The sequence below is a fragment of the Pseudomonas sp. lyk4-R2A-8 genome (genome assembly GCF_030209095.1).
GTDB lineage: Bacteria > Pseudomonadota > Gammaproteobacteria > Pseudomonadales > Pseudomonadaceae > Aquipseudomonas > Aquipseudomonas quebecensis.
The window spans coordinates 1-57,671 of sequence record NZ_JARVSS010000001.1 but is presented as its reverse complement, the minus strand read 5'-3'; the positions used below and the strand labels follow the sequence as shown (position 1 = coordinate 57,671).

General features: G+C 61.4%; 46 protein-coding genes, 2 tRNA genes and 1 pseudogene (1 of these 49 running past the window's edge). 38 read left to right on the top strand and 11 right to left on the bottom strand.

Annotated elements, in window-relative coordinates:
• A protein-coding gene (gene motA / locus QRN10_RS00240; RefSeq protein ID WP_181080476.1) for a flagellar motor stator protein MotA crosses the window boundary here: on the top strand, window positions 1–57 show its 3' end. It extends 795 nt beyond the left edge of the window; only the last 57 of its 852 coding nucleotides appear in the window; its start codon lies off the left edge, out of view; the stop codon is at window positions 55–57.
• Window positions 58–60: 3 nt separating this feature from the next.
• Window positions 61–1,077: a flagellar motor protein MotB gene (gene motB / locus QRN10_RS00235; RefSeq protein ID WP_253510160.1), complete on the top strand. Its 1,017-nt coding sequence runs from the start codon at window positions 61–63 to the stop codon at window positions 1,075–1,077.
• A 66-nt stretch (window positions 1,078–1,143) separates the two neighbouring features.
• On the opposite strand, the gene rsgA is transcribed toward motB, so the two are convergent.
• Window positions 1,144–2,175: a small ribosomal subunit biogenesis GTPase RsgA gene (gene rsgA / locus QRN10_RS00230; protein WP_034111514.1), complete on the bottom strand. Its 1,032-nt coding sequence runs from the start codon at window positions 2,173–2,175 to the stop codon at window positions 1,144–1,146.
• Window positions 2,176–2,283: 108 nt separating this feature from the next.
• On the opposite strand from rsgA, the gene orn reads away from it, so the two are divergent.
• Window positions 2,284–2,826, top strand: coding sequence for an oligoribonuclease (orn, locus tag QRN10_RS00225; RefSeq protein ID WP_034095596.1), 543 nt, complete (start codon window positions 2,284–2,286; stop codon window positions 2,824–2,826).
• 180 nt (window positions 2,827–3,006) lie between these two features.
• Window positions 3,007–3,624, top strand: a complete 618-nt coding sequence (locus QRN10_RS00220; protein WP_181080494.1) for a trimeric intracellular cation channel family protein — start codon at window positions 3,007–3,009, stop codon at window positions 3,622–3,624.
• Here the strand turns inward: QRN10_RS00220 and queG are convergent.
• On the bottom strand, window positions 3,621–4,685 hold the full coding sequence (gene queG / locus QRN10_RS00215) for a tRNA epoxyqueuosine(34) reductase QueG (protein ID WP_181080474.1): 1,065 nt from the start codon (window positions 4,683–4,685) through the stop codon (window positions 3,621–3,623). The two genes, QRN10_RS00220 and queG, sit on opposite strands and share 4 nt — an antisense overlap.
• 63 nt (window positions 4,686–4,748) lie before the next feature.
• Between queG and QRN10_RS00210 the strand changes: the two genes are divergently transcribed.
• The 13 genes and pseudogenes from QRN10_RS00210 to QRN10_RS25205 all read left to right on the top strand — a co-directional run bounded on the left by QRN10_RS00210 (window position 4,749) and on the right by QRN10_RS25205 (window position 19,091).
• On the top strand, window positions 4,749–5,609 hold the full coding sequence (locus QRN10_RS00210) for an NAD(P)H-hydrate dehydratase (protein ID WP_253510162.1): 861 nt from the start codon (window positions 4,749–4,751) through the stop codon (window positions 5,607–5,609).
• Window positions 5,597–6,067, top strand: a complete 471-nt coding sequence (tsaE, locus tag QRN10_RS00205; protein ID WP_181080472.1) for a tRNA (adenosine(37)-N6)-threonylcarbamoyltransferase complex ATPase subunit type 1 TsaE — start codon at window positions 5,597–5,599, stop codon at window positions 6,065–6,067. Before QRN10_RS00210 ends, tsaE begins: the two co-directional genes overlap by 13 nt.
• 15 nt (window positions 6,068–6,082) lie before the next feature.
• Window positions 6,083–7,504 carry an N-acetylmuramoyl-L-alanine amidase gene (locus tag QRN10_RS00200; RefSeq protein WP_285427667.1) on the top strand — a complete coding sequence of 474 codons (1,422 nt, stop codon included), beginning with the start codon at window positions 6,083–6,085 and terminating at the stop codon, window positions 7,502–7,504.
• The gene (gene mutL, locus QRN10_RS00195; protein WP_285427666.1) at window positions 7,504–9,417 is read left to right on the top strand and encodes a DNA mismatch repair endonuclease MutL; all 1,914 of its coding nucleotides are present in this window, start codon (window positions 7,504–7,506) and stop codon (window positions 9,415–9,417) included. The genes QRN10_RS00200 and mutL overlap by 1 nt, the downstream gene beginning before the upstream one ends.
• Window positions 9,417–10,388, top strand: a complete 972-nt coding sequence (miaA, locus tag QRN10_RS00190) for a tRNA (adenosine(37)-N6)-dimethylallyltransferase MiaA (RefSeq protein WP_181080493.1) — start codon at window positions 9,417–9,419, stop codon at window positions 10,386–10,388. The genes mutL and miaA overlap by 1 nt, the downstream gene beginning before the upstream one ends.
• Before the next feature lie 91 nt (window positions 10,389–10,479).
• The gene (gene hfq / locus QRN10_RS00185) at window positions 10,480–10,740 is read left to right on the top strand and encodes an RNA chaperone Hfq (protein WP_003188059.1); all 261 of its coding nucleotides are present in this window, start codon (window positions 10,480–10,482) and stop codon (window positions 10,738–10,740) included.
• A gap of 12 nt (window positions 10,741–10,752) precedes the next feature.
• Window positions 10,753–12,054, top strand: coding sequence for a ribosome rescue GTPase HflX (gene hflX, locus QRN10_RS00180; protein ID WP_181080469.1), 1,302 nt, complete (start codon window positions 10,753–10,755; stop codon window positions 12,052–12,054).
• A 96-nt stretch (window positions 12,055–12,150) separates the two neighbouring features.
• Window positions 12,151–13,326 carry an FtsH protease activity modulator HflK gene (gene hflK / locus QRN10_RS00175; protein WP_181080468.1) on the top strand — a complete coding sequence of 392 codons (1,176 nt, stop codon included), beginning with the start codon at window positions 12,151–12,153 and terminating at the stop codon, window positions 13,324–13,326.
• Window positions 13,326–14,192 (top strand): protease modulator HflC, encoded by an 867-nt coding sequence (hflC, locus tag QRN10_RS00170; RefSeq protein ID WP_034095607.1) that lies wholly within the window; start codon window positions 13,326–13,328, stop codon window positions 14,190–14,192. The genes hflK and hflC overlap by 1 nt, the downstream gene beginning before the upstream one ends.
• 292 nt (window positions 14,193–14,484) lie before the next feature.
• Window positions 14,485–15,672, top strand: a complete 1,188-nt coding sequence (locus QRN10_RS00165; protein ID WP_181080467.1) for an ATP phosphoribosyltransferase regulatory subunit — start codon at window positions 14,485–14,487, stop codon at window positions 15,670–15,672.
• Between the two features lie 54 nt (window positions 15,673–15,726).
• On the top strand, window positions 15,727–17,016 hold the full coding sequence (locus QRN10_RS00160) for an adenylosuccinate synthase (RefSeq protein ID WP_181080466.1): 1,290 nt from the start codon (window positions 15,727–15,729) through the stop codon (window positions 17,014–17,016).
• Window positions 17,017–17,156: 140 nt separating this feature from the next.
• Window positions 17,157–18,185 (top strand): annotated as a pseudogene (locus QRN10_RS25210) (methyl-accepting chemotaxis protein); the annotation flags it as partial.
• A gap of 21 nt (window positions 18,186–18,206) precedes the next feature.
• On the top strand, window positions 18,207–19,091 hold the full coding sequence (locus tag QRN10_RS25205) for a methyl-accepting chemotaxis protein (protein ID WP_375139340.1): 885 nt from the start codon (window positions 18,207–18,209) through the stop codon (window positions 19,089–19,091).
• A 52-nt stretch (window positions 19,092–19,143) separates the two neighbouring features.
• Here QRN10_RS25205 and QRN10_RS00150 read toward each other — a convergent pair whose 3' ends face one another.
• The 4 genes from QRN10_RS00150 to QRN10_RS00135 form a co-directional block, all read right to left on the bottom strand.
• Window positions 19,144–20,703 (bottom strand): ABC transporter permease, encoded by a 1,560-nt coding sequence (locus tag QRN10_RS00150; protein WP_266245639.1) that lies wholly within the window; start codon window positions 20,701–20,703, stop codon window positions 19,144–19,146.
• Entirely contained in the window at window positions 20,703–21,728 is a 1,026-nt protein-coding gene (locus QRN10_RS00145) for an extracellular solute-binding protein (protein ID WP_181080463.1), read from the bottom strand. The genes QRN10_RS00150 and QRN10_RS00145 overlap by 1 nt, the downstream gene beginning before the upstream one ends.
• A gap of 144 nt (window positions 21,729–21,872) precedes the next feature.
• Window positions 21,873–21,959: transfer RNA gene (locus QRN10_RS00140), tRNA-Leu, on the bottom strand.
• A gap of 178 nt (window positions 21,960–22,137) precedes the next feature.
• Window positions 22,138–22,224, bottom strand: a tRNA-Leu gene (locus QRN10_RS00135).
• A gap of 224 nt (window positions 22,225–22,448) precedes the next feature.
• Here QRN10_RS00135 and rnr point away from each other — a divergent pair.
• The 7 genes from rnr (at window position 22,449) to dnaB (ending at window position 29,628) form a co-directional block, all read left to right on the top strand.
• Window positions 22,449–25,082: a ribonuclease R gene (gene rnr, locus QRN10_RS00130; RefSeq protein WP_181080462.1), complete on the top strand. Its 2,634-nt coding sequence runs from the start codon at window positions 22,449–22,451 to the stop codon at window positions 25,080–25,082.
• A complete protein-coding gene (gene rlmB / locus QRN10_RS00125; RefSeq protein WP_181080461.1) occupies window positions 25,079–25,843 on the top strand; it encodes a 23S rRNA (guanosine(2251)-2'-O)-methyltransferase RlmB in 765 nt (254 codons plus the stop codon). The genes rnr and rlmB overlap by 4 nt, the downstream gene beginning before the upstream one ends.
• Window positions 25,844–26,043: 200 nt before the next feature.
• A complete protein-coding gene (gene rpsF / locus QRN10_RS00120) occupies window positions 26,044–26,466 on the top strand; it encodes a 30S ribosomal protein S6 (protein WP_003236224.1) in 423 nt (140 codons plus the stop codon).
• 28 nt (window positions 26,467–26,494) lie between these two features.
• Window positions 26,495–26,725, top strand: a complete 231-nt coding sequence (rpsR, locus tag QRN10_RS00115) for a 30S ribosomal protein S18 (protein WP_002551829.1) — start codon at window positions 26,495–26,497, stop codon at window positions 26,723–26,725.
• 36 nt (window positions 26,726–26,761) lie between these two features.
• Window positions 26,762–27,655, top strand: a complete 894-nt coding sequence (locus tag QRN10_RS00110; protein WP_181080460.1) for a YybS family protein — start codon at window positions 26,762–26,764, stop codon at window positions 27,653–27,655.
• An 18-nt stretch (window positions 27,656–27,673) separates the two neighbouring features.
• Window positions 27,674–28,120, top strand: a complete 447-nt coding sequence (gene rplI / locus QRN10_RS00105) for a 50S ribosomal protein L9 (protein ID WP_003171376.1) — start codon at window positions 27,674–27,676, stop codon at window positions 28,118–28,120.
• Window positions 28,121–28,230: 110 nt separating this feature from the next.
• A complete protein-coding gene (gene dnaB, locus QRN10_RS00100; protein WP_034095616.1) occupies window positions 28,231–29,628 on the top strand; it encodes a replicative DNA helicase in 1,398 nt (465 codons plus the stop codon).
• Window positions 29,629–29,630: 2 nt separating this feature from the next.
• On the opposite strand, the gene QRN10_RS00095 is transcribed toward dnaB, so the two are convergent.
• On the bottom strand, window positions 29,631–33,563 hold the full coding sequence (locus tag QRN10_RS00095) for a dermonecrotic toxin domain-containing protein (RefSeq protein WP_285427665.1): 3,933 nt from the start codon (window positions 33,561–33,563) through the stop codon (window positions 29,631–29,633).
• Window positions 33,564–33,769: 206 nt separating this feature from the next.
• Here QRN10_RS00095 and QRN10_RS00090 point away from each other — a divergent pair, with 206 nt between their 5' ends.
• The 6 genes from QRN10_RS00090 to QRN10_RS00065 all read left to right on the top strand — a co-directional run bounded on the left by QRN10_RS00090 (window position 33,770) and on the right by QRN10_RS00065 (window position 44,609).
• Entirely contained in the window at window positions 33,770–36,073 is a 2,304-nt protein-coding gene (locus tag QRN10_RS00090) for a YgiQ family radical SAM protein (protein WP_181080458.1), read from the top strand.
• 207 nt (window positions 36,074–36,280) lie between these two features.
• Window positions 36,281–37,213, top strand: a complete 933-nt coding sequence (ssp4, locus tag QRN10_RS00085) for an Ssp4 family T6SS effector (protein WP_181080457.1) — start codon at window positions 36,281–36,283, stop codon at window positions 37,211–37,213.
• On the top strand, window positions 37,210–37,659 hold the full coding sequence (locus QRN10_RS00080; protein ID WP_253510176.1) for a hypothetical protein: 450 nt from the start codon (window positions 37,210–37,212) through the stop codon (window positions 37,657–37,659). The genes ssp4 and QRN10_RS00080 overlap by 4 nt, the downstream gene beginning before the upstream one ends.
• A gap of 188 nt (window positions 37,660–37,847) precedes the next feature.
• Entirely contained in the window at window positions 37,848–41,138 is a 3,291-nt protein-coding gene (locus QRN10_RS00075) for a transglutaminase family protein (RefSeq protein ID WP_285427664.1), read from the top strand.
• A 94-nt stretch (window positions 41,139–41,232) separates the two neighbouring features.
• On the top strand, window positions 41,233–43,719 hold the full coding sequence (locus QRN10_RS00070) for a circularly permuted type 2 ATP-grasp protein (protein WP_253510180.1): 2,487 nt from the start codon (window positions 41,233–41,235) through the stop codon (window positions 43,717–43,719).
• The gene (locus tag QRN10_RS00065) at window positions 43,719–44,609 is read left to right on the top strand and encodes a transglutaminase family protein (RefSeq protein ID WP_285427663.1); all 891 of its coding nucleotides are present in this window, start codon (window positions 43,719–43,721) and stop codon (window positions 44,607–44,609) included. The genes QRN10_RS00070 and QRN10_RS00065 overlap by 1 nt, the downstream gene beginning before the upstream one ends.
• Before the next feature lie 45 nt (window positions 44,610–44,654).
• On the opposite strand, the gene QRN10_RS00060 is transcribed toward QRN10_RS00065, so the two are convergent.
• Window positions 44,655–44,837 carry a hypothetical protein gene (locus tag QRN10_RS00060; protein WP_181080452.1) on the bottom strand — a complete coding sequence of 61 codons (183 nt, stop codon included), beginning with the start codon at window positions 44,835–44,837 and terminating at the stop codon, window positions 44,655–44,657.
• Window positions 44,838–45,170: 333 nt separating this feature from the next.
• Between QRN10_RS00060 and azu the strand changes: the two genes are divergently transcribed.
• Window positions 45,171–45,617 carry an azurin gene (gene azu / locus QRN10_RS00055; RefSeq protein WP_181080451.1) on the top strand — a complete coding sequence of 149 codons (447 nt, stop codon included), beginning with the start codon at window positions 45,171–45,173 and terminating at the stop codon, window positions 45,615–45,617.
• Window positions 45,618–45,722: 105 nt separating this feature from the next.
• On the opposite strand, the gene nadE is transcribed toward azu, so the two are convergent.
• The 3 genes from nadE to QRN10_RS00040 form a co-directional block, all read right to left on the bottom strand.
• The gene (gene nadE, locus QRN10_RS00050) at window positions 45,723–46,550 is read right to left on the bottom strand and encodes an NAD(+) synthase (RefSeq protein WP_181080450.1); all 828 of its coding nucleotides are present in this window, start codon (window positions 46,548–46,550) and stop codon (window positions 45,723–45,725) included.
• A 3-nt stretch (window positions 46,551–46,553) separates the two neighbouring features.
• Window positions 46,554–47,768 carry a nicotinate phosphoribosyltransferase gene (gene pncB / locus QRN10_RS00045; protein ID WP_181080449.1) on the bottom strand — a complete coding sequence of 405 codons (1,215 nt, stop codon included), beginning with the start codon at window positions 47,766–47,768 and terminating at the stop codon, window positions 46,554–46,556.
• Between the two features lie 172 nt (window positions 47,769–47,940).
• Entirely contained in the window at window positions 47,941–48,831 is an 891-nt protein-coding gene (locus QRN10_RS00040) for a LysR family transcriptional regulator (RefSeq protein ID WP_181080448.1), read from the bottom strand.
• A 153-nt stretch (window positions 48,832–48,984) separates the two neighbouring features.
• Between QRN10_RS00040 and amaB the strand changes: the two genes are divergently transcribed.
• The 7 genes from amaB (at window position 48,985) to QRN10_RS00005 (ending at window position 57,314) form a co-directional block, all read left to right on the top strand.
• On the top strand, window positions 48,985–50,475 hold the full coding sequence (amaB, locus tag QRN10_RS00035) for an L-piperidine-6-carboxylate dehydrogenase (RefSeq protein ID WP_253510184.1): 1,491 nt from the start codon (window positions 48,985–48,987) through the stop codon (window positions 50,473–50,475).
• Between the two features lie 141 nt (window positions 50,476–50,616).
• Window positions 50,617–51,900, top strand: a complete 1,284-nt coding sequence (gene amaA, locus QRN10_RS00030) for an L-pipecolate oxidase (RefSeq protein ID WP_285427662.1) — start codon at window positions 50,617–50,619, stop codon at window positions 51,898–51,900.
• A 374-nt stretch (window positions 51,901–52,274) separates the two neighbouring features.
• Window positions 52,275–53,411, top strand: a complete 1,137-nt coding sequence (locus QRN10_RS00025) for a branched-chain amino acid ABC transporter substrate-binding protein (protein WP_181080445.1) — start codon at window positions 52,275–52,277, stop codon at window positions 53,409–53,411.
• A gap of 122 nt (window positions 53,412–53,533) precedes the next feature.
• The gene (locus tag QRN10_RS00020) at window positions 53,534–54,448 is read left to right on the top strand and encodes an ABC transporter permease subunit (RefSeq protein WP_003236186.1); all 915 of its coding nucleotides are present in this window, start codon (window positions 53,534–53,536) and stop codon (window positions 54,446–54,448) included.
• A gap of 3 nt (window positions 54,449–54,451) precedes the next feature.
• Window positions 54,452–55,729, top strand: coding sequence for a high-affinity branched-chain amino acid ABC transporter permease LivM (gene livM, locus QRN10_RS00015; RefSeq protein WP_253510187.1), 1,278 nt, complete (start codon window positions 54,452–54,454; stop codon window positions 55,727–55,729).
• Complete coding sequence (locus QRN10_RS00010) at window positions 55,726–56,601, top strand: ABC transporter ATP-binding protein (RefSeq protein WP_253510189.1); 876 nt, start codon at window positions 55,726–55,728, stop codon at window positions 56,599–56,601. The genes livM and QRN10_RS00010 overlap by 4 nt, the downstream gene beginning before the upstream one ends.
• Window positions 56,598–57,314, top strand: a complete 717-nt coding sequence (locus tag QRN10_RS00005) for an ABC transporter ATP-binding protein (RefSeq protein ID WP_266245664.1) — start codon at window positions 56,598–56,600, stop codon at window positions 57,312–57,314. Before QRN10_RS00010 ends, QRN10_RS00005 begins: the two co-directional genes overlap by 4 nt.
• Window positions 57,315–57,671 lie beyond the last annotated feature (357 nt).

Here is a 57,671-nt window from a genome sequence, read left to right as displayed (position 1 = left end):
TACCCCAAGCATCGCCCAAGCTTCGCCGAGCTGGAACAAGCGGTTCGCGGTCGCTAAGCCATGGAAAACAACCAGCCGATAATCATCAAGCGCGTCAAGCGCTTCGCTGCGGGGCACCATGGTGGCGCCTGGAAAATCGCCTTCGCCGACTTTGCGACGGCGATGATGGCGTTCTTTCTGGTGCTGTGGCTGATGTCTACCGCCACGCCGGAGCAGAAGATCGCCATCGCCGGCTACTTCAAAGACCCTATCGGTTTCTCGGAAAGCGGCACGCCCTTCGTGATCGACCTGGGCGGTTCGCCGCAGCTGGCGCCTGAGCGCACGATCAACCCGGAAGTGAAGACCGAGGCACCCCAGGAGAAAATCCCGGTGGAGCGCGACACGGTCGAGGCCATGGCCGAGCAGGTCGAGCAGGAGCGTCTTGAGCTGTTGCTGCAGGAACTGCAAAACAAGGTTGAGGAAAACCCGCAGTTGCTGAAGTTCAAGGATCAGATTTCCTTCGAGATCACGCCGGACGGTCTGCGCATCCAGATCACCGACGCCGCCAACCGGCCGATGTTCGATTCCGGCAGTGCGCGGTTGAAGCCGTACTTCGAAGACATCCTGCTGGCCATGGCCGACACCATCAAAGCGGTGCCGAACAAAATCAGCATCAGTGGCCATACGGACGCCAAGCCCTATGCGGGCCAAGGCGACTTCGGCAACTGGGAGCTTTCGGCCAACCGCGCCAACGCGGCCCGTCGTGCCCTGGTGGCCGGCAGCTACCCGGATTCGCAAGTGGCGCGGGTGGTGGGTTTTGCCTCCTCGCAGCTGTTTGATGGGAAGGACCCGTTCAACCCGATCAATCGGCGCATCGACATCGTCGTGCTGACTAAAAAGGCCCAGCGCGCGATCGAGGGCGATCAACCCCCTCCGGCACCCACGCCGGGCGCCGGGGCGCCAGGGGAAGTGCCGACCGACCCGAACGCGATCCCGCCAGGAAAGGAGCCATTGCCGGCCCATGAACTGCGGCAGAGGTTGAATCTGTTTGACGATGGCGGTGTGAAAGACCCGACGGTGCCCAGAACGGGCTCTTAACCTGCATATGAAAAGGCCGCGATCATCGCGGCCTTTTCACATCTGCCTCGGCGGGCAGGGCGTCGGTCAGTAACTGCTTTCAGGCAAGCTTGCAATGATCGACCGATAGCTATTCATCCGCTGCTGTTGCACACGGCCATCTTCCAGGGCCTTGAGCAAGGCGCAGCCCGGTTCGCGGTCGTGCTTGCAGTCGCGGAAGCGGCAGGTGCCGATCAGGTCGTTGAATTCGATGAAGCCGGCTTCCACATCGCTGCGGCTGACGTGGCCGAGGCCGAATTCGCGGATACCCGGAGAGTCGATCAGCTCGCCACCGCCGGGGAAGTGGAACAGTCGCGCGGTGGTGGTGGTGTGGGTGCCCTGGCCGGACAGCTCCGACAGTGGCCCCACGCGGGTGTCCACTTCCGGCAGCAGGCTGTTGACCAGCGACGACTTGCCGACGCCGGACTGGCCTACGAACACGCTGATGCGCCCGTCCAACTGTTGTTGCAGTTGTTCCATGCCATTGCCGTGATGGGCCGAGACTTCCAGCACCGGGTAGCCCAGGGTGCGGTAGACCGCCAGCAACGCATTGAGCGCCGGGGCGTTCTGCTCGTCGATCAAATCGAATTTGTTCAACAGCAGCAGTGGGCGAATGCCGGCGTGCTCGGCCGCCACCAGGTAGCGGTCGATCAGGTTGGCATGGGGCTCGGGCAACGGAGCGAAGACAATCACGATCATGTCGACGTTGGCCGCCACCGGCTTGAGCTGGCCGCGACTGTCGGGGCGGCGCAATTCGGTGCTGCGTGGCAACTGGGCGACGATCACGCCGATCCCCTGGTTGCCGGCCCGCCATACCACACGGTCGCCGGTCACCAGCGCCGGCAGGTTGGCGCGCAAGTGACAACGGAACACCTGGCCGGCGAGTTCGCCTTCCAGCGCCTCGACTTCGACCTGCACGCCAAAGTGCGCGATCACCAGGCCCGTTTGTTCGGGGCCCAGGTCGCCGCCCTCGAGCGCTTCCACGGCGGAGGATTCACGTTTGGCGGCGCGGGCGGCGCGTTCACCTTGAATCTTTTCGATGCGCCAGTTCTGGCGACGGTTGAGCTGGCGTTTGGCCATTGGTGTTCCGTGTCGATAATGCAAAGGTTGGGTAAAACGGTCGCGAGTCTAGCACGGCCCCGCCTGCTAAACTGCGCAGCTACGCCAAGGTGCCAAGAGAAACGAGCCATGCAAAACCCACAGAACCTGATTTGGATCGATCTGGAAATGACCGGTCTGAACCCTGACACCGACGTCATCATCGAGATGGCGACGATTGTCACCGACAGCAACCTCAACACCTTGGCCGAAGGTCCGGTGATCGCCATCCATCACAGCGACGCGGTGCTCGCCACTATGGATGAGTGGAATACCCGCACCCACGGCAACTCCGGCCTGACCCAGCGTGTGCGCGACAGCCGTATCAGCATGGCCGAGGCCGAGGCCCAGACCATCGCCTTCCTGGAACAGTGGGTGCCCAAAGGCAAATCGCCGATCTGTGGCAACAGCATCTGCCAGGATCGTCGCTTCCTTTATACCCACATGAAGGCCCTGGAAAGCTATTTCCATTACCGCAACCTGGACGTGTCCACGCTCAAGGAACTGGCCGCGCGCTGGGCGCCGGAAGTCAAAGACAGTTTCCACAAAGGCAGCACTCACCTGGCGCTGGATGACATTCGCGAGTCGATTGCCGAGCTGCAGCATTACCGCAAGCATTTCATCAAGGCTTGAAGCTAGGGCGGCCGAACAGCGCCCTTGCAGGCAAGCCAGCTCCCACACTTGAATGTATTCCCAAGTCCAAGTGTGGGAGGGGGCTTGCCCCCGATGCAGGCCACTCGTTTTATCGCCCAGCGCCCCCTTTTGGTGCCATCAGCAAATGATTAGACTGCCGGCCTCTTTGCAAGGATCGCCATCATGCTGCTGATGCTTTACCTCATCGCCATCACCGCCGAAGCCATGACCGGCGCCCTGTCCGCCGGTCGGCGCGGCATGGACTGGTTCGGCGTGGTGCTGATCGCCTGCGTGACGGCGCTGGGGGGCGGTTCGGTGCGTGATGTATTGCTGGGGCATTACCCGCTGACGTGGGTCAAGCACCCGGAGTACCTGGTGCTGACCTCCGTGGCTGCGCTGGTGACGATCTTTATCGCGCCGCTGATGCGACGTCTGCGCTCGGTCTTCCTGGCGTTGGACGCAGTGGGCCTGGTGGCATTCACTTTGATCGGCTGCATGACTGCCCTGGAAATGGGCCACGGCATGCTGGTGGCGTCGGTCAGTGGTGTGATCACCGGGGTGTTCGGCGGCATTCTGCGGGATATCTTCTGCAACGATATCCCGCTGATCTTCCGCCGCGAGTTGTATGCCAGCGTGTCGTTCCTCGCCGCCTGGTTCTACCTGCTGTGTCTGCACCTGGAACTGCCCGGCGAGCAAGCCATCCTGCTGACGCTGTTCAGTGGCTTTCTATTGCGCCTGCTGGCGATCCGCTTTCACTGGGAAATGCCCAAGTTCGTCTACAACGACGATGTGCACTAGCGTTGCGCGTGCTGCTTGAGTGCCCATTCCACATGCTCACGCACCAGCGCCGAGGGGTGCTCACGGCGCGCCTTCAAGGCTTCCAGCACCGGAATGCTTGATGGCGCATTGCCCAAGCCTACTGCCAGGTTACGCAACCAGCGCTCATAGCCGGCGCGGCGCAGGGGCGAGCCTTCGGTGCTGCTGAGGAATTTATCCTCGTCCCACATAAACAGTTCGGCCAGTTCTGCGTTATCCAGGTTATGCCGTGGCTGGAAATCGCCTTCGCCAGTGGCACGAGCGAAACGATTCCACGGACAAACGATCTGACAGTCATCGCAGCCGAATACGCGATTGCCGATCAGTGGGCGCAGGTCCTCCGGAATCGCGCTTTTGAGCTCAATGGTCAGGTACGAGATACAGCGCCGGGCGTCCAGCACATAGGGGCCGACGAAGGCGTTGGTGGGGCAGATATCCAGGCAAGCGGTGCAGCGTCCGCAGTGCTCGGTGCTATGGGGCGGGTCGACCGGTAAGGGCAGGTCGACGAACAGCTCACTGAGGAAAAAATAACTGCCGGCCTTGCGATTGAGTACCAGGGTGTTCTTGCCGATCCAGCCCAGGCCGGCTTGCTCGGCGATGGCCTTTTCGAGCACTGGCGCGCTGTCGACAAAGGCCCGAAAGCCAAAAGGGCCGATCTGGGCCTGGATACGGTCGGCCAGTTGCTGCACGCGTTTGCGGATCAGCTTGTGGTAGTCGCGGCCGAGGGCGTAGCGGGAGATGTAGGCTTTTTCCGGCTGGGCCAGCATGTGCGCCATATGGGTGTCGCCGGGCAGGTAATCCATGCGCAGCGACACCACGCGCAGGGTGCCGGGTACCAGTTCTTCGGGGTGGGAGCGTTTGCTGCCGTGGGCGCCCATGTAATCCATCTCGCCGTGGTAGCCGGCGTCGAGCCAGCGTTGCAGGTGCTGCTCATGCTCGGCCAGGTCCAGGCCACTGATGCCGACTTGCTGAAAGCCCAGCTCGCGGCCCCAGTCTTTGATCGATTGGGCGAGGGCGGGCAGATCGGAGGTAATAGCGGGCATGAGACACGGGAAACCACAGGTTAGATGCGTATAATTCTGCCAGACATCGGAGCTTGAAGACGCATGCCTCAGACAAAACACGAAATAACCGACGTTCAGCCACTATTACCCGGCCAATTGCCGCACCTGGCTGCGCGCTCTGCGGATGCCCATAAAGGCCAGTTCGGCCACCTGCTGGTCATCGGCGGTGACCTGGGCTTCGGCGGCGCTGCGCTGTTGAGTGCCGAAAGTGCCTTGCGCAGTGGTGCGGGCATGGTGTCCCTGGCGACGCGCCTTGAGCATGTGCCGGCTGCATTGGCCCGTCTGCCGGAAGTCATGAGCGTGGGCGTGAGTTCTGCCAACCAGTTGATGGGCTTGCTGGAAAAAATCTCGGTGATCGTTATCGGCCCCGGCCTGGGCGCTGCCGCCTGGGGCAAAAGCTTGTTATCGGTCGCGGCCAATGCCCGTCAGCCGCAAGTGTGGGACGCCGACGCGTTGAACCAACTGGCTGCTGGCGGTGTGAGCCTGCCAGCCAACTGCGTGATCACCCCGCACCCGGGCGAAGCGGCGCGTCTGTTGGGCTTGTCGACAGCCGAGGTTCAGGCGGACCGTCTTAAGGTGGCGCGCGCGTTGAGCCGGACATTCAACGCCGTCGCCATTCTCAAAGGCGCGGGTAGTTTGATTGCCAGCCCGGATGGACGGGTTTCCCGCTGCGATCAAGGCCATCCGGCGATGGCTACCGCAGGGCTGGGCGATGTATTGGCCGGTCTGGTCGGCGCGTTGCTGGCCCAGGGAATGCCTGCGTACGAGGCCAGTTGCCTGGCCGTTTGGCTGCACGCCACGGCTGGGGATCGACAGGGCACCTTGGGGCGCGGGCTTGCCGCCAGTGACCTGATCCCCGCCATTCGTCAATTGCTGGAGGAGCAGTCGCCATGCCTGAAGTAATTCTCTTCCTGGCCGATGAAGACGCCATGGTTGCGTTGGGCCATCGCCTGGCGCAACTGACGGCCGGTAACGGTCTGATTTTCCTGGAAGGCGACCTGGGAGCAGGTAAGACCACGCTGTCCCGTGGGATTATTCGCGGGCTCGGTCATGAGGGCGCGGTAAAAAGCCCGACGTTCACGTTGGTCGAGCCTTACGAGATCGGCACGATGCGCGCCTTTCACTTCGATCTCTACCGCCTGGTGGACCCCGAGGAATTGGAGTTTATGGGCATCCGTGATTACTTCGATGCAGAGGCGCTGTGCCTGATCGAATGGCCAGATAAAGGTACAGGCTTTTTGCCAAAGCCTGACCTGACCATTACCATTACGCCGCATGAGCATGGACGTCAGCTGAAGTTGTTGCCCCAGAGCACGCGCGCCGAGTCGTGGTGTGCCGCTCTGGCTTTGGAATTCAAATAATTGGTGGGGTTAGGTATGCGCTTTCGCGCGTTGGTTGCTGTCGTAGGGGTGTTGCTTGCGGCAATGACTGTCAATGCTCTGGCTGCTTCACAGGTAAAGAGTGTGCGCCTGTGGCGAGCGCCGGATAACACGCGACTGGTGTTCGACCTGTCCGGGCCGGTCCAGCACAGTGTCTTTACCCTGGCGGCGCCCGATCGCCTGGTGATCGATATCAACGGCGCGACCCTGGCCGCGCCACTTAAAGTTTCTACCGCCAACACGCCGATCACCGCCATGCGCTCGGCGCAGCGTACGCCGACCGACCTGCGCGTGGTCATTGACCTGAAAAAAGCCGTGACGCCCAAGAGCTTCTCGCTGGCGCCGAATGCCCAGTACGGTAACCGCCTGGTGGTCGACCTGTTCGACAACGCCGCGGATGCCGCTCCGCCGCCCGCGCCGACGCCGAGCGTGGCGACCGTACCGGCGGTGCCGGTAACCCCGTCGCAGCCTCAGGTCAAGCTGCCACCGCCGCCGCCGGCACCGGCCGGCAAGCGTGACATTATCGTGGTCATTGATGCCGGTCACGGCGGTGAAGACCCGGGCGCCTCCGGTTCACGCGGCCAGCATGAAAAAGACGTGGTGCTGGCCATCGCTCGCGAGCTGCAGCGCCAGGTCAATGGCATGAAAGGCTACCGTGCCGAGCTGACCCGCACCGGCGACTATTTCATTCCGTTGCGCGGCCGTACCGAAATCGCGCGTAAGAAGGGGGCCGACCTGTTTGTGTCGATCCACGCCGACGCCGCGCCGTCGTCTGCGGCCTTCGGAGCATCGGTATTTGCCCTCTCGGATCGAGGCGCCACGTCCGAAACCGCGCGCTGGCTGGCCGACAGCGAAAACCGCTCCGATCTGATCGGCGGGGCCGGCAACGTTTCCCTGGATGACAAGGACAAGATGCTCGCCGGCGTACTGCTGGACCTGTCGATGACCGCCTCGCTGACTTCCAGCCTGAACGTCGGTCAGAAAGTGTTGAGCAATATCGGCCGCGTCACGTCGTTGCACAAACAGCGCGTTGAGCAGGCCGGGTTCATGGTGTTGAAGTCGCCGGATATCCCATCGATCCTGGTGGAAACCGGCTTTATCTCCAACGCCAACGAGGCGTCCAAATTGGCCAGCGCCAGCCACCAACAGGCATTGGCGCGGTCCATCAGTGCCGGCGTGCGTCAGTTCTTCCAGCAGAATCCGCCTCCCGGCACGTACATCGCCTGGTTGCGCGACTCCGGGAAAATCGCCCAAGGCACGCGTGACCATCGCGTACAACCCGGTGACACCCTGGCCATGCTGGCGGTGCGCTTCCAGGTATCGCCCGCGACCTTGCGCACTGCGAACAACCTGAAAACCGATGAATTGAAGGTCGGCCAGGTATTGACCATCCCCGGCACAGAATTGGCGGCACAGTAATGAGCGAAACAGTTCTCGGCAGCGGCTCGCGCATTGAATTGCTCAGCCCGCGCCTGGCCAACCAGATCGCTGCGGGCGAGGTGGTGGAGCGGCCTGCGTCGGTGATCAAGGAATTGCTGGAAAACAGCATCGACTCCGGCGCCAAACGTATTGATGTCGACGTGGAGCAGGGGGGGGTGAAGCTCTTGCGGGTGCGCGACGACGGCAGCGGCATCTCCTCCGACGACCTGCCGTTGGCGCTGGCCCGTCACGCCACCAGTAAGATTCGCGACCTGGAAGACCTTGAGCGCGTGATGAGCCTGGGTTTTCGCGGCGAGGCCCTGGCCTCCATCAGTTCCGTGGCCCGCCTGACCCTGACCTCGCGCACCCGCGGCGCCGACCAGGCCTGGCAAGTGGAAACCGAGGGGCGCGACATGGCGCCTCGGGTCCAGCCGGCCGCGCATCCGGTGGGCACCTCGGTTGAGGTGCGCGACCTGTTCTTCAATACGCCGGCGCGGCGTAAGTTCCTCAAAGCCGAGAAAACCGAGTTCGACCACCTGCAGGAAGTCATCAAACGCCTCGCCCTGGCGCGTTTCGACGTGGCGTTTCACTTGCGCCACAACGGCAAGACCATCCTCAGCCTGCACGAAGCCAATGACGACGCCGCGCGCGCCCGTCGGGTGGCGGCGGTGTGCGGTGCGGGGTTCCTGGAGCAGGCACTGCCGATTGAAATCGAGCGCAACGGCCTGCGCCTGTGGGGCTGGGTAGGTTTGCCGACCTTCTCTCGCAGCCAGGCGGACTTGCAGTACTTCTTTGTGAATGGCCGCGCAGTGCGCGACAAACTCGTTGCCCACGCGGTGCGCCAGGCCTATCGCGATGTGCTGTTCAATGGACGGCATCCGACCTTTGTGCTGTTTTTCGAGGTCGACCCGGCGGTGGTGGACGTTAACGTCCACCCGACCAAGCACGAGGTGCGCTTCCGTGATGGGCGTATGGTGCACGACTTCCTTTATGGCACCCTGCACCGCGCGCTGGGCGACGTGCGCCCGGACGACCAACTGGCGGCGCCGATCGTGACGGCAGTGGTGCGCTCAAGCGGCCCCGAGGCCGGTGAGTTCGGTCCCCAGGGTGAGATGAGCCTGGCGGGCAACCTGCTGCAATCGCCACAGCCGCAGCCAGCCTACACGGCACCGGGCGGCGGCGCGGGGGCGGGTTATCAGTACCAGTACACGCCACGTCCACAATCGACGGTGCCGGTGGCCGAGGCTCAGGCAGCCTATCGCGAATTCTACGCGCCGCTGCCGGGTGCTGAGCCGAGCGCAGTGGCTCTGCCCGAAGGTGGCGGTGATATCCCGCCTTTGGGTTATGCGTTGGCTCAGCTCAAGGGCATTTACATCCTGGCGGAAAACGCCCATGGCCTCGTGCTGGTCGACATGCATGCCGCCCACGAGCGAATCATGTACGAGCGGTTGAAGATCGCCATGGCCAGCGAAGGTCTCAGCGGCCAGCCGTTGCTCGTGCCGGAATCGCTGGCGGTCAGCCAGCGCGAGGCCGATTGCGCCGAAGAACACCACGGGGTTTTTCAAAAACTGGGCTTTGAGCTGCAGCGCCTGGGGCCGGAAACCCTGGCGATCCGTCAGATCCCGGCGCTGCTTAAGCAGGCGGAAGCCAATCGACTCGTAGCCGATGTGCTGGCGGACCTGATGGAATACGGCACCAGCGACCGCATCCAGGCGCATATCAACGAACTGCTCGGCACCATGGCCTGCCACGGCGCCATCCGCGCCAACCGTCGGCTGGCGTTGCCGGAAATGAACGGGCTGCTGCGCGACATGGAAAACACCGAGCGCAGCGGGCAGTGCAACCACGGCCGACCGACCTGGACCCAGATGGGCCTGGACGATCTGGACAAACTGTTCCTGCGCGGTCGTTGATGAGTGCCTTGCCCCCCGCAATCTTCCTGATGGGCCCCACGGCCGCCGGCAAGACCGACCTGGCCATTGAGCTGAGCAAAGTGCTGCCATGCGAGCTGATCAGTGTCGACTCTGCCCTGGTTTACCGGGACATGGATATCGGCACGGCCAAGCCATCCAAGGCGTTACTCGCGGACTATCCGCATCGGCTGATCGACATCATTGACCCCGCGCAAAGCTACTCGGCGGCGGATTTCCGTACCGACGCCCTGGCCGCCATGGCCGAGATCACCGCACGGGGCAATATTCCCCTGCTCGTGGGCGGCACGATGCTCTACTACAAGGCTTTACAGGAAGGTCTGGCGGATATGCCGCCGGCCGACGCCCAGGTGCGCGCCGAGCTTGAAGACGAGGCTGCGCGCCTTGGCTGGCAAGCCCTGCATGATCAATTGGCGACGATAGATCCGGTGTCTGCGGCGCGTATTCATCCCAACGACCCTCAGCGCCTCACGCGGGCCCTGGAAGTCTGGCGCGTCAGCGGGTCGACCATGACCGAGCACCGGCAGCGTCAATCTGCGCAAAGTGCTGATGCAGGCGCTTCTGGACAGTCACAATTGCCCTATACTGTGGCCAATCTGGCCATCGCTCCTGCAAATCGCCAGGTGCTGCATGAACGAATTGCACAAAGATTCACAATTATGTTGGAACAGGGGTTTGTAGAGGAGGTCGTAGCACTGCGTTCCAGAGGTGACCTGCATCCAGGGTTGCCTTCGATACGTGCTGTAGGCTATCGCCAAGTCTGGGATCATCTGGATGGCAAGCTGACGTCAGCCGAAATGCAGGAGCGCGGCATCATCGCCACGCGCCAATTGGCAAAGCGCCAGTTCACCTGGTTGCGCAGTTGGAGCGATTTGCACTGGCTGGACAGCCTGGACAGCGACAATCTGTCACGCGCCTTGAAATACTTGGGAACGGTCTCCATATTGAGCTGAGTCCTTGCAATTGCCGTCTATCCTTGGGGGTGTGACGGTCTTAAGCTATTTTTTCCGATTTTTATTATTGATCCTTAAAGGAGTGCGGCACATGTCAAAAGGGCATTCGCTACAAGACCCTTACTTGAATACCTTACGTAAAGAGAAAGTGGGGGTTTCCATTTATCTGGTCAACGGTATCAAGTTGCAAGGTACGATCGAGTCGTTCGACCAGTTCGTGATCCTGCTGAAAAACACCGTCAGCCAGATGGTTTACAAACACGCTATCTCGACAGTCGTTCCCGTTCGCCCGATCCGCCTGCCTAGCGCAGCCGGCGACGAACAAGGCGACGCTGAGCCAGGTAACGCCTGATAGGAGTCTCCTTTGTTCTTTGAGCGCCACGGTGGTGGTGAGCGAGTGATCCTCGTTCACTTGGATGGACAGGACCCTGAGGCGCGCGAAGATCCGCAGGAGTTTCAGGAGTTGGCAAATTCGGCCGGCGCCGAGACCGTTGCGTTTTTTAACGTGCCGCGTCATCGGCCAACCGCCAAATACCTGATCGGCAGCGGCAAGGTCGAGGAACTACGCGACCTGGTCCACGCCGAAGAAGCCGATCTGGTGATCTTCAATCACACCCTCACGCCCAGTCAGGAACGTAACCTCGAACGTGTTTTCGAGTGTCGCGTGATCGACCGCACCGGCCTGATTCTCGATATCTTCGCCCAACGCGCCCGTACCCATGAAGGCAAGCTCCAGGTCGAACTGGCCCAGCTTGATCACATGAGCACGCGCCTGGTGCGTGGCTGGACTCACCTTGAGCGCCAGGGTGGTGGTATCGGCATGCGCGGCCCGGGTGAAACCCAACTGGAAACCGACCGCCGTCTGCTGCGGGTTCGCCTGCGTCAGATCAAGGGCCGGCTCGAGAAAGTCCGCAGCCAGCGCGAGCAGTCGCGCCGTGGCCGTTCACGCGCGGACATTCCTACGGTGTCCCTGGTGGGCTATACCAACGCCGGCAAGTCCACGCTGTTCAACAACGTGACGAAGTCCGATGTGTATGCGGCCGACCAATTGTTTGCGACGCTCGATCCCACTTTGCGTCGGTTGGATCTGGCCGACCTGGGGCCGATCGTGCTGGCCGATACCGTGGGTTTCATTCGTCACTTGCCGCACAAGCTGGTCGAAGCATTTCGGTCTACGCTCGAAGAGTCGAGCAATTCCGACTTGCTGTTGCATGTGATCGATGCAGCCGAACCGGATCGCATGCTGCAGATCGAGCAGGTGATGCTGGTGCTGGGCGAGATTGGTGCCCAGGACTTGCCGATCCTCGAGGTCTATAACAAACTCGATTTGCTTGAAGGTGTAGAGCCGCAGATTCAGCGCGATGAGAACGGCAGGCCCCAGCGGGTCTGGCTGTCGGCGCGCGATGGCAGTGGCCTGGAGCTGCTTGAACAGGCGATTGCCGAGTTGCTCGGCAGTGATTTGTTTGTCGGCACCTTGCGCTTGCCCCAGCGTTTTGCTCGATTGCGTGCACAGTTTTTCGAGCTGGGCGCGGTACAGAAAGAAGAACACGACGAAGAAGGTGTCAGCTTGCTGGCCGTTCGATTGCCGCGCTCGGAGCTGAATCGGCTGGTCAGCCGTGAAGGTGTCGTACCGACAGAGTTCATCGAACAACACACTTTGCAATAAAAGCCTCCGAAAGCGGTTGTGCCGCAGTAGCAGGCATTCTGTAGCATTGGTCGGCGCGCCGTGGGTGCGTCTTTGCTTTATCAGATGGAGAGCGCTATGGCTTGGAATGAGCCGGGTGGCAACTCGAATAATCAGGATCCTTGGGGTGGTAAGCGCCGCAATAATGGCGACCGCAAGGGGCCACCGGATCTCGACGAGGCCTTCCGAAAGCTGCAGGAAAGCCTGAATGGGTTGTTCGGTGGTGGAAAAAAACGTGGTGGTGACGACGGCGGTCGCACGAGCAAGGGCGGTGGCTATGGCCTGCTGGGCCTGGGCCTTGTGGTGCTGGCGGCTGTCTGGCTGTACAGCGCGGTCTATGTCGTGGACGAGCAGGAGCAGGCCGTGGTGCTGCGCTTCGGCAAGTACTACGAGACCGTCGGCCCGGGCCTGAATATCTATTTCCCGCCTATCGACAAGAAGTACATGGAAAACGTCACGCGTGAGCGTGCCTATACCAAGCAGGGGCAGATGCTGACCGAAGACGAGAATATCGTCGAAGTGCCGCTGACCGTGCAGTACAAGATCAGCAACCTTCAGGACTTCGTGCTGAACGTTGATCAGCCGGAAATCAGTCTGCAGCACGCGACCGAAAGCGCCCTGCGCCATGTGGTGGGTTCCACCGCGATGGACCAGGTGTTGACCGAAGGCCGTGAATTGATGGCCAGCGAAATCAAGGAGCGCCTGCAGCGGTTCCTCGATACCTATCGCACCGGTATCACCGTCACCCAGGTGAACGTACAGAGCGCGGCGGCACCGCGTGAAGTGCAGGAAGCCTTCGACGACGTGATCCGTGCCCGTGAAGACGAGCAGCGTTCGCGCAACCAGGCTGAAACCTACGCCAACGGTGTCGTGCCGGAAGCCCGTGGTCAGGCCCAGCGCATCATCGAAGACGCCAACGGGTATCGCGACGAAGTGGTGTCCCGCGCCAAGGGTGAGGCTGACCGCTTCACCAAGCTGGTGGCCGAGTATCGCAAGGCGCCTGAAGTGACCCGCGAGCGTCTGTACCTGGACACCATGCAGGAAGTCTTCAGCAACACCAGCAAGGTTCTCGTGACCGGCAGCAAGGGTGGGCAGAACAACCTGCTGTACCTGCCGCTGGACAAGATGATCGAGGGTGGTCGTAGCAACACCAGCGCGCCGTCCACCGGCTCCACTGCCGCTGCCAACGAAGCGAGCGCCCGTGCGGCCGCTGACTTGCTGCAACAGCAAACACGTACCAGGGAGAGTCGTTGATGAGCAATAAATCGCTGACCGCCCTGATTGTGGGCGTCGTCGTGGTCATCGCTGCCTGGAACTGCTTCTACATCGTGGCTCAGACCGAGCGTGCGGTGCTGCTGCAATTCGGTCGCGTGGTCCAGGCGGATGTCCAGCCGGGCCTGCATGTGAAAGTCCCCTACGTCAATCAGGTGCGCAAGTTCGACGCACGCCTCATGACCCTGGATGCACCGACGCAGCGCTTCCTGACCCTGGAAAAGAAAGCCGTGATGGTTGACGCCTACGCCAAGTGGCGCGTCAAGGATGCCGAGCGCTTCTACACCGCAACCTCCGGCCTCAAGCAGATTGCCGACGAACGTTTGTCGCGTCGTCTGGAATCGGGCCTGCGTGACCAGTTTGGTAAGCGCACCCTGCACGAGGTGGTGTCCGGTGAGCGTGATGCCTTGATGGCGGATATCACGGCCTCGCTGAACAAGATGGCGGAAAAGGAGCTGGGTATCGAGGTGATCGATGTTCGGGTCAAGGCCATCGACCTGCCCAAGGAAGTGAACCGCAGCGTGTTCGAACGTATGAGCACCGAGCGTGAGCGTGAAGCCCGTGAGCATCGCGCCAAGGGTAACGAGTTGGCTGAGGGTATCCGTGCGGATGCCGATCGTCAGCGTCGTGTACTGCTGGCCGAAGCCTATCGCGAGTCTGAAGAGGCCCGTGGTGATGGCGACGCTCAAGCCGCGGCGATCTACGCCAAGGCCTACGGACAGGACCAGGAGTTCTACGCGTTCTACCGTAGCCTGCGCGCCTACCGTGAAAGCTTCGCCAATAAAACCGATGTCATGGTGCTGGACCCAAGCAGCGATTTCTTTCGCTACCTGGAAAAAGCCAAGTAAGCGCCTGTGACTAAGTAGGACGCACTCCGTCGGGCGGGTAAAACGCCTGGCGGGGTGATCCTTTCAGAAAACGGGTGTATGATGCGGCAGCCGGGAAATTCCCGGCTTTTTTGCGTCTGCATGTTTGATTCGGCAGGCGTGACAGGTTTTTCGAGGAAAGTGCCCGACGAGGCCGCTGGCAGGCCGTTCGTCACGTCGCTCTTGCGCGTGGTTTATGCAGGCGGCGGGCACTTTCTGCTTCACTCAAGGCTCGGCCGAGGGCTGGCCGCCCGGATCAAAGGGGAATGGCGTAATGGCAACGGTAGACCGCTGGCTGCTGCCAGATGGCATCGAAGAAGTACTGCCACCAGAAGCTGCGCGCATTGAAGTAGCGCGTCGCCAGGTGTTGGATCTGTTCCAGAGCTGGGGTTATGACTTTGTCGTGACCCCTCATATCGAGTACCTCGAATCCCTGCTGACCGGCGCGGGCCAGGACCTGGATCTGCGCACCTTCAAGGTTATCGATCCGCAGTCCGGCCGGCAGATGGGTTTTCGAGCCGACATCACGCCACAAGTGGCGCGTATCGATGCGCACACCCTGCGTCGCGAAGGTCCGAACCGTCTGTGCTACGCCGGCAGCGTGCTGCATGCGCAGCCACGTGCGTTGTCTTCCTCTCGCAGCCCGATCCAGCTTGGCGCTGAGCTGTACGGCGACGCCAGCCCGAGCAGCGATGTGGAAGTCATCAGCTTGATGCTGGCCATGCTGCAACTGGCCGACGTGCCGGATGTACACATGGACCTGGGCCACGTCGGTATCTACCGCGGTCTGGCCCGTGCGGCCGGTTTGTCCGGTGAAGTGGAGCAACAATTGTTCGATGCGTTGCAGCGCAAGGCCATCGATGAAGTGATCGCACTGACCGAAGGTGTGCCGGCCGACCTGGCCCGCATGCTGCGTGCGCTGGTGAACTTGTGCGGCGGCCGCGAAGTGCTCGCCGCCGCCCGTGAGCAACTGGCGAGCGCGCCGGCGGCGGTCCTGGCGGCATTGGATGACGTGCTGGCGATTGCCGAGCAGTTGTCGGCACGTTTCCCGCAGTTGCCGCTGTACTTCGATTTGGGCGAGCTGCGCGGTTATCACTACCATACTGGCGTAGTGTTCGCGGTGTTTGTTCCGGGTGTTGGCCAGGCCATCGCCCAAGGCGGTCGTTACGACGATATCGGCGCCGACTTCGGTCGTGCGCGTCCGGCCACTGGTTTTTCCACCGATTTGAAAACCCTGGTGACCCTGGGGCGTGCTGAGGTCGAGCTGCCGTCTGGTGGCATCTGGATGCCCGACAGTACGGACGCGGCACTCTGGCAGCAGGTCTGCCAGTTGCGCAGTGAGGGTCAGCGTGTCGTCCAGGCGTTGCCTGGGCAGCCATTGGCCGCCGCCCGTGAAGCGGACTGCGACCGGCAATTGATTCTGCAGAACGGGCTTTGGCAAGTATCGCCACTGGCTTCTTGAGTTTTCCTGCCGGCCATCGCCGGCACCAAGTTTGCGCGAATGAGGACAAGTGTTATGGGTAAGAATGTCGTAGTCCTGGGCACCCAATGGGGTGATGAGGGCAAAGGCAAGATCGTTGATCTGCTGACCGAACATGCTGCCGCCGTAGTGCGCTACCAAGGGGGTCACAACGCTGGCCACACCCTGGTCATCGATGGCGAAAAAACCGTTTTGCACCTGATCCCGTCGGGCGTACTGCGCGAAGGCGTGCAGTGTCTGATCGGTAACGGCGTGGTGGTTGCACCGGACGCCCTGCTGCGGGAAATCACCAAGCTGGAAGAGAAAGGCGTACCGGTGCGCGAGCGCCTGCGTATCAGCCCGTCCTGCCCGCTGATCCTGTCCTTCCACGTCGCGCTGGACCAGGCCCGTGAAAAGGCCCGTGGCGAGCTGAAGATCGGCACCACCGGTCGCGGCATCGGCCCGGCCTACGAAGACAAGGTTGCACGTCGTGGCCTGCGTGTGGGCGACCTGCTCAACATGCCGCGCTTCGAAGACAAGCTGCGTGAACTGGTGGATTACCACAACTTCATGTTGGTCGGTTACTACAAAGAGCCGGCCATCGAATTCGACAAGACCCTGGCCGAGTGCAAGGAATACGCTGAGCTGCTCAAGCCGCTGATGCTGGATGTGACCGCTGAGCTGCACGACCTGCGTCGCGCCGGCAAGGACATCATGTTCGAAGGCGCCCAGGGTTCGCTGCTGGACATCGACCACGGCACCTACCCGTACGTGACCAGCTCCAACACCACCGCAGGTGGCGTCGCTACCGGTTCGGGCGTTGGCCCGATGTTCCTGGACTACATCCTGGGCATCACCAAGGCCTACACCACGCGCGTCGGTTCGGGGCCATTCCCGACTGAGCTGTTCGACGCAGTGGGCGCCCACCTGGCCAAGCAAGGTCACGAATTCGGCGCCACCACCGGCCGTGCGCGCCGTTGCGGCTGGTTCGATGCCGTTATCCTGCGCCGCGCTATCGATGTGAACAGCATCTCGGGCATATGCCTGACCAAGCTGGACGTACTCGACGGTCTGGAAACCATCAACATTTGCACCGGCTATAAAGATGCAAACGGTAACGATGTTGCACCGACCGACGCTGACAGCTACGTAGGCCTGCAGCCGGTGTACGAAGAAGTGCCAGGTTGGACCGAGTCGACCGTGGGCGCCAAGTCCCTGGAAGAATTGCCGGCCAACGCCCGGGCCTACATCAAACGCGTCGAAGAGCTGATCGGCGCACCGATTGACATTATTTCGACGGGCCCCGACCGCAACGAAACCATCGTCCTGCGTCATCCGTTCGCTTGATAAGCTGTTGATCTGAAAAACAAAGGGCTTCTTCGGGAGCCCTTTGTCGTTTCTATCGGCCAAACGGCATGACCCTTGCTGTATTTCCTTCTTTCGCGGTGCTATCAATTTAATGGCACCCGTGGTGGAGGGATTTTCCGATGTCTGCCGTTCTTTCATTGTTACAAAGCCGTTTGTTGCGGCCGGTGTTCGTTACCCTAGGTATCGCTCTTTTGGTGCAAGTGTTGGTGGCCGTCGCGCTGACGCGGAGCACCGTCACAGCGTTGGAGGCCGATCTAGGCAGTCGCCTGGGGATCGACAGTCAAAAATTGTCGAACGAGCTGGCGCAGGCCGGCAAGGAAGTCACCTCCAGTCTCGACAGTCTGTCGTCCAGTACGCGCCAGCGCCTTACCAGCGGTTTGTCTTCGCGCTTGCAGGCAGAACAGAAGCAACTGCGTGCGACCCTGGAAAAAGACCTGCAGGATTCCGCCAATGATATGGCGCAGTTGCTGGCATCGGTCGCCCCACGCGCCATGTGGGACAGCGATGTGCCTACGCTGTCCGAGTTTGCCCGTCGGGCCCAGCGCAATCCCAATGTACTGTTCGTGGTCTATGACGACGCGGCCGGCGAGCATTTGACGCGGTACCTGAATCGCGAAAATCCGATCAACAAGGCGTTGCTGGAAAAAGGCCAGGGCGATCGCGCCTTGGACAAGGTCCTCAACGCCGCCAGGAATGATCCGTCGGTGTACTACGTCGAGGCGTCCATCAGCCCTAATGGTGTAGAAATCGGCAAGGTGCTCATGGGGGTGTCCACCGCTTCGGTGGAAGCCGACCTGCAGGCGCTGGATAAGCGTTTTGCCGCCCTGATCGCCAGCGGTGACCAGTTGGTGGGTGACAGTCTCAAGGGCGCCGCGGCTGACAGTGCGGCCGCGATGGGCGCCAGGCTGCAATCGGCGCAGGCTACCGCCACCCAGATGACGGCCAATACCTCCAGTGTCGTGCAGGAAGCGGCCGGGACGTTGCGTTGGCGCATCGGTATGGGCCTGGCGCTGGTAGGGCTTGCGGTTCTGTTGCTGATTGCCGTGGTGCTCGGGCGACGCGTGGTCAATCGCCTCAAGCTGTTGATCGCCGCCATGGACGATCTGGCCGCAGGCGAGGGTGATCTGACCAAGCGAGTGCAGATCAACAGCAAGGACGAAATCGGCGCCATGGCTTCGGCGGTCAATCGCTTTGTGGATAAGTTACAGCCGATCGTGCGCGAGGCGGGTGATGTGGCTCAACGTACCGGCGTGGAAATCGGCGCCATGAGCTTGCGCAATGCCGGTGCCGATGCGGCGGCGGGCTTGCAGCGTGACGAAGTGGCCGAGAGTCTGCGCGCACTGTCGCAGATGGCTGACGAAGCCCAGGCGGAAAGCCACGCGATGCAGGCTGCGCTGCAACAGGTGGTGGACATTCGCCAGGCCACCGAGCAGAACTCGCGCACCTCTGCCGAGGTCGGCGGTTTGATTGAGGCGTTGGCAGGTCAGGTCGAGGCCGGTTCGCACGTGATCGAGCGCCTGGCGCAGCAGAGCGAGCAGATCGAGGTGGTGTTGACGGTGATTCATGGCATTGCCGAGCAGACCAACCTGCTGGCGCTTAATGCGGCCATCGAGGCGGCGCGTGCCGGCGAGACCGGGCGCGGGTTTGCGGTAGTGGCGGACGAGGTGCGTGCCCTGGCCAGCAAAACCCAAAGCTCGACCGGTGATATTCAGGCCCATATCGTGGCGCTGCAGCAGGGTGCCCGCGAGGCGGTGGAAACGATCGGCAAGGCCGGCCGTCAAGCCAACGAAGGCTTGCTGGTGCTGCGCGACAGCATGCGTCTGCAGCAAACGGTGCAGGCTTCGGTGGAACAGGTGCACGCGGCAATCGGGCTGGCCACCCGGGCCGCCGAGCATCAGGCCCAGGGCGCCCATGCGGTCCGCGGGCGGGTCGAGGTGATTCATGCCCAGGCCGAGCGTGCCGCCCAGGCGGTGGTGGAAACCACTGCCAGCGGCAAGGTGCTGGATGGGTTGGCGGCGCAGTTGAAGGCGAGTCTGGGGCAGTTTCGGGCTTAGCGTTGCCTGCAATACAACCTGTGGGAGGGGGGCTTGCCCCCCGATAACGCTTTCAGCGACTCAAATACATCCGCGTCGTGAGCAAATAGACCGGCAGTCCCGACACCACGATCAATAGCGCTGCATAAGGCGCCGCCGCCGCGAATTCCACATTCGAGGTATGCGCCCATACGGCTGTCGCCAATGTGTTCAACCCGGTTGGGCTGAGCAGCAGCGTCGCGGTCAGTTCTTTCATGGCGTCGAGAAATACCAGTGCGAACGCTGCGCCCAATGCCGGGAAGATGATCGGCAGGGTCACCCGGCAAAATGCGCCGAATGATGATGCCCCCAGCGTGCGAGCGGCCTCTTCCAGTTGCGGTGCCGCCTTGTTCAGCGCGGTGCGGATCGGCGCCTGGGCCAGCGGCAGGAACAGCAGCGCATACGCGATCAGCAACAACGCCGAGGTCTGGTACAGCACTGGTACATAGTGCAGAGCGAAGTACACCAGCGTCAGCGCAATCACCAGCCCAGGTAGGGCGTGCAGAAGGTAGGGCAAGCGTTCCGCCCAGATCGCCAGTTGGCCTTTATAGCGCACCACCAGCAGTCCGACCGGCACCGCGAGCACCAGGCACAGCGCCGCACCGCCCAGCGACAGCGCCAGGGAGGACAGCAGCGCTTCGCTGATTTCGGCCACCGGAAATGCCGCCGACGAGCCCACGGCCAGCCAATAGCCGAGCATCCCCAACGGAATGCCGCTGCCAATGATCGCCAGCGCCAGGCAATACACCTGGCCCAGCGGCGCCCACTTGCCCAGTTTGACCGGTTCGGCGTGGCGCGCCGCGCCTTGACCGATGCGCACATGTCGGCCTTTGCCGCGCACGCGCAGCTCCAGCCACAGCAGGGTCAGGCACATCACCAGCAGCACCGCCGAGAGCATCGCGGCGTTGGCATTGCTGAATTCCAGTTCGAATTGCTGATAGATCGCGGTGGTAAATGTCTGCAGGCCGATGATCGACAAGGCACCGAACTCTACCAGCATATGCAGTGCGATCAGCAGCGCCCCGGCCAGCAGCGAAGGCCATAACAACGGCAGTGTGACGCGCACGAACACGCCCCAGCGATTCATTCCCAGGGTGCGCGCCGATTCTTCCAGCGACGGGTCAAGGTTGCGCAGGGTCGCCGCCACCGGCAGGAACACCAGCGGATATTTGGACAGGCTCATCACCAGGATCGCCCCGCCCAGGCCTTCGAAGTCGGCGCTCAACGACACCCACGTGAAGCTGCTGACGAACGCCGGGACAGCAAACGGCAGGCACAGGATCACGCCCCAGAGGCGTCGTCCGGGCAGGTTGCTGCGCTCCAGCAGCCAGGCCAGCGACAGGCCGATCAGGCCGCAGGCGACGGTCACCCCGACCATCAGTGCCAGGGTATTGCGCAGCAGCCCGAACACGTAGGGCCGCCACAGCAGATGCACCGCTTGCGCCCAGCCTGCTTGCCAGGCCTTCAGTCCGACATACGCCAGTGGCAGCAGGCTCAGGCCGACCAGTAGCAGCACGGGCAGCAGCAACCAGATCGAAGGGCGCTTGCGCCGAGGGCGCAAAAACCCGCGCGCGGCGGGGAGCGAAGGGTTCATCAGTTCAAGCCAACTTCACGTTCCAGGTCCAGGGCCTCTTCAGCATTGCCCAGGTCGGCAGGCGTGACTTTCGGCGGTTGCAGTTCGCTGAACGGTTTGAGTCCACGGTTGGACTGCATGCCTTTGCGCAGTGGGTATTCAGCGGACGTGTTGGTGATCACGCGCTGGCCTTCTTCGCTGGCCATGAAAGCCAGCAATTGCTGGGCTTCTTTGGGGTGTTTGCTCGACTTCAACGCCGCTGCGGAGGACACGGTGATCAAGCCGCCAGCGTCGCCATCAGTGAAATAGTGCAGCTGGGAGTCGAGGTGAGTTTTTTCCTTCTTCAAGGCGAACCAGTAATAGTTGTTCACCAGCACGGTGGCCACTTCGCCATTCTCTACAGCCTTCAGTGCCACCATGTTGTTGCTGTACACCTTGCCGAACGCGCGCAGGCCGGTGAGCCATTCTTCGGCAGCCTCGCGACCGTGCAGCTTGATGATTGCCACGGCTTGTTCCTGGAACGCACCGCTGGTGGGGACGAAGCCGACTTTGCCTTGCCATTCTGGGCCGGCGAAATCCAGCACTGACTTGGGCAGGTCTTTCTCGGCGATCAGCTTGGGGTTGAAGGCCACGACGCGAGTGCGTGCTGTCACGCCCATCCAGTCGCCGTTGCCGCCCACGTAATCCTTGGGCAATACATCCAGCGTGCTGGCGTCAATCTTGGCCAGCAGGCCTTGTTCGCCCAGTTTATTCAGAGGGGGCGATTCTTCGGTGTAGATCACGTCGGCCGGCGAACGCTCGCCTTCCTCAACCACCTGGCTGGCCAGTTGGTTGCTGCTGCCTTTGCGGACATTGACGTGGATGCCGGTCTTGGCTTCGAAGGCCTTGGCGAGTTCGTCGCCGACTTCTTTGTGTTGGCCGTTGTACAGGGTCAGGGAAACCTTGTCGGCGGCGAAGGCGGTGGGGGAGAGCAGGGTCAGGCCGAGCAGAGTGATGGTCAGGCCACGCAGAAGGGATGTCTTGGGACGGGTATCGCGGATCATCATCCGGGGTTTTCCTCACTTGAGTGCAACAAATCATTGCAAGGATAAACGATAAAACTTCTCAAGTGCGGGTGAGAGGATGAACGCAGATGAAGTTTTCAAACCGCAGAAACGAAAAAACCCGCTTTCGCGGGTTTGATCTGAATGTGGTGCCCAGGAGAAGACTCGAACTTCCACGACCGTAAGGTCACCAGCACCTGAAGCTGGCGTGTCTACCAATTTCACCACCTGGGCAATCTCAAGCAGCGTTGCCGCTGTTGATGGAGCGAACTATACGGAGCGCTTTTTGATCTGTAAACCCCTGATTCAAAAATATAAATCAAGTTTTCCTTTGAAAAACAAAGGCCTATAACGCAAAAACCCGCTTTCGCGGGTTTCTGGATAAACTCAAGGTAAACCTCAAGTTTTGAATTGGTGCCCAGAAGAAGACTCGAACTTCCACGGCCTTGCGGCCACCAGCACCTGAAGCTGGCGTGTCTACCAATTTCACCATCTGGGCAGTATCTTCAACGTTGCCGTCGTCGATGGCGCGCACTATACGGAGCGGATTTTGAGCTGTAAACCCCCGCCATGAAAAAAGCCTGGAAAATTTCGCCAGTGGTCGTGCAAGGTGCTCGTCGGCGGCTTTAAAAGGCTTTTAAACGCTTGTTGACGCCTGAAATTTCCCGTTTCAATACGCGTATGCCAAACTAACCCGCATATAGACAAGGTGAAAACTCTCTAATGGCCGATTGGCAGTCCCTCGATCCCGAGGCCGCTCGTGAAGCGGAAAAATATGAAAACCCTATTCCTAGCCGCGAACTGATCCTGGCGCATCTCGCCGATCGAGGTTCGCCTGCTAGCCGCGAGCAGTTGGTTGAAGAGTTCGGTCTGACCACCGAAGACCAGCTCGAAGCCCTGCGCCGCCGCCTGCGCGCCATGGAGCGCGACGCTCAACTGATCTACACCCGCCGCGGCACTTATGCGCCGGTGGACAAGCTCGACCTCATCCTCGGCCGCATTGCCGGCCACCGTGACGGTTTCGGCTTCCTGATCCCCGACGACGGCAGTGACGACCTGTTCATGAGCCCGGCGCAAATGCGCCTGGTGTTCGATGGCGACCGTGCCCTGGCGCGCGTCTCCGGCCTTGACCGTCGCGGTCGCCGTGAAGGCGTGATTGTCGAAGTGGTGTCCCGTGGTCACGAGACCATCGTTGGGCGTTACTTCGAAGAAGGCGGCATCGGCTTTGTTGTGCCGGACAACCCCAAGGTGCAGCAGGAAGTGCTGATCACCCCTGGCCGTAATGCCAACGCCAAGGTCGGTCAGTTCGTCGAGGTGAAAATCACCCACTGGCCAACCCCGCGCTTCCAGCCTCAGGGTGATGTCATCGAAGTGGTCGGCAACTACATGGCGCCCGGCATGGAAATCGACGTCGCGCTGCGGACCTACGACATTCCTCACGTCTGGCCTGAGGCCGTGGTGAAGGAAGCACGCAAGCTCAAGCCGGAAGTGGAAGAGAAGGACAAAGAGAAGCGCATCGACCTGCGCCATCTGCCGTTCGTCACCATCGATGGTGAAGATGCCCGCGACTTCGACGATGCGGTCTACTGCGAAGCCAAGCCCGGCAAGCTGCGTTTGTTCTCCGGTGGCTGGAAGCTGTACGTGGCGATCGCCGACGTTTCCAGCTACGTGAAGATCGGCTCGGCCCTGGACAACGAAGCCCAGGTGCGCGGCAACTCGGTGTACTTCCCTGAGCGCGTGATCCCGATGCTGCCGGAGGAATTGTCCAACGGCCTGTGTTCGCTGAACCCGAAAGTCGATCGTTTGGCCATGGTGTGCGAGATGACTATCTCGAAAACCGGCGAAATGACCGACTACCAGTTCTACGAGGCGGTCATCCATTCCCAGGCCCGACTGACCTATAACAAGGTCAGCACCATCCTGGAGACGCCGAAGACCAGCGAAGCCAAAGCCCTGCGTACCGAGTACGCCGGCGTGGTCCCGCACCTCAAGCAGCTGTATGCGCTGTACAAGGTGCTCTTGGGCGCACGTCATGTGCGTGGCGCGATCGACTTTGAAACCCAGGAAACCCGGATCATCTTCGGTTCCGAGCGCAAGATTGCGGCGATCACACCGACGACCCGTAATGACGCACACAAGCTGATTGAAGAATGCATGCTGGCCGCTAACGTGGCCACCGCTGAGTTCCTGAAAAAGCACGAGATTCCTGCGCTGTACCGTGTGCACGATGGCCCGCCGCCGGAGCGCCTGGAAAAACTGCGCGCGTTCCTCGGCGAGCTCGGCCTGTCCTTGCACAAAGGCAAGGAGGGGCCGACGCCGAAGGACTACCAGGCCTTGCTGGCCAGCATCAAGGACCGTCCGGATTACCATGTGATCCAGACCGTGATGCTGCGCTCCCTGAGCCAGGCGGTATACAGCGCCGACAACCAGGGCCACTTCGGCCTGAATTACGAGGCGTACACCCACTTCACTTCGCCGATCCGTCGTTACCCGGATCTGCTCACGCACCGCGCTATCCGCAGCGTGATCCATTCGAAGATGAACACCCCGCACGTCAAGCGCGCCGGTGCCATGAGCATTCCAAAGGCACGGATCTATCCGTACGACGAAGCGACCCTGGAACAGCTGGGCGAGCAGTGTTCCATGAGTGAGCGCCGCGCCGACGAAGCCACGCGCGACGTGGTGAACTGGCTCAAGTGCGAGTTCATGAAAGACCGCGTGGGCGAATCGTTCCCGGGCGTGATCACCGCCGTGACCGGTTTTGGTCTGTTCGTCGAGCTGACGGACATCTATGTCGAGGGCCTGGTGCACGTCACCGCCTTGCCGGGCGATTATTACCACTTCGATCCTGTGCATCACCGCCTGGCGGGCGAGCGCAGCGGTCGCAGTTTCCGCCTGGGCGACACCGTGGAAGTGCAGGTCATGCGCGTCGATCTCGATGAGCGCAAGATCGACTTCGGCATGCCTGACAAACCGGCCGAACCGGCGGGTCGCAAAAAGCGTGGCATTGAAACCGCTGCACCTGCTTCCAAAGGCAAAGGGGCGCCAGCGAAAGCCGTGGCCACCGAGCCTGCGCCAGCCAAGGCTGGTCGTCGCTCCTCCACCAAGGACAAAGCGCCCGAAGCCTACCGCCCAAGCGATGCAGCAGCGAAAAACGCCGAGCTGCGCAAGAGCCGTGAGTTGAAGCAGCAGTTGCTTAACGAAGCCAAAAGCGGTGGTAAAGCGGCGTCTGGGGGAAAGTCCCAAGGGGCCGAAAAGCCGTCGAGCAAGCCGAGTAAACACCGTAAAGGCCCGCCCAAGGCGGGTTCGGCCCCCGCGAAAAGCGGCGGGTCGCGCAAACCTAAGGCCAAGTCATGAGTCTGGAAAAAATCTACGGCGTACACGCCGTAGAAGCACTGCTGCGGCACCATCCAAAGCGCGTCAAACAGGTATGGCTGGCGGAAGGTCGCAGCGAACCGCGCGTACAGGCACTGGTCGAGTTGGCCAATGAAAACCGCGTCGCTATCGGCCAGGCCGAACGCCGCGAGATGGATGCGTGGGTCGAAGGTGTTCATCAGGGTGTAGTTGCGGATGTCAGCCCAAGCCAGGTTTGGGGCGAGGCAATGCTTGACGAGTTGCTCGATCGTACCGAAGGTGCACCGCTGCTTCTGGTGCTGGACGGCGTGACCGACCCGCACAACCTCGGCGCCTGCCTGCGTTCGGCGGACGCCGCCGGCGCGTTGGCGGTGATTGTGCCTAAGGACAAGTCGGCAACCCTGACGCCGGTGGTGCGTAAAGTGGCCTGCGGCGCGGCGGAAGTGATTCCACTGGTGGCCGTGACCAACCTGGCGCGCACCCTGGAGAAACTCCAGCAGCGCGGCCTTTGGGTCGTGGGTACGGCAGGGGAGGCCGAAGTCAGCATTTATGACCAGGACCTCACCGGCCCGACCATCCTGATCATGGGCGCCGAAGGCAAAGGCATGCGCCGCCTGACCCGTGAGCATTGCGATTACCTGGTGCATCTGCCGATGGCCGGCAGCGTCAGCAGCCTCAACGTATCGGTCGCGACCGGCGTGTGCTTGTTCGAAGCCCAGCGTCAGCGTGGGGCCAAAAAGGCAGTCGCTTCGCGCAAGTCGTAAGCTTCAAGCTGCAAGTTAACAGCACGGTGGTTGACCACTTGTAGCTTGTAGCTTGCAGCTTCCCCCCTGCTCCTCTACTATTGCGCCCCTTGCCTTCCTGGCAGGCACCGATGTGCCTCTCTGCGGCAAGATCCATAAGTGTCATTCACTCCTTGTCTGACCGTTTTTGAGCGGCAGGCTACAACCCGTAAGGAGCATTCATGCGTCATTACGAAATCATCTTTTTGGTCCACCCGGATCAAAGCGAGCAAGTCGGCGGCATGGTTGAGCGTTACACCAAGCTGATCGAAGAAGACGGCGGCAAAATCCACCGTCTGGAAGATTGGGGCCGTCGTCAACTGGCCTACGCAATCAACAATGTTCACAAGGCTCACTACGTGATGCTGAACGTTGAGTGCACTGGCAAGGCCCTGGCCGAGCTGGAAGACAACTTCCGCTACAACGATGCAGTGATCCGTAACCTGGTCATCCGTCGCGAAGAAGCCGTCACCGGCCAATCCGAGATGCTCAAGGCTGAAGAAAACCGCAGTGAGCGCCGTGAGCGTCGCGACCGTCCTGAGCACGAAGGCGCTGATAGCGCTGACAGTGATGACAGCGACAACAGCGATAACGCTGACGAGTAATCCACGGACCTTTTAAGGAGCCTATCAAATGGCACGTTTCTTCCGTCGTCGTAAATTCTGCCGCTTCACCGCTGAAGACGTGAAAGAGATCGATTACAAAGATCTCAACACTCTGAAAGCCTACGTATCCGAGACCGGCAAAATCGTTCCAAGCCGTATCACCGGTACCAAAGCACGTTATCAGCGTCAGCTGGCCACCGCTATCAAGCGCGCCCGCTTCCTGGCCCTGCTGGCCTACACCGACAGCCACGGCCGCTGAGACCGGGCAGTCGACAAGTAGTAAGGGATTGAATGCATGCGCGCCTTAGCTGAGTTCATCATGCGCGGTCGTATGCAGGCCACTCTGGTAGTGGCTGGCTGTGCGGCATTGCCGTTGCTTTATTGGTTGGGTGCTGCCGCGGGTTGCCTTGTGCTCCTGCGGCGCGGTTTGAAGGACGCCCTCGGCGTTCTTGCCCTGGGTTTGTTGCCGGCCTTGATCTGGTGGCTGCAAATGGGTGATCCACGAGTACTTCTGGTACTGCTGGGGTCATCGAGCCTTGCGTTGGTTTTGCGCGCAAGTGAGTCCTGGGTCCGTACGCTGCTGGTCAGCGTGGCAGTGGGGTTGGTGTACTCAGTGATGCTTGGCGCGGCTTTCCGCCCGCAAATCGAGGCGCTGGCGCAGGAGATCGTCAAGATCCTGCCGCTGGCCCTCGGGGATCTCTACCAGCAATTGTCGGTAGAAGAGCGAGCGCGGTTCGCGTCACTGATTGCCCCGGTCCTGACCGGCCTGATTGCGGCACTGTTGCAGGTCGTCAGCGTGCTGAGCCTGATTCTTGGGCGTTATTGGCAGGCGTTGTTGTACAACCCGGGTGGTTTTGGTCGCGAGTTTCGCAGTATCAGAATCCCCGCGGGGCCGGCGATGTTGCTGCTGGCGTGCATGGTTGTCGGACCGAACTTCGGTCCACAGATGGCCCTGCTGGCGCCGATTTGCAGTGTACCGCTGGTGTTTGCCGGGCTGGCCCTGATTCATGGGCTCGCCGCGCAGAAGCGCCTGGCCAAGTTTTGGCTGGTGGGGTTGTACGTCACGCTGTTGCTGTTCATGCAGCTGATTTATCCGTTACTCGTGGTCCTGGCCATTGTCGACGGCCTGATTGATTTTCGCGGTCGTCTGGCGCCGAAAGACGCCGATAACGCGAACGGTGAAGGTTAAAAGTTAGAGGATTTTCACATGCAACTGATCCTTCTGGAAAAAGTCGCCAACCTGGGCAACCTGGGCGACAAAGTGAACGTTAAGGCCGGCTACGGTCGTAACTACCTGCTGCCATACGGCAAAGCCACCGCTGCAACCGCTGCCAACCTGGCTGCGTTTGAAGAACGTCGCGCTGAGCTGGAAAAAGCCGCAGCAGACAAAAAAGCTTCGGCCGAAACTCGCGCTGCCCAACTGGCTGAGCTGGAAGTGACCATCACTGCCACCGCCGGTGACGAAGGCAAGCTGTTCGGTTCGATCGGCACCCACGACATCGCTGATGCACTGACCGCCTCCGGCGTTGAAGTGCAGAAGAGCGAAGTTCGTCTGCCGAACGGCACCATCCGCAACGTAGGCGAATTCGACGTAGCCGTGCACCTGCACGCCGAAGTTGAAGCCACCGTACGCGTTGTCGTGGTAGCAGCTTAAGCAGCACCTAATCGGCTGGCACCTCGCGTGCCAGGCGGTTAACATCGGGCACGATCCTGTTTACAGGTCGTGCCTTTTGTTTTTCTACACACCCCGAATTCCAAGTGGCCATGAACGATATTTCCGCTCCTGAGCAATACGATCTGCAAACCGCTGCCCTGAAGGTGCCGCCGCATTCCATCGAGGCCGAACAGGCCGTGCTCGGTGGCTTGATGCTGGATAACAACGCCTGGGAACGCGTGCTGGATCAAGTCTCGGACGGTGATTTCTATCGTCATGACCACCGCCTGATCTTCCGCGCCATCGCCAAGCTGGCCGACCAGAACTCACCGATCGACGTGGTGACCCTGGCCGAGCAATTGGACAAGGAAGGCCAGACCTCCCAGGTCGGCGGCCTCGGTTACCTGGGCGAGTTGGCCAAGAACACGCCGTCGGTCGCCAACATCAAGGCCTATGCGCAGATCGTTCGCCAGCGCGCCACGCTGCGTCAGTTGATCGGCATCAGCACCGAAATTGCCGACAGCGCCTTCAACCCCGAAGGCCGCACCGCCGAAGAAATTCTCGATGAGGCCGAGCGCCAGATCTTCCAGATCGCCGAAGCCCGGCCGAAAACCGGCGGCCCGGTAGGCGTCAACGAGCTGTTGACCAAGGCCATCGACCGGATCGACACCTTGTTCAACACCGATGCGGCCATCACCGGTATTTCCACCGGCTACACCGACCTTGACGAGAAAACCAGCGGCCTGCAACCGGCCGACTTGATCATCGTGGCCGGCCGTCCTTCGATGGGTAAGACCACCTTTGCGATGAACCTGGTGGAAAACGCCGTGTTGCGCAGCGATAAAACGGTGCTGGTGTACTCCCTTGAGATGCCAGGCGAATCGCTGATCATGCGTATGCTCTCGTCCCTGGGCCGCATCGACCAGACCAAGGTACGTTCCGGCCAATTGGAAGACGACGACTGGCCGCGCCTGACCTCGGCGGTCAACCTGCTCAACGACCGCAAGCTGTTTATCGATGACACGGCGGGCATCAGCCCTTCCGAGATGCGGGCGCGTACCCGACGCTTGGTCCGCGAGCATGGCGATATCGCGCTGATCATGATCGACTACCTGCAGTTGATGCAGATTCCAGGGTCCAGCGGCGATAACCGCACCAACGAAATTTCCGAGATCTCCCGTTCCTTGAAAGCCCTGGCCAAGGAATTCAACTGCCCGGTGGTGGCGCTGTCCCAGCTCAACCGCTCCCTTGAACAACGCCCCAACAAACGTCCGGTGAACTCCGACTTGCGGGAATCCGGAGCGATCGAGCAGGACGCCGACGTGATCATGTTCGTGTACCGCGACGAGGTGTATCACCCCGAAACGGAACACAAAGGCATTGCCGAGATCATCATCGGCAAGCAGCGTAACGGCCCGATCGGCTTTATCCGCTTGGCGTTCATCGGCAAGTACACGCGCTTCGAGAACCTCGCGCCGGGTAGCTATAACTTCGACGACGACGAGTAATCTCAGGCCAGCGGGCCGAACAGTGCGTTGATCGTGGCTTCGTTGTATTGGTAGTTCCAGCGCAACTCAGCGGTGGCTGGAATATCCTCGCTGGCAAAAAATGCCGACAATGCGAACTCCTGCCGCGGCTCGTCGCCGACTTGGGTCTCTACGGTAAACCGTGCAACTTCAACGTTGTATCCCGTCGCAGCTTGTCTGATCGGTTGACCCGCCTCGTACTCGAAAATCGTGTTGATCCTCGAAAGCACGTTATCCCCCGACAGGTTCGGCACGTCGGCGGTTGGGGGCGAGGTGGGCGCCCGGATATCCAACAAATATGGATCCCTTCGATAACCCGCTACAACGTCAGGTACTTGCTCCCCGCCATAGACGCCGAGCGTCTCGCCTTTTTTGATGGGCTTCCTGGTGATCACGGTGGATTCGCCGATCATCACCGACTCCTCAGGGGCCTTCTGATGTGCGGCAGTAAAGGGCGTTACTTCAAGTTTATCTTCATAAAGCCGTGCTACCTGTTCGTAGCCTTCCCATCGAATATAGGGCTTTATCAGGTCGCTCGAAAATGTTGCATTTGACGTGAGCGACTTGCTGCGGGTTTGCAGGCTTCGGATGCGCATCGGCTGGCCGAGGAGGTTACGCAGCGGGTACCTGCCATTGTTCGCCCGATCGTAAATGCGTCGATAATTCTGACTGTGTTGATAGCTGCCATCGGAACGCATCTGCCGCAGTTCCTGTTGTGTGAAGCGCGTCGTCACTGTGCCTTCCTCGGCCGACTCGTAGTCGCTGGATGAGTGTGCCGACTCAAACCCGTCACTGGATTCCATTTTGATAAGCAAAGGGACCTGCGAGTTTTGCATGCCACCCGGCAGTCCGCCCTTGGCTGGATTGATCGCCCAAGTGCCGTCAGGGGTTCTGTGTACATAGGGTTTGTAGCCTCTGAATGGGCTGCGGGCATCGACCAGCTGCCAGCCGTCGCCACCGGGTTTGACGCGGTAGTATTTTTCGCTCTCCAGGATGTAATGGTCATGGCTGCCGTCCGCACGGGCAGGCGTTTGGTAGATACCGTCGGTACGCACGGTCATGCCCGCCGGCGGAGCCGTTTCGGCGAACTGCGGGTTCAGTGGTCGTCTTGGGGCGTCGGCCATCGCCTGGCTTGAAAGCCTGGCGTAGTGAGACGTTTGCCTGGCCGTCAACGTCAGGCTGTTTTTGCGGATCGCCTGCTTCAGGCTACCGGCCCCGGACTGGCTCAGAAGCGTTTCAAGTTCAGCCTTGGACAGCGTGTGTTCCAAGGCGCTGAACAGAGTGTCAGGTGGTTGCAGTTGCGTGCCCTGGCTGTTTTGAACCGCGTACTGTTCGCCCTGGCGGATCAGGATGTGTCGTGCGCTGCCCTCGCCACTGCCGATGCTGCCCAGCAACGGCCCGCTGTTACTGGCATCGTATACCTCTATTTTTCGCGATCCCGGCCAACCCGGCGTCTGCTCAAGGGCATGGAGGATCAGCGGTACGCTTTCAGGGGTTTGCATCGAGTCGAGGTAAATGCCTTTTTGCACATTGGCTGTGCGTATCGACTTGAGGTATTGCTCGGCCTCCCACTGTTGTTCCGGCGGCAGGCGCTGGTTCTGGCGCAGGCTTTGCTGCTCGTCATGATTGAGCGTAGCCCCGATCTCTTCGCGATGGCTTTTCGTCAGCTCAGGCATGACTGCGTGTATGTCCTCCTCAACCGGAGTGAGTGGTTTTTCACCCGATTGGATGAGTAGGGAAAATAGCCGCTGCTTTTGCTGCGGCACCTGCTCCTGAAGATGCATGGCCAGGTTTTCTGTTTTGCTGAGGTAGTCGATATAGAGCTTCGGTATGAGTTTATTGAAGTGTGTCTGCGGCATTTGCTGTTCCAGCACATGCAACAGCTCTCCCTTTCTGAAGCGCGAGGCGGGTACCTTGATTTCGTTGGGGCCTGTGCCGTGACTGAGTAAAACGCTCTGCTGTTCGTCAACGACCTTCAGCGCATAGTTGGAGGGCCACTCCGGCAGTCCGCACGCCAGATGAAACTGTATGAAGGGCGAGTACGGCGTGACGCTTTTGCCTTCTGCACGGTCAATGTCGAAGTCGTTGATTTCTTGTTCCAGATTGAAGTGCTTGACGGTGTCACGCAGCAAGGGCGGCGGCCGTACGTTGTCCAGATGGCTCTGGCGCAGTGCGCCGGTATCGGCACCGCTGAGCAGCAAAATAGGTTCCACGACCGGCTGTGTGAGGTTGGCGGCATCGGGGCCCATACGCTTGATCAGTTTGAGATCGTTCCAGTCGTGCGGTGATTCATGCGCGGTGCGCCAGTTGCCCACACCATTACTCAACAAGGGCGGTGAATACGCTTGAGGGTCGTTGGGGTGCGACAATTGCCAGTGCTTGGCGTCAGGGGTGCGTTCCACGGCATACGCCTGGTCATCCAGCTTCACAAAGTGTTGCTGCTCGTGCTGGTACATACCTTGGGGATCCGGCACCAGGCTGTCCGGCAGCGCCGTTGTGTGACGGTAGGGGGCAATGTCGCTGTGCCACAGCCGCCAGCCCTGGTTGCGCACTTGCACTTTCACCAGGCGGGTGGCAACGCCGGCGGTTTTGATCGCACCGGCGGTGGCTGCCGCCAGGGCGATGTTGTCGGCTACATCGAGAAAGTCGTTCAAGGCTTCGTCGCTGTCACCCCGGCTCCAGGCGGCGAACCCGTTATAGACGGTATGAATCAGTTCACCGGCCGCCACCACCAACATCACCTCACCCACAATCGGAATGAACGACGCGGCAAAGAACAGCAGTGATTTGCCCAAGTCTATATAGCCCTGCAGGCGTTTCTGCCGGCTCATCAGGTCGGCGTCGGCCGTGGGGACCGCCAGGATGCGGGCGTCACCCTTGATTTGCGCGATGCGTCGCTTGGCCATGCACAGGAACAGGCGTGTGCGGATCGGTGTCAGGCTGACCCGCTGTTGCAGGCTGGCACGCTGCTGCCTGCCGGCCGTGACCGAAGCAGGGGTTACGCCGAGCAGGGTTTGCTGGTGTTGCAAGGGCACGAGGCGGTTGAAGAAAACCCGATAAGTATTGTCTTCCAGGCGCTCGGCGAGACTGTGCTGCAGGTCTTCCTGGGTGGCATGTTGGCGAAAGATCGCCAGGGGGTCATGGGGAGTGTAGAGGATAAACGGAAGACAGATCGCCGATGCCTCAATGATCAGCACATTGGGCAATACAACACCATTGAGGGTCAGGTGGCCACACGTAATGTCCATGTGATTGCCCGTGCGCTGGAGGCTGTGCAGTTGCAGATATTGTCGGGGAGTGAATTGCCGCTGCATGTAGGCGATGTGCAAGGCGACGCCGAAGGCGTGCCGTTCACAGGCATCGAACAGTGCGAGGACTTGGGCGGCGGTGCGCGTGGTGTTGGCCGTTGGCTCAAGTACATCTTTGATGTGCTTGAGATAGTGCGCCCCAAGGTCGAGGCTGCGGCACATAGTGGCGAATGTGGCGGGAGATGCAGGCGAAAGCGTTTCGACTTTATCGTTGATGTTGTAAAGCCCGGTGCCTTTTTCCATGCCGTCCTCTGCGGCTTCCTCGGCTTCGAAGTTTTGCAGGGCCGCTTCCAGCAGTGTTTGGCGGGTGGTTTTCTCGTGGTTTCTGATCAGGCCTAACAGGTGGTGATGCTTCCATTCCCGCACCAACAGCGCGTTTTCGTCCTTCAGCATGCCGAAGAACCATGTCTTCAGCGCTTCACGCAGCAGGGGGGCGGCAAATGCCGCCGGGCTTTGCAGCGTATTGAAAAGCGCCTGCAGGTCATGTCGGGCCTGGTTGCTGCCGAGCAGGCTGTCGCGAAAATCGGCGCGCACTTCGGGCGGCGCCTGATGAAGCCAGGCGGGCAGTTCAGATGTGATGAATTCATGGTGAGGCGAGAGGGTGTGCATAGATCCGATCCTGGAGGGCAGTGGTTGATCTGCCTCAGGCTACCCATTAACTTTTCGAATCGTCGTCAGTGGAATAGCCCCCGTCGCCGGGACAAAAATGAATCCTAAACGGCCGGACTTAAAAGCCGACCACTGTCGTCGGAATTGGTCAAATTTTGTGCTATATTCCGCGCCCGCGATTTTTCATCTCAACACCGGTCACCGTCATGCAAACAGCCAAGCCGTTATTTGACTATCCCAAGTACTGGGCCGAATGTTTCGGTCCTGCGCCATTCCTGCCCATGAGCAGGGAGGAGATGGATCAGCTTGGCTGGGATTCGTGCGACATCATCATCGTCACCGGTGATGCCTACGTTGACCATCCGTCGTTCGGCATGGCGATCATCGGCCGGCTGCTGGAGTCCCAGGGCTTTCGCGTCGGGATCATTGCGCAGCCGAACTGGCAGTCCAAAGACGACTTCATGAAGCTCGGCGAGCCGAACCTGTTTTTCGGTGTCGCGGCCGGCAACATGGACTCGATGATCAACCGCTACACCGCCGACAAGAAAATCCGTTCCGACGACGCCTATACGCCCGGCGGCATGGCCGGCAAACGCCCGGACCGCGCCAGCCTGGTGTACAGCCAGCGCTGCAAGGAAGCCTACAAGAACGTGCCGATCGTACTCGGCGGCATCGAAGCCTCCCTGCGCCGCATCGCCCATTACGATTACTGGCAGGATCGCGTGCGCAACTCGATCCTGATCGACGCCACCGCCGATATCCTGTTGTACGGCAACGCCGAGCGGGCCATCGTCGAAGTCGCCCAGCGCCTGTCGTGGGGCCACAAGATCGAAGACATCACCGATGTGCGCGGCACCGCGTTCATCCGCCGCGACACGCCGGTGGGCTGGTACGAAGTGGACTCCACCCGCATCGACCGTCCGGGCAAGATCGACAAGATCATCAACCCGTACGTGAACACCCAGGACACCCAGGCCTGCGCCATCGAGCAGGAAAAAGGCCCGGTCGAAGACCCGAGCGAAGCCAAGGTCGTGCAGATCCTGGCCAGCCCGAAGATGACCCGCGACAAGACCGTGATCCGCCTGCCGTCGGTGGAAAAAGTGCGCAACGACGCGGTGCTCTACGCCCACGCCAACCGCGTGCTGCACCTGGAAACCAACCCAGGCAACGCCCGCGCCCTGGTGCAGAAGCATGGCGAAGTGGACGTGTGGTTCAACCCACCGCCCATCCCGATGACCACCGAAGAAATGGACTACGTGTTCGGCATGCCTTACGCACGCGTCCCGCACCCTGCGTACGGCAAGGAGAAGATCCCGGCCTACGACATGATCCGCTTCTCGGTGAACATCATGCGTGGCTGCTTCGGTGGCTGCACCTTCTGCTCGATCACCGAGCACGAAGGTCGCATCATCCAGAACCGTTCCGAAGAGTCGATCATTCGCGAAATCGAAGAAATCCGCGACAAAGTCCCAGGCTTCACCGGGGTGATCTCCGACCTCGGCGGCCCGACCGCGAACATGTACCGCATCGCCTGCAAGAGCCCGGAAATCGAATCCGCCTGCCGCAAGCCATCGTGCGTGTTCCCCGGCATCTGCCCGAACCTGAACACCGACCACTCGTCGTTGATCCAACTGTATCGCAGTGCCCGTGCGTTGCCGGGTGTGAAGAAGATCCTGATCGCGTCCGGCCTGCGCTACGACCTCGCCGTGGAATCGCCGGAATACGTGAAAGAGCTGGTCACCCACCACGTCGGTGGCTACCTCAAGATCGCCCCGGAACACACCGAGGAAGGTCCGCTCAACCAGATGATGAAACCGGGCATCGGCAGCTATGACAAGTTCAAGCGCATGTTCGAGAAGTACACCAAGGAAGCGGGCAAGGAGCAGTACCTGATCCCGTACTTCATCGCCGCCCACCCTGGCACTACCGATGAAGACATGATGAACCTGGCCCTGTGGCTCAAGGGTAATGGCTTCCGTGCCGACCAGGTGCAGGCGTTCTACCCGTCGCCGATGGCGACTGCCACCGCGATGTACCACTCGGGCAAGAACCCGCTGCGCAAGGTCACCTACAAGAGCGACGCGGTGACCATCGTCAAGAGCGAGGAGCAGCGCCGTCTGCACAAGGCGTTCCTGCGCTACCACGACCCGAAAGGCTGGCCGATGCTGCGCGAAGCGCTGACCCGCATGGGCCGCGCCGACTTGATCGGGCCGGGCAAGGACCAGTTGATCCCGCTGCACCAGCCGAGCACCGACAGCTACCAGAGTGCCCGTCGCAAAAACTCGACGCCGGCCGGCAGTCATAAGGTCGCCAAGGAAACCACCACCAAAATCCTCACCCAGCACACCGGCCTGCCACCCCGTGGCAGCGACGGCAGCAACCCGTGGGACAAGCGCGAACAAGCCAAGGCGGCGGCGCAGGCACGTAACAAGCAGGCGGCTAAGGAACGTAGCGATGCGGCCAAGGGCAAGGGCGGCAAGCCAGCCCGCAAGCCGGTGGTGCCGCGTTGATCGTCGTTTGAAAATGCAAAACGCCAGCCTTGTGCTGGCGTTTTGCTTTCTGGTCGGGGGTGAGGCTGTTTGGTAAGGTGGCGCTCATTAAATCGCTATCGGGGGCAAGCCCCTCCCACACTTGATCGCGTTCACGCTCCAATTGTGGGAGGGGGCTTGCCCCCGATAGCGTCAGTCCAGTCTCCACCTTTCAAGGAAGAACACCTCATGGGCAACCCCCTGGCCGGCATCGGCATGGACTCCAACCGCTCCCAGTTCATGGCCCGCCAGCGCATCGAAAGCCAGATCAACCTGCCACGCCTGTTCGCGGCCATTGATGCCGACCCCGGCATCGTCGGCGCTGGCGTTGTGTACATCGACGCCGACTTGAATGTCGTCACCCTGCGCGAGTTCAAGCCGATCTGCAGCATCAAGCCCAAGCGCATCATCTTGCGCGAGGCGCAGAAGTACATTTCACCTGCCCAGTTTGTGGAGCAGGTGAAGACCGACCCCCGTGAAGGTCGCCTCCAGAAGGAAGCGTTCGATATGGGGCTTTCCTGTGGCGCGGCGGTGATTGGCTGGATTGTGGTGTTCAGCGGCAGCGTCGCTGTACCGTTCACCGCCGGTGCCAGCGCGTTTGTGGTGGGCATCGGCGTCACGGCGGCATTGGCCAGTAGTGCTCAGTGTGGGTTTGGCGTGGCGCGCACGTACAACGAAGTGCTTGATCCTGACGCCAACGACCGTATGGACGATGCCGAATGGTATGGCGCCGTTTCCCCGGTCCTCGATGCCGCCTCGCTGGTGGGCATCGGCACCGGCGCCCTGACTACGTTCAGGCTGCTCAAGGCCAAGAAAGCCGCCGCACTGGGCAAGAGCTGGTACGAGTTGCTCAAAGGCCTGACGCGCCAGGAGCGTAAGAAATTGACCAAGGAGTTGCTCAGCCTGAGAGACCCGAGCCTGACACCCAAGTTGATCAAATTGCAGCAGCGTGCCGGCAAGCTGACCAAAAGTTACAGCTCCACGGAAATCCGCCATGCCACCCTGACTCAGATCAAGGATGCCTTGGGTGGGCTGTTGGGGATCTGGGGCAGCTATCGAACCGGCCATGTGGGCTCGGCCGAAACCATTGCGATCGGCCTGTACGAGGATCTGACGGAATGAAGGGCTTTCCCGACATGGGCAGCTTCCTGGCGCGTTATTTTCCCGTATTCATCGGCACCGTGTTCATGGCGATCTTTTCCGGCTCGGCCGCAGTGTCCATGGCGGGCGTGACGTACCTGCGCGGAGTTGATCCCGCGCTCAAGTCCAGCTATTCAGGGGCTGCGATCCTGGTATTGGTGGCGGTGCTGGTGTTTGGCAACGTGATGATCGCTCGAGGCTATCCCTGGGCGACCAGGCTGGTGGCAGGCTACCTGGTGTGCTGCCTGTTATTCGTCGTGCCGATGATTCAATACGACCTTCACTTGCTGGTATACGGCTCGGCAGTGCTGTTTCCGTTGCTGGGGTTGCTACTGCTCAACAGCAAGCGCCACCGCGAAATGCGCCACAGACTCCTCGAAATACGTCGTCTGCGCCAAGCCGTCGTTGCGCAGCGAAAAGCCCGTTGATTGGCTGGATTTGCCCTTCATTCGCGTACTCGCGTCACAAATAGGTGCAACGCTTGCACCATTGCCCCCTACGATGGCGCCGTTTTGGTGCTGTACTGCACCGGGCCGTACGATAAAGCGCAATGACCGCCGCCCTGGCATAAGTCTTGCGCGCGTTGTGCCCATGCCCTGGCTCGCAGGAGGCCGCCGTGTCGATTCATGTCGCGTTGCACCACGTTACGCATTACCGCTACGACCGTGCTGTCGAACTCGGCCCGCAGATCGTGCGTTTGCGTCCGGCGGCCCACAGCCGTACGCGGATTTTGTCCTACGCGCTGAAAGTGCTGCCCGAGCAACACTTCATCAATTGGCAACAAGATCCCCAAGGCAATTACCTGGCGCGGCTGGTGTTTCCGGAAAAAACCGCTGAACTGCGCATTGAAGTTGACCTGGTAGCCGAGATGGCGGTGTTCAACCCGTTCGACTTTTTCCTCGAGCCCTACGCTGAACACATCCCCTTTGCCTACGCCGCCGACGAGCAGCGTGAGCTGGCGCCGTACCTGGAGACGCTGCCGCTGACGCCCAGGTTCGCCGCCTACCTGGCCGGGATCGACCGCACGCCACTGCCGGCGGTGGACTTTCTGGTGGGCCTCAATCAGCGCCTGGCGGCGGACATCGGTTACCTGATCCGCATGGAACCCGGTGTGCAGACGCCGGAATTCACCCTGGAAAACGCCTCGGGCTCGTGCCGCGATTCGGCCTGGCTGCTGGTGCAATTACTGCGCAACCTGGGGCTGGCGGCGCGGTTTGTGTCCGGTTACCTGATCCAGCTCACCGCCGACGTCAAGGCCCTGGATGGCCCGTCCGGCACCGATGTGGACTTCACCGACCTGCACGCCTGGTGTGAGGTGTACCTGCCCGGTGCCGGCTGGATCGGCCTGGATGCCACCTCCGGTCTGTTCGCCGGTGAAGGGCATATCCCATTGGCCTGCAGTCCCGATCCATCCTCTGCCGCACCGATCAGTGGGCTGGTGGAGCCCTGCGCGTGCGAATTCACTCATGAAATGTCGGTGGAGCGGATTTGGGAGGCGCCGCGCGTTACCAAGCCTTACACCGACGAGCAGTGGCGTGCGATCCAGGCCCTGGGTCGGCAGATCGACGGCGACCTGCTCAAGCACGACGTGCGCCTGACCATGGGCGGCGAGCCGACCTTCGTGTCCATCGACGATCCCGACGGCGCTGAGTGGAATACGGCCGCGCTGGGGCCGGACAAGCGGCGCCTGTCCGCCGAACTGTTCCAGCGCCTGCGCCAGCACTACGCGCCTCAGGGCCTGGTGCATTTCGGCCAGGGCAAGTGGTACCCCGGCGAACAACTGCCGCGTTGGTCGCTCAATTGCTACTGGCGTCGCGACGGTGTGCCGATCTGGCACAACCGCGCGCTGATCGCCGACGAGCAGCAGGACTACGGCGCCAATGACGAGTTGGCTGGGCGCTTCCTGGCCAGCGTCGCTGAGCGCCTCAAGTTGCCGGCGCGTTTCGTGTTCCCGGCCTTCGAGGATCATTTTTATTACCTGTGGCGCGAAGGTGCGTTGCCGCAGAACGTCACGGCCAAAGACCCGCGACTCAGCGACGAACTTGAACGCGAGCGCCTGCGCAAAGTGTTCAGCCAGGGCCTGGATAAAGTCATCGGCCATGTGCTGCCTCTGGCGCGCACGGCGGCCAACGACCGCTGGCAGAGCGGGCGCTGGTACCTGCGCGACACCCATTGCCGGCTGGTGCCGGGGGACTCACCGCTGGGCTACCGCCTGCCATTGGCGTCGCAGCCCTGGGTGACGGCGGCGGAGTATCCGTTTGTGCACCCCACCGACCCGAACCAGGACCTGCCGCAGCTGCCGGGCAATGCGCAGTTGCACAACCATGCCGAGCCGGCCCTCAGCGACGAACGTGTGCCGCAGGTGGACGAGTCCGCCGACTGGCTGACCCGCACCGCGCTGTGCGCCGAGGCTCGCGAAGGGCGGCTGTACGTATTCATGCCGCCGCTGGAGCGCGTGGAAGACTATCTGGAACTGGTCGCCGCCATTGAAGCAACCGCGCAAGAGCTGCATTGCCCGCTGCTGCTGGAAGGCTATGAGCCACCGGCCGATACGCGGCTGAGCAACTTGCGGGTCACGCCGGACCCGGGCGTGATCGAGGTCAACGTGCAACCGTCCGCCACCTGGGACGAATTGGTGGAACGCACCGAGTTTCTCTACGAAGAGGCACGGCAAACCCGACTGACCACGGAGAAATTCATGATCGACGGGCGCCACACCGGCACCGGCGGCGGTAACCACTTCGTGCTTGGCGGCGCCACGCCCAAGGATTCGCCGTTTCTGCGCCGCCCGGACCTGCTGCGCAGCCTGATCAGTTACTGGCATAACCACCCGTCGCTGTCCTACCTGTTTTCCGGGCTGTTTATCGGCCCCACGTCCCAGGCGCCCCGTGTGGATGAAGCGCGCAACGATGCGCTGTATGAGTTGGAAATCGCCTTTGCGCAAATGCCGGAACCCGGTGAGGAATGCCCGCCGTGGCGGGTCGACCGCCTGCTGCGCAATCTGCTGATCGATGTGACGGGCAATACCCACCGCGCCGAATTCTGCATCGACAAACTCTATTCCCCCGATGGCGCCACCGGCCGCCTGGGGCTGTTGGAGCTGCGTGCCTTTGAAATGCCGCCCCACGCGCGCATGAGTCTGACCCAACAACTGCTGTTGCGCGCCTTGGTCGCGCGGTTCTGGCGCGAACCCTACGCACCGGCCAAACTGGCGCGCTGGGGCACCGAGCTGCATGACCGCTTCCTGTTGCCGCACTTTATCGAGCAGGATTTTGCCGACGTGATCGTCGAACTCAACGCCGCCGGGTATCCGTTGCGCGCCGAATGGTTCGCCGCGCACCTGGAGTTTCGTTTTCCCAAGGTCGGCGACTATGCCGTCAGCGGTATCGAGTTGGAATTGCGTCAGGCCCTGGAACCCTGGCATGTACTGGGCGAAGAGGGCGCGGCGGGCGGCACGGTGCGGTATGTGGATTCGTCCCTGGAGCGCCTGCAGGTGAAGCTCACCGGTCTGCCGCCACAACGTTATCTGCTGACCTGCAACGGCATCCCGGTGCCGCTGCGACCCACTGGTCGTGTCGGTGAGTTCGTCGCGGGTGTGCGTTATCGCGCCTGGCAACCGGCCAACTGCCTGCAACCGACCATCCCGGTGCATGCGCCGCTGGTGTTCGACCTGCTCGACACCTGGATGCAGCGCTCGCTGGGCGGCTGCCAGTACCATGTTGCGCATCCGGGCGGGCGCAATTACGACAGCTTGCCGGTGAATGCCAACGAGGCGGAGAGCCGGCGCATGGCGCGGTTTTTCCGGCTCGGCCATACACCCGGAAAGCTCCCCGTACCGACCATCGTGATCAACGATGAATTACCGATGACCCTGGATCTACGACGCTTTGCCAATAAGAATGACTGACTGCGATTGAAAGGTGGGAGGGCCAGCTCCCGCCCACCGTTGATTGCAATGAATCTGAGTTAATCTGAGCCCCTTTGCCTCTGCCGAGCGTTCCATGTCCGACTTGCTCGACCGTTACCCGCTGACCGCGGGCACTTATCACGAATTGCTGGACGACAGCGGCGCAGTGCGTGCCCATTGGCGACGCCTGCTCGATCACCTGCAACGCAGCACCCCCGCGCAGTTGGCCCAGCGTCAGGCGCTGTTGACCCGGCAGATCCAGGAAAACGGCGTGACCTACAACGTCTACGCCGACCCTAAAGGCGCCGACCGCCCATGGGAATTGGACCTGCTGCCCCATGTGCTGGCCTTTGACGAGTGGCAGCACCTGGCGGCCGGTATCGCGCAGCGCGCGCGCTTGCTCAACGCGGTGCTGGCCGATCTGTATGGCCCGCAGCGCTTGATCAAGGAAGGCCTGCTGCCGGCGGAACTGGTATTCGGGCATAACAACTTCCTATGGCCGTGCCAGGGCATCCAGCCGCCCGACGGCGCGTTTTTGCACCTGTATGCGGTAGACCTGGCGCGCACCCCGGATGGCCGCTGGTGGGTCACCGCCGACCGTACCCAGGCGCCCTCCGGTGCAGGCTACGCCCTGGAAAACCGCACCATCGTGTCTCGCGCCTTCCCGGACTTGTATCGCGATCTGCAGGTGCAGCATCTCACCGGTTTCTTCCGCACATTGCAGGAAACCCTGGCGCGTCAGGCCCCCGGCGATGATCAGACACCGCTGATTGTGCTGCTTACCCCTGGGCGTTTCAACGAGAGCTATTTCGAACATCTCTACCTCGCGCGCCAGCTCGGTTACCCGCTGGTGGAAGGCGGCGATCTCACCGTGCGCGACAGCCGTGTGTTTCTCAAGACCCTCAGCGGCCTGCGCCGGGTGCACGCGATCATGCGCCGCCTCGACGACGACTTCTGCGACCCGTTGGAGCTGCGCACCGACTCGGCCCTGGGCGTGCCGGGCCTGCTCGACGCGGTGCGCCAGGGCCATGTGCTGGTGGCCAATGCCCTGGGCAGCGGCGTGCTGGAGTCTCCGGGTTTGCTGGGCTTTCTGCCGAAGATCAACCAGTTTCTGTTTGGCGAAGAACTGATCCTGCCGTCCATCGCCACCTGGTGGTGCGGCGAGGCGCCGGTGCTTGCCGAAGCCTTGCACAAACTGCCGGAACTGCTGATCAAACCGGCATTTGCGTCGCAGAGTTTTACCCCCGTGTTTGGCCGCGATCTGGACGATGCGCAGCGCCAGGCCCTGACCCAACGCATGCGCGCGCGCCCTTACGCGTACGTGGCCCAGGAGCTGGCGCAATTGTCCCAGGCGCCGGTGTGGCACACCGAAGAGGATCACCTGCAACACCGTGCCATCGGCATGCGCGTGTACGCCGTGGCCAGCGACGACGGCTATCGTGTGTTGCCCGGCGGGCTGACGCGTGTGGCCGCCGAAGCCGATGCCGAGGTGGTGTCGATGCAACGCGGCGGCGCGAGCAAAGACACCTGGGTCCTCGGTGAGCGCACACCTGGCGGCGAACAGTGGCGCGCGCAACGCCCCATCGGCGCCCATGACCTGGTGCGCCGCGACCCCTATCTGCCCTCGCGGGTAGTGGAAAACCTGTTCTGGTTTGGCCGTTATTGCGAACGCTGCGATGACAGCGCGCGCTGGCTGCGGATCGTGTTGGCGCGCTACGTCGACGGCGACGACCCGCTAGCGTTGCAGGCGGCGGTGGCGCTGGGCGAGAACCTGCGCTTGTTGCCGGAGGAGGGCGAGCTGCCCGAGCGCCTGCTGGCCGCGTTGCTCGGTGACGATTGGCCGTCGAGCCTGCGCGCTAACCTGCAACGCTTGCAGTGGGCGGCGTCTCAGGTGCGGGGCAAGTTGTCCCGGGAAAACTGGCAGGCCCTGGTGGAGCTGCAACGCGAAGCCTTGGAGCTTGCGCGCGAGACGGCGGACTTCGGCGAGCTGCTGGACTTTCTCAACCGCCTGGTGATGTCCCTCGCGGCGCTGTCCGGGTTCGCCCTGGACGACATGACCCGCGATGAGGGCTGGCGCTTCTTGATGATGGGGCGGCGCATCGAGCGTCTGCAGTTTCTCAGCAGCAGCCTTGCGGCGTTCCTGCGCGGCGTGGCGGTGTTCGATCAAGCGGGGCTGGAATGGTTGCTGGAATTGGGCAACAGCAGCATCACCTACCGCTCGCGCTACCTGGCGGTGCCGCAACTGATCCCGGTGCTCGACCTGTTGTTGCTGGACGAGCAGAACCCTCATGCGGTGTTGTTCCAGCTCAAACTGGTGAGTCGCACGTTGCGACGGCTCAACGACGACTTTGGCGTGCCGCGGGAAACCGGTCTGGGACCGTTGGTGGAGCGTCTCACGCGCTTCGACCTGAGTTGCCTGGAGAACCCGCTGTTCGGCGAGTCCGGCGTACGCGCCGCGTTGGATGGCCTGGCCGACCTGCTGCAAGCGGTGGCCGAGGAGAGTGGGCAAGTGTCGGATCGCCTGGCGCTGCGCCACTTCGCTCATGTGGATGATGTAAGCCAGCAAACGGTGTCGCTGTGATGAGTGCGCGCTACCAGATTTTCCACGATACCCATTACCACTACGACAGCCCGGTGTCCCTGGCCCAGCAGTTGGCGCATCTGTGGCCGCGTGCGTGTGAGTGGCAGCGCTGCAGCGCGCAACAATTGGATATCAGCCCGCAGCCGTCCTCACGCCGCGACGAGCTGGATGTGTTCGGCAACCCCATCACCCGCCTGGCCTTCGAGCGGCCCCACGATGAACTGCTGGTCAATGCCGGGCTGACCGTGGAAGTGCTGGCGCGGCCGGCGCCGGATTTCGCTCGGTCGCCGGCGTGGGACCAGACCCGCGACAGCCTGACCTACAGCAGCCGGCCGATGTCGCCCGAGGCGATCGAAGCCTGCCGCTATCGCTTCGAGTCGCCCTATGTGCATTTGAAGCAAACCTTCGTCGACTTCTCGCAAAGCTGTTTCGCGCCGGGGCGGCCATTGCTGCTGGGCGTGCAGGCGTTGATGCAGAAGATCTTCAGCGAATTCACCTTCGATGCCGAAGCCACCCAGGTCGCTACACCGCTGGTGGAGGTGCTGGAACGCCGTCGCGGCGTATGCCAGGACTTCGCCCACTTGATGCTTGCGTGTCTGCGCTCGCGCGGTCTGGCGGCGCGTTACATCAGCGGTTATCTGCTCACGCAGCCGCCACCCGGCCAGGCACGGCTGATCGGCGCCGATGCGTCCCATGCGTGGGTCTCGGTGTATTGCCCGGTGTCAGGCTGGGTGGATTTCGATCCGACGAATAATGTGCAGCCGGCACTGGAGCACATCACCCTGGCCTGGGGCCGGGATTTTTCCGATGTGTCGCCGTTGCGTGGGGTGATTCTGGGGGGAGGCAGCCATGACCCGGAAGTGCGGGTGACGGTAATGCCGCTGGAGTAATGGTGGATTGTGGTGAACGGGGCGGGCCTGTTCACCACAAAGGAATTATTCGGCAGGATCTTTTGGTGTTTCGGTTTCGTCGCTCGTTACTTCACCGTCAACTTCCGGGTTGAGGGCGCCGGCCTCTTCATCGGCAGCGGCTTTCTTGCGTTGCAGCTTTTCCTCTTTCTTCTGTTCCTTGGCCAAGTCTCTCTGACGTTTGGCGAAGGAGTAATTAGGTTTGGCCATGGGCAATCCTCTAGGGTCGAAGGTGAGGGTGGGCGGCGCGCGGCTGCCTCGGGTCGCCATGGTAGCAGCTTAGCAGCGCGCTTGGCCTTCACTTACCGCAGGCGTAAGCGGCCAGCAGGCCGTTGAACAATTGGTTGAGGTACATGGCGCGGGCTCCAGATAGGTGATGGAGCCGATCATAGGCAGCCTGCGGCACTTTGGCCGGTTGATTGTGTCGATAGGTCTGATAGCCTAAAGTTGTATACAATCTGTTGATTCAGATCATAGGAAATCGTGCCTGTCTCAGGCACCCTTGCCGCATCATGCGTTTTTAACCCTGCCTTGGAGATTCACATGTTTGCCAAAATCGTTGCTGTTTCCCTGCTGACATTGGCCAGCGGCCAGTTGCTGGCTGCAGAGTGCAAGGTCACCGTCGACTCGACTGACCAGATGTCCTTCAACACCAAGGAAATCACGATCGACAAGAGCTGCAAGACATTCACCGTCGAGCTGACTCATTCCGGCAGCCTGCCGAAGAACGTCATGGGTCATAACTGGGTGCTCACCAGCGCCGCTGACATGCAGCCGGTGGCTACCGATGGGATGGCCGCCGGTATCGACAAGAACTACCTGAAAGAAGGCGACAGCCGCATCATCGCCCACACCAAGATCATCGGTGCCGGCGAGAAAGATTCCGTGACCTTCGACGTGTCGAAACTGGCTGCGGGTACCGATTACGCGTTCTTCTGCTCGTTCCCAGGCCACATCTCGATGATGAAAGGCACTGTGGTCGTCAAGTAAGGCGCGTAACCGTTCATCGGGGGCAAGCCCCCTCCCACCTTGGATTGTGAATACAGTCAACTGTGGGAGGGGGCTTGCCCCCGATGACTTTCTGCCTGGTTCACCTCACGGCGCAAACGGCATGACCCGCTTGTGCTCGGTCTTGCGATACGTCTCGCAGATAATCCTGAACGCCTCTTCCCGCACCGGCTCGCCGTGCAGGAATGCATCGATCTCAGCGTAAGTCACACCATGTGACGCCTCATCCGGCTTGCCCGGCGACAAGTCTTCCAGGTCGGCGGTCGGCACCTTCTCAACCAGTGATTCCGGCGCGCCAAAATGCCGCGCAATCGCACGCACCTGGTTTTTCACCAACCCGCTCAACGGCGCCAGGTCGCACGCCCCATCCCCGAATTTGGTAAAAAAGCCCATCACCGCTTCCGCCGCATGGTCGGTACCGATCACCAGGCCGCCGGCCGCGCCGGCGATGGTGTATTGCGCCACCATGCGCATGCGCGCCTTGGTGTTGCCCAGCACGAAATCACGGGACACCGCCGCCTTGCCTTCAAACGCCGCCACTTCACTGGCCAGGGCTTTGACCGCCGGGCCAATGTTGACGGTGTGACGCTCGTCCGGCTCGATAAAGTCTACCGACGCCTGGGCATCGATTTCATCGAACTGGGTTTCGTAAGGCAGGCGCACGGCGATGAAGCGATACGCCTGGTCACCGGTGCTGGCGCGCAGCTCCTGCATCGCCCGTTGGGCCAGCAGGCCAGCGGTCAGGGAGTCGACGCCGCCGCTGATGCCCAACACCAGGGCCTTGAGCCCGGAATTGCGCAGGCAGTCCTGAATAAACGCCACGCGCCGCGCTACTTCGGCCTCAAGCGCGGCCTGGTCGTTGAATGGCGCTTGGACCTTGAGCTGCTGCGCGATCTCACGCTGTACGGCTTGCATGCTTCACTCCTTGTTGGATAGGGCAGGTACTTTGAAAACGTGACGCAGATAGGCGACAAAATTCGGGTCGGTGCATTGGGTCTTGCCCGGTTCATCGGAGATCTTCGCCACGGGCTGGCCATTGCAGGCGGTCATTTTAAGCACAATGCTCATCGGCTCCACCCCTGGAATGTCACAGGTCAGGTTGGTGCCGATGCCGAAGCTCACGTTAATGCGGCCTCGCAGCGCGCGGAAGATCTCCAGGGCCTTGGGCAGCGACAGGCTGTCGGAGAACACCAGCGTCTTGCTCATCGGCTCGATGCCCAGCTTGTGATAATGCGCGATGGCTTTTTCCGCCCATTGCACCGGGTCGCCGGAGTCGTGGCGCAGGCCGTCGAAGAGCTTGGCGAAGTACAGGTCGAAGTCGCCGAGGAACGCATCGGTGGTGATGCAATCGGTCAGGGCGATGCCCAACAGGCCACGGTATTCGCGCACCCAGCAATCGAGCGCGGCGATCTGGCTGTCGATCAGGCGCGGGCCGAGTTGCTGATGAGCCATGATCCATTCATGGGCCATGGTGCCCAGGGGCTTCATGTTGAACTCGCGGGCCAGGTGCACGTTGCTGGTGCCGACGAACCGCCCGGGGAAGTCATGCTTGAGCACACTGACCACTTCTTCCTGCACCCGGTACGAGAAGCGCCGACGCGTGCCGAAGTCGGCCACTTGCAGCTCCGACAGCTCATCGCTGCCGGCGTTGGCCGTCAGCCAATCGAACTTGCGGTACAACTGCTCGCGGGCCTGTTCGAGGATTACGGTCTGGTAGCGGTAGCGGTTGCGCACTTCGCTGACAATGGCCAGCAACGGCACTTCGAACAGGATCACATGCAACCAGGGCCCGCGCAGGCGGATGAACAGCTCGCCGTTTTCGATACCGGTCTGCACATAGCGCAGGTTGAAGCGAAACAGCCCGAGGAAGCGCAAAAAGTCCGGCTTCATAAAGCTGATGCGTTCCAGGAACCCCAGTTGGTCCGGGCTCAGGCTCAGCTCGGCGAGGCGCTCGATCTGGTAGCGGATCTCCGCCAGGTAGGGCCGCAGGTCTTCGCTGTTACGGCAACGGAATTCCCATTCAACTTCCACGTTGGGGTAGTTGTGCAGCACCGCCTGCATCATGGTCAGTTTGTAGAAGTCGGTGTCGAGCAGGTTCTGCACGATGCGATCGGCAAACACGCTCTCGCTCATAACGGGAATCTCCAGATGGATCGGCGCGGGGGCCGACCTTTACTCACGAATTTAAAAGGGGGCTAGTGGCGCATAGACCTGAGGGGTTTTGCCAGACATTTTTTCGGGGAGGCCACTGGCCTCATCGGGGGCAAGCCCCCTCCCACATTTGAAATGCATTCCACTCCAGGCACTAGATCACCTGCTCCATCATCCACTTCACAAATTCGCGCACCTTGGGCACTTCGGCTGCGTGCTCCGGGTAGGCCAGGTAATACGCGTCCTGGCTGGGCATCGCATGCTGCCAGGGGATCACGAGCTTGCCGTCGGCCAATTCTTCTTCCACCAGAAAGCGTGGCAATAACGCCACGCCGCACCCCACCTGCGCCGCGCGGATGCACATATAGAAAGTGTCGAAACGCGGGCCGTGGTAGCTGTGCTCGGTGTGATAACCCTGGTCGGCAAACCAGTCGTGCCAGCCCTGGGGGCGCGAAGCATTTTGCAGCAGCACCAGGTTGCTCAACTGCGTGGGATCGGTGAAGGGCTGCGCCGGCAGGCTCTCCGGGGCGCACACCGGCACCAGCTCTTCGCTGAACAGTTTCAGGCTCTCGGTGCCCGGCCGCGCACCCTGGCCGAAGTAGAACGCCATGTCGGCCTTGCCTTGCAGCAGCTCGTCCGGCTCCTGCTCGTTGCACAGGTCCAGATGGATCTGCGGGTGACGCAGGCGCCAGCCCTTCAGGCGCGGCACCAACCAGCGCGCGCCGAAGGTGTAGGGCGTAGACACGCGCAGTACTTCGGTCTCACCGCCGTAGGAGCGCAGGTAGTGGGTGGACATCTCTACCTGCGTAAGGATCTTGCGCACCTCCACCAGGTACAAATCGCCCGCCGGCGTCATCTGCAGGCGGCGCCGCACGCGGCGGAACAGCAGGTGCTGCAGCAACTCTTCCAATTGCGCCACCTGCTTGCTCACCGCGCTCTGGGTGAGGTTCAGCTCCTCCGCGGCGCGGGTAAAACTCAGGTGACGGGTGGCCGCTTCGAAACACTGCAGGGCGGTGATCGAGGGCAAATGTCTTTTATTCAGCACGGCGTGCCTCTTTTTATTCCTGGCATGAATAAACGGAATGATATCTCGCCTAATCGTCGTTTGTTGGCAAGTCTTGGGCCAGCTACAAATAAGCCTTGGATCGTCGTGCGGGCCGCGGCGCTTTTTTTTCTACACAGATTGAAGGAGTGACCCATGGTTGCCGCATTGCTTGATCGTCTCGGGGTGAACCCGGCGTTGTACCAGTCGGGTAAACACCCCGTGCACTCGCCGATCGATGGCAGCCGTATCGGCAGCGTGCACTGGGAAGGCGCCGCCGAGGTGGAGCAACAGGTCAGTCGCGCCGAGCATGCATTCGAGGCCTGGCGCAAGGTGCCGGCGCCGCGTCGCGGTGAGTTGGTGCGCCAGTTCGGCGATGTCCTGCGCCAGTACAAGGCCGACCTGGGCGAGCTGGTGTCCTGGGAAGCCGGCAAGATCACCCAGGAGGGCTTGGGTGAAGTGCAGGAAATGATCGACATCTGCGACTTCGCCGTCGGCCTGTCCCGTCAGCTGTACGGCTTGACCATCGCCTCTGAGCGCCCTGGCCACCATATGCGTGAAACCTGGCACCCGCTGGGCGTGGTCGGCGTGATCAGCGCGTTCAACTTTCCGGTCGCAGTGTGGGCCTGGAACACCGCCCTGGCGCTGGTATGCGGCAATGCCGTGATCTGGAAACCGTCGGAAAAGACCCCGCTCACCGCGTTGGCCTGCCAGGCGCTGTTCGAGCGCGTCGCGAAAACCTTCAGCGATGCCCCCGAGTACCTGAGCCAGGTGATCATCGGCGGTCGCGATGCCGGCGCCGCGTTGGTGGACGATCCGCGCGTGGCTCTGATCAGCGCCACCGGCAGCACCCGCATGGGCCGCGAAGTGGCGCCCAAAGTCGCCGCGCGTTTCGCCCGCAGCATCCTCGAATTGGGCGGCAACAACGCCATGATCCTCGGCCCGAGCGCCGACCTGGACATGGCCGTGCGCGCCATCTTGTTCAGCGCGGTCGGCACCGCTGGTCAGCGATGCACCACCCTGCGTCGGCTGATCGCCCACGAGTCGGTCAAGGACGAAATCGTCACCCGTCTCAAGGCCGCGTATTCGAAAGTACGCATCGGCCACCCGCTGGAAGGCAACCTGGTCGGCCCGTTGATCGACAAGCACGGCTTCGACAACATGCAGGACGCCCTAGAGCAAGCCTTGAGCGAAGGCGGCAAGGTGTTCGGCGGCAAGCGCCAGCTGGAAGACACCTTCCCCGACGCCTACTACGTATCGCCGGCCATCGTGGAAATGCCCGAGCAGAGCGACGTGGTGTGCACCGAAACCTTCGCGCCGATCCTGTATGTGGTCGGCTACACCGACTTCGCCGAAGCCCTGCGCCTGAACAACGCCGTGCCCCAAGGCCTGTCCTCGTGCATCTTCACCACCGATGTGCGCGAGGCTGAGCAATTCATGTCGGCGGTGGGCAGCGACTGTGGCATCGCCAACGTCAACATCGGCCCGAGCGGCGCGGAAATCGGCGGCGCGTTCGGTGGCGAGAAAGAGACCGGCGGCGGGCGTGAATCCGGTTCCGATGCGTGGCGCGGGTACATGCGCCGCCAGACCAACACCGTGAACTACTCGCTGGAGTTGCCATTAGCGCAAGGCATCACCTTCGACTGATGATCGTTCCCACGCTCCGCGTGGGAATGCATCCTGTGACGCTCCGCGTCACGACCTGAAAGCGGACGCGGAGCGTCCTGGGCTACATTCCCACGCTCCGCGTGGGAACGATCGGTTGTGAGTTCATCCCGGAGTCTGGCAATGGCACTACGCGAAGCATGTTTGTGGGAACACCTTACCCCCAGCCGGCCGGATCGTGCCGCGCTCAACGGCGAGGTCAAGGTGGATGTGTGCGTGATCGGCGCCGGGATCACCGGCCTATCGGCGGCGATCCATTTGCTGGAACAGGGTAAAAGCGTCGCCGTGCTCGAAGCCCATCGCAGCGGGCATGGCGGTTCCGGGCGCAATGTCGGGTTGGTGAATGCCGGCTTGTGGATCCCGCCGGACGAGATTGAAGCCGGTTTCGGCGAAGCGGTGGGCAGCCAGCTCAACCGCATGCTCGGCGCGGCGCCGGCGCTGGTGTTCAGCCTGATCGACAAATACGCCATCGATTGCCAATTGCGTCGCGAAGGCACGTTGCACATGGCGCACAACGCCCGTGGCGAGGCGGACTTGCGCAGCCGTGAGGAACAATGGAAGCGCCGTGGCGCGCCTGTCGAATTACTCACCGGCCAAGCCTGCGAGCACGCCACCGGAACCAAAAAGATCGCTGCCGCCTTGCTGGACCGGCGCGCGGGCACGCTCAACCCCATGGCCTACACCACCGGCCTGGCAAATGCGGCGGCAGGGCTGGGTGGGCAACTGTTCGATCATTCCCCCGTGACGCGGCTGGAGCGCCAAGGCTCGGACTGGTCGGTCCAGACCGCCGACGGTGCGGTGCGTGCCGCCCAAGTGGTCATCGCCTCCAACGCCTACACCGAAGGCGAATGGACCGCGCTGCGACGAAACTTCTTCCCCGGTTATTACTACCAAGTCGCGTCGGCCCCGTTGGCAGACGCCGCCGCCGAGCAAATCCTGCCCGGTGGACAGGGCTCCTGGGACACCCGCCAAGTCTTGAGCAGCATCCGCCGCGATGCCGATGGCCGGCTGCTGCTCGGCAGCCTGGGCAATGGCAACCAGAAACCGACGTGGTTCCTCAAGGCGTGGGCCGACCGGGTGCAACAGCACTACTTTCCGTACCTCAAATCGGTGCAGTGGGAATATACCTGGACCGGCTGCATCGCCTTTACTCCCGACCACTTGATGCGCTTGTTCGAGCCGGCCCCGGGGTTGGTGGCGGTTACCGGCTACAACGGGCGGGGCGTGACCACCGGCAGTGTGGTGGGTAAGGCGTTTGCCGAGTATCTATGTCACCAGAATCCCCAGGCGCTGCCGATCCCGTTTGCGCCGATGCAACCACTGGCGGCGGTGGGCCTGCGCAGCTGCCTGTATGAAGCCGGGTTCTCGCTGTATCACGCGGGGCAATGCCTGAGGATCGTTATCTGATCAGCGAAATACCCCCCAAAGCCGCGCATTTTCTTAGCAGGCTACTCATCTGTATTGGTGCAAGTCGTAGCAAACGCGCACTGTAAATGTGCAGTTCCGTTACGCCTACGGTTACCGCTGTAGGAAGTGGTGTTTATCGCTCTGGTTGCAGGTGCGACCGGTAATGGTTGTACCTTTTACAGCTTTAGGTTGCACCTGGGCGTGCCAGAGGGTTGCACGTGCTGGCATGCGGAGACGAAACGCCTGCAATAACAATGACACCGTGTCTTTTTGAAGAATAAAAACGTAATGGCACGCGGCTTGCTCTGAGCTTTCGGTGAAAAGTTTGAATGCAAGTTGTCGTGCCTAAAATCAAAAATATCGGAGCACCACTCATGTCCCAGACGTTTTACAAGAAAGGCTTTCTTGCTCTCGCCGTGGCAGCGGCGCTGGGTGTTTCTGCGTTTGTTCAAGCTGATGTGAAGATTGGCGTAGCGGGGCCGATGACCGGCGCCAACGCCGCTTTCGGTGAGCAATACATGAAGGGTGCCCAGGCGGCAGCCGATGTGATCAACAAGGCTGGCGGCATCAACGGCGAACAGATCAAGCTGGTGGCCGGTGACGACGCCTGCGAACCCAAGCAGGCCGTGGCCGTCGCCAACCGCCTGGCGGACCAGGACAAAGTCATCGGCGTGGTCGGGCACTTCTGCTCGTCGAACACCATCCCGGCGTCCGAGGTGTATGACGAAGCGGGCATCATCGCGATCACCCCAGGCTCTACCAACCCGCAGGTCACCGAGCGCGGCCTGGGCGCCATGTTCCGCATGTGCGGGCGTGACGACCAGCAGGGCATCGTCGCCGGCGACTACATCGTCGATGTGCTCAAGGGCAAGAAAATCGCGGTGATCAACGACAAGGACACCTACGGCAAGGGCCTGGCCGACGCCACCGCTGCGCAGTTGACCAAGCGTGGCGTCAAGCCGGTGCTGGAAGAAGGCCTGACCCGTGGCGAGAAAGACTTCAGCGCCCTGGTCACCAAGATCCGCTCCCTGGGCGCCGACGTTGTGTACTTCGGTGGCCTGCACCCGGAAGCCGGTCCCCTGGTTCGCCAGATTCGTGAAGCGGGCCTCAAGGACGTCAAGTTCATGTCCGATGACGGCATCGTGACTGACGAATTGGTGGCTACCGCCGGTGGTGCGCAGTATGTGGATGGCGTCTACATGACCTTCGGCGCCGACCCGCGCCTGCTGCCGGACAGCAAGACCGTCGTGGAAGAGTTCCGCAAAAACGGCACCGAGCCCGAAGGCTACACCTTGTACGCCTATGCCTCGATCCAGGCCCTGGCCGCCGGCTTCAATGGCGCCAAATCCAACAAAGGCGAAGACGCCGCCAAATGGCTCAAAGCCAATCCGGTCAAGACCGTGATGGGCGAGAAGACCTGGGACGCCAAGGGCGACCTGAAAATCTCCGACTACGTGGTTTACCAGTGGGATAAAGACGGCAAATACCACCAGCTGGAAAAGCAGAAGTAATCCATGTGGGAGGGGGCAAGCCCCTCCCACAGTGGGACAGTGTTGTGTTTGAGATCTGACTTTTCCTCCAGAAGCGCCGCGCACCTCAGGGTGTGCAGGTGCTCACCGCGTGAGATTGCGTTATGGATGGTATTTTCCTGCAGCAACTGGTCAATGGGCTGACCCTCGGGTCGGTCTATGGCCTGATCGCCATCGGCTACACAATGGTCTACGGCATCATTGGCATGATCAACTTCGCCCACGGCGAGGTTTATATGATTTCCGCTTACCTCGCGGCGATCAGTCTGGCACTGCTGGCTTACTTCGGCATCGAATCCTTCCCGCTGCTCATTCTCGGCACTTTGATCTTCACCGTAGTCGTCACCGGCGTGTACGGCTGGGTCATCGAGCGTGTCGCCTACAAACCGCTGCGCAACTCCACCCGATTGGCCCCGCTGATCAGCGCCATCGGCATCTCCCTGATCCTGCAGAACTACGCGCAGATCGCCCAGGGCGCGAAACAACAAGGCATCCCCACCCTGCTGGCCGGCGCCTGGCGCGTCGACATCGGCAGCGGGTTCGTCCAACTGACGTACACCAAGGTCTTCATCCTCGTGGCGGCGTTTGCCGGCATGGCGTTGCTCACCTACATCATCAAGTACACCAAGCTCGGCCGCATGTGCCGCGCTACCCAGCAAGACCGCAAGATGGCCTCGATCCTGGGGATCAACACCGACCGCGTGATTTCCTACGTGTTTGTGATCGGTGCCGCCATGGCCGCGCTGGCCGGCGTATTGATCACCCTCAACTACGGCACGTTCGATTTCTATGCCGGTTTCATCATTGGCATCAAGGCCTTCACCGCCGCGGTTCTCGGCGGCATCGGTTCCCTGCCTGGGGCGATGCTCGGCGGGATCATCCTCGGGATTTCCGAATCGCTGTTCTCGGGGTTGATCAACTCTGACTACAAAGACGTATTCAGTTTCTCCCTGCTGGTGGTGATCCTGATTTTCCGTCCTCAGGGCCTGCTGGGTCGTCCGCTCGTGGCTAAGGTGTAAAACATGTCTGCTGCCAAACCCATCGATATCAAGAAAAGTGTCGTCGATACGGTCCTTGCCGGGCTGATTTCGCTGATCGTGTTCGGCCCGATCGTCGGCGTGGTCCTCGACGGCTATAGCTTCAACCTGGAACCGGCGCGTGTGGGCCTGTTGGTCGCCATCGTGATGGTCGGCCGCTTCGCCATGAGCCTGTTCCTGCAAACCCCCAAGGGCGTGAAGATCCTGCAGGGTTTTGAAAGCAGCGGCTCGGGTGTGCATGTGCTGGCGCCTGACTACAAGTCGCGGCTGCGCTGGATCATCCCGGCGCTGATTGTGATCGCCATCGTGTTCCCCATCTTCGCCAACAAATACCTGCTGACCGTGGTGATCCTCGGCCTGATCTATGTGTTGCTGGGCCTGGGCCTGAACATCGTGGTCGGCCTGGCCGGGCTGCTCGACCTGGGTTACGTGGCGTTCTACGCCATCGGTGCCTACGGCCTGGCGCTGGGTTATCAGTACCTGGGCCTGGGCTTCTGGAGCGTGCTGCCACTGGCAGCCATCGCAGCGGCGCTGGCGGGCTGCATACTCGGCTTCCCGGTGCTGCGAATGCACGGTGACTACCTGGCCATCGTGACCCTGGGCTTTGGTGAAATCATTCGCCTGGTCCTCAACAACTGGTTGTCGTTCACCGGCGGCCCGAACGGTATGCCGGTGCCTTCGCCGACCTTCCTGGGCCTTGAGTTCGGGCGCAAAGCCAAGGAGGGTGGGATTCCGTTCCACGAGTTCTTCGGCATCGAGTACAACGCCAATATCAAGTTCATGTTCATCTACATCGTGCTGTTCCTGGTGGTGCTGGCCGTGCTGTACATCAAGCATCGCCTCACGCGCATGCCGGTCGGTCGTGCCTGGGAAGCCCTGCGCGAGGATGAGATCGCCTGCCGCTCCATGGGCCTGAACCATGTACTGGTCAAGCTCTCGGCGTTCACCATCGGCGCTTCCACGGCCGGCCTGGCCGGTGTGTTCTTCGCCAGTTACCAAGGTTTCGTCAACCCGTCGTCGTTCACCTTCTTCGAATCGGCGTTGATCCTGGCCATCGTGGTGTTGGGCGGCATGGGCTCGACGGTGGGCGTGGTGATTGCCGCGTTCGTATTGACCGTCGCACCGGAACTGCTGCGCAGCTTCTCGGAATACCGCGTGCTGCTGTTCGGGGTGTTGATGGTGGTGATGATGATCTGGCGACCGCGCGGTTTGATCCGCATCAGCCGCACCGGTGTGACACCGCGCAAGGGAGTGGCGCCATGAATAAGGAAGTCGTGCTTTCCGTGGAACACCTGATGATGCACTTCGGTGGCATCAAGGCCCTGAGCGATGTGAGCCTCAAGGTCGAACGCAACTCTATCTTCGCCCTGATCGGCCCCAACGGCGCCGGCAAGACCACGGTGTTCAACTGCCTTACCGGTTTCTACAAAGCCAGTGGCGGCAAGATCCAGCTCAATGTGCGTGGCAAGCAGACCAACGTGATCCAGCTGCTGGGCGAGCGCTTCCAGGCCACCGATTTCGTGTCGCCGAAAAGCTTCCTCAGCCGCGTGTACTACAAAATGTTCGGCGGCACCCACTTGGTGAACCGCGCGGGGCTGGCGCGTACGTTCCAGAATATCCGCCTGTTCAAGGAAATGTCCGTGGTGGAAAACCTGCTGGTGGCGCAGCACATGTGGGTCAACCGCAACATGCTGGCGGGCATCCTCAACACCAAGGGTTACCGCAAGGCCGAGAGTGACGCCCTTGACCATGCGTTCTACTGGCTGGAAGTGGTGGACCTGGTGGACTGCGCCAACCGGCTGGCCGGTGAGCTTTCCTACGGCCAGCAGCGGCGCCTGGAAATTGCCCGCGCCATGTGCACCCGGCCGCAGATCATCTGCCTGGACGAGCCGGCGGCGGGCCTCAACCCCCAGGAAACCGAAGCCCTCAGCGCGATGATTCGCCTGTTGCGCGACGAACACGACCTTACGGTGGTGTTGATTGAACATGACATGGGCATGGTGATGAGTATTTCCGATCATATCGTGGTGCTGGACCACGGCAACGTGATCGCCGAGGGCGGGCCGGACGCGATCCGCAACGACCCCAAAGTGATCGCCGCCTACCTGGGCGCCGACGAAGAGGAACTGGTATGAGTGCACCTATCCTCGAAATGAAGGAATTGGACGTGTTCTACGGCCCGATCCAGGCCCTGAAAAAAGTCTCGCTGCACATTAACGAAGGCGAAACCGTCAGCCTGATCGGCTCCAACGGTGCGGGTAAGTCCACATTGCTGATGTCGATCTTCGGCCAGCCACGGGCCGAGTCGGGGCAGATTCTCTACAACGGCGTCGACATTACCCACAAGTCGTCCCACTACATTGCCTCCAACGGCATCGCGCAGTCGCCGGAAGGGCGGCGGGTATTCCCCGATATGACCGTCGAGGAAAACCTGCTGATGGGCACCATTCCGATCGGTGACAAGTTCGCCGGTGAAGATATGCAGCGCATGTTCGAGCTGTTCCCGCGCCTTAAGGAGCGGCGTAACCAGCGCGCCATGACCATGTCCGGCGGCGAACAGCAAATGCTCGCCATCGCCCGCGCACTGATGAGCCGGCCCAAGCTGTTGCTGTTGGATGAGCCGAGCCTGGGCCTGGCGCCGATTGTGGTGAAGCAGATCTTTTCCACCCTGCGCGAGTTGGCGGCTACCGGGATGACGATTTTTCTGGTGGAACAGAACGCCAACCACGCACTGCGTTTGTCGGACCGCGCGTATGTGATGGTCAACGGTGAGATTCGCCTGACGGGCACCGGCAAGGAACTGCTGGTCAATGAGGAAGTGCGCAACGCCTACCTCGGCGGCCACTGATCTGAATCACGACGCAGTACCCTGGGGAGGGGGCAAGCCCCGGTACAAACCGGGGGCATCGTTCCCACGCTCCCGCGTGGGAATGCAGCCCGCGACGCTCCGCGTCACCTGTGCACAGTGGCCAAAACCTGCGGCGCCTGGCGGGACGCGGAGCGTCCCAGGTGGCATTCCCACGCAGAGCGTGGGAACGATCAGCGCGCGCCATTCAACCAGGCATCAAGATCGTTCCCACACTCCCGCGTGGGAATGCAGCCGTGACGCTCCGCGTCGCCCGTGCACAGTGGCCAAAACCTGCGGCGCTTGGCGGGACGCGGAGCGTCCCAGGCGGCATTCCCACGCAGAGCGTGGGGACGATCA

Coding starts and splice junctions, on each gene's coding strand:
- amaA (WP_285427662.1), top strand. CDS start 50,617: ATGGCACTACGCGAAGCATGTTTGTGGGAACACCTTACCCCCAGCCGG.
- hflC (WP_034095607.1), top strand. CDS start 13,326: ATGAGCAATAAATCGCTGACCGCCCTGATTGTGGGCGTCGTCGTGGTC.
- rsgA (WP_034111514.1), bottom strand. CDS start 2,175: ATGGCCAAACGCCAGCTCAACCGTCGCCAGAACTGGCGCATCGAAAAG.
- rpsR (WP_002551829.1), top strand. CDS start 26,495: ATGGCACGTTTCTTCCGTCGTCGTAAATTCTGCCGCTTCACCGCTGAA.
- livM (WP_253510187.1), top strand. CDS start 54,452: ATGTCTGCTGCCAAACCCATCGATATCAAGAAAAGTGTCGTCGATACG.
- motB (WP_253510160.1), top strand. CDS start 61: ATGGAAAACAACCAGCCGATAATCATCAAGCGCGTCAAGCGCTTCGCT.
- QRN10_RS00145 (WP_181080463.1), bottom strand. CDS start 21,728: ATGATGATCCGCGATACCCGTCCCAAGACATCCCTTCTGCGTGGCCTG.
- QRN10_RS00060 (WP_181080452.1), bottom strand. CDS start 44,837: ATGGCCAAACCTAATTACTCCTTCGCCAAACGTCAGAGAGACTTGGCC.
- tsaE (WP_181080472.1), top strand. CDS start 5,597: ATGCCTGAAGTAATTCTCTTCCTGGCCGATGAAGACGCCATGGTTGCG.
- QRN10_RS00090 (WP_181080458.1), top strand. CDS start 33,770: ATGCAAACAGCCAAGCCGTTATTTGACTATCCCAAGTACTGGGCCGAA.
- QRN10_RS25205 (WP_375139340.1), top strand. CDS start 18,207: ATGGCTTCGGCGGTCAATCGCTTTGTGGATAAGTTACAGCCGATCGTG.
- ssp4 (WP_181080457.1), top strand. CDS start 36,281: ATGGGCAACCCCCTGGCCGGCATCGGCATGGACTCCAACCGCTCCCAG.
- miaA (WP_181080493.1), top strand. CDS start 9,417: ATGAGTGCCTTGCCCCCCGCAATCTTCCTGATGGGCCCCACGGCCGCC.
- hfq (WP_003188059.1), top strand. CDS start 10,480: ATGTCAAAAGGGCATTCGCTACAAGACCCTTACTTGAATACCTTACGT.
- azu (WP_181080451.1), top strand. CDS start 45,171: ATGTTTGCCAAAATCGTTGCTGTTTCCCTGCTGACATTGGCCAGCGGC.
- QRN10_RS00065 (WP_285427663.1), top strand. CDS start 43,719: ATGAGTGCGCGCTACCAGATTTTCCACGATACCCATTACCACTACGAC.
- QRN10_RS00200 (WP_285427667.1), top strand. CDS start 6,083: ATGCGCTTTCGCGCGTTGGTTGCTGTCGTAGGGGTGTTGCTTGCGGCA.
- QRN10_RS00165 (WP_181080467.1), top strand. CDS start 14,485: ATGGCAACGGTAGACCGCTGGCTGCTGCCAGATGGCATCGAAGAAGTA.
- QRN10_RS00010 (WP_253510189.1), top strand. CDS start 55,726: ATGAATAAGGAAGTCGTGCTTTCCGTGGAACACCTGATGATGCACTTC.
- QRN10_RS00020 (WP_003236186.1), top strand. CDS start 53,534: ATGGATGGTATTTTCCTGCAGCAACTGGTCAATGGGCTGACCCTCGGG.
- QRN10_RS00160 (WP_181080466.1), top strand. CDS start 15,727: ATGGGTAAGAATGTCGTAGTCCTGGGCACCCAATGGGGTGATGAGGGC.
- QRN10_RS00005 (WP_266245664.1), top strand. CDS start 56,598: ATGAGTGCACCTATCCTCGAAATGAAGGAATTGGACGTGTTCTACGGC.
- rnr (WP_181080462.1), top strand. CDS start 22,449: ATGGCCGATTGGCAGTCCCTCGATCCCGAGGCCGCTCGTGAAGCGGAA.
- QRN10_RS00150 (WP_266245639.1), bottom strand. CDS start 20,703: ATGAACCCTTCGCTCCCCGCCGCGCGCGGGTTTTTGCGCCCTCGGCGC.
- orn (WP_034095596.1), top strand. CDS start 2,284: ATGCAAAACCCACAGAACCTGATTTGGATCGATCTGGAAATGACCGGT.
- QRN10_RS00095 (WP_285427665.1), bottom strand. CDS start 33,563: ATGCACACCCTCTCGCCTCACCATGAATTCATCACATCTGAACTGCCC.
- mutL (WP_285427666.1), top strand. CDS start 7,504: ATGAGCGAAACAGTTCTCGGCAGCGGCTCGCGCATTGAATTGCTCAGC.
- amaB (WP_253510184.1), top strand. CDS start 48,985: ATGGTTGCCGCATTGCTTGATCGTCTCGGGGTGAACCCGGCGTTGTAC.
- dnaB (WP_034095616.1), top strand. CDS start 28,231: ATGAACGATATTTCCGCTCCTGAGCAATACGATCTGCAAACCGCTGCC.
- QRN10_RS00080 (WP_253510176.1), top strand. CDS start 37,210: ATGAAGGGCTTTCCCGACATGGGCAGCTTCCTGGCGCGTTATTTTCCC.
- rpsF (WP_003236224.1), top strand. CDS start 26,044: ATGCGTCATTACGAAATCATCTTTTTGGTCCACCCGGATCAAAGCGAG.
- QRN10_RS00070 (WP_253510180.1), top strand. CDS start 41,233: ATGTCCGACTTGCTCGACCGTTACCCGCTGACCGCGGGCACTTATCAC.
- rlmB (WP_181080461.1), top strand. CDS start 25,079: ATGAGTCTGGAAAAAATCTACGGCGTACACGCCGTAGAAGCACTGCTG.
- QRN10_RS00210 (WP_253510162.1), top strand. CDS start 4,749: ATGCCTCAGACAAAACACGAAATAACCGACGTTCAGCCACTATTACCC.
- nadE (WP_181080450.1), bottom strand. CDS start 46,550: ATGCAAGCCGTACAGCGTGAGATCGCGCAGCAGCTCAAGGTCCAAGCG.
- rplI (WP_003171376.1), top strand. CDS start 27,674: ATGCAACTGATCCTTCTGGAAAAAGTCGCCAACCTGGGCAACCTGGGC.
- hflK (WP_181080468.1), top strand. CDS start 12,151: ATGGCTTGGAATGAGCCGGGTGGCAACTCGAATAATCAGGATCCTTGG.
- QRN10_RS00110 (WP_181080460.1), top strand. CDS start 26,762: ATGCGCGCCTTAGCTGAGTTCATCATGCGCGGTCGTATGCAGGCCACT.
- queG (WP_181080474.1), bottom strand. CDS start 4,685: ATGCCCGCTATTACCTCCGATCTGCCCGCCCTCGCCCAATCGATCAAA.
- QRN10_RS00025 (WP_181080445.1), top strand. CDS start 52,275: ATGTCCCAGACGTTTTACAAGAAAGGCTTTCTTGCTCTCGCCGTGGCA.
- pncB (WP_181080449.1), bottom strand. CDS start 47,768: ATGAGCGAGAGCGTGTTTGCCGATCGCATCGTGCAGAACCTGCTCGAC.